Below are 57039 nucleotides of genomic sequence, written 5' to 3'. Positions count from 1 at the left end.
GGTGCCGCCTATGGCTATGTGCTCAAATCCGCCTCCGACGAGCGACTGAAGCTTGCGCTACGCTCGATCTTCATCGAGAGCCAGTGCGTCATTGACCGCGAGGTGCGGGGCCTGCAGCAGAAGAGCCTCGGCCAGACAAACGGCTTTACCGATTCCGAATACGAGATCCTGGTCGACATCGCGCTGGGCCTCACGGACCGGGCCATCGCCAGGCGTCGGGGCCTCTCGTTGCGAAGCGTCCAGAACCGCTTGCAGCAGCTCTACGACAAGCTCGACGTCTACCAGACCAACGGCGACGACCACGAAGACGGCCGCTTCAATCTCCGCGCCCGCGCCGTTGCGGTCGCTTTCCTGCGCAAACTCCTGAACTACAGCGCTCTGGAGCGGGCTGAGGCAGAGTTGCAGGAGTGGCTTGATGGATTCCATGAAAGCCCGCGCGAAGGGCATCCCCGGCGGGCTCGAACCTGAACTTGCCGCAGCTATCGATGTGTTCTTTGCCGTTACGGCCATTTGCGTTTCGAGAAGAATTCCAAGCGATCGCCGCTCCGGTCCGCCGGACGAGCGCCCATCCACAACGGCAGGCACGGCTGCTCACGCTTTTGCGATCACAGCAGCTGGGAAGCCGAAACGCCCGGTCCGGTCTCAAGCGCCTTCATCATCTCGCTGGACACGCAGATTGGAGACGACGCGCCGGTTCTGCACCTTGCACGAGCGCTCGGCGCAATCGCGGACTTCGCGGTCGTTGCCGTAGCCCTTTGCCCACATGCGCCTGGCGTCCACGCCCTTCGAGGCGAGATAGGCCATTGCCGCCTCGGCGCGCTTCTGCGACAGCGCCACCATCTTGGACGGGGAGCCGGAATCGTCGGCAAATCCCTGCAGCTTGACCAGCCAATTCGGATTCCTGTTCAGCCAAACGGCCTGGTTATCCAACGTCGCCATGGCGACGGAATCGAGCGTGGCAGAGTCCTGGCTGAAGTAGATCCGTCGGCCGGCATTGAGGATAAAATCCTCTTCGCTGCCAGCCGCGATGTTCTCGAAACCTGGCGCGGGATCGTTGGTCTGGCCGGTCATCGGCGCCACGGCAGGTTCTTCCAGGGAGGCAACTTCGCTGGTGGTGCAGGCGGCGAGCGCCACCAGCATGGCCGCGGCCACAAGGCTCCTCGTGTATCCGAGCATAGTATACATCTGGATGATATTCCTTATTGGACCGGGGCTATCTTGCCAACCTGAGCGGCGTTTTCAGCCTGGTCGGCGATATGCGGCAGAACCTGCACAGCGGTGCCGATCGGGCAACGCTGGTAAAGATCGATGGCGTCTTCATTGAACATGCGGATACAGCCGCTGGAAGCATCCTTGCCGATGCTCCCCGGCTCCAACGTGCCGTGGAAGCGATAACCGGTGTCGACGCCGTCGCGAAGCAGATACATGGCGCGGGGGCCGAGCGGATTCTTCGGTGAGCCTCCCGCCACGAATTCGGGCAATTCTGGATGGCGCTTGCGCATCTCCGGCGGCGGCGTCCAGCGCGGCCAAAGCGATTTCCGATCGATCGTGGCGCGGCCAAACCATTTGAAGCCCTCGCGGCCGACGCCGACGCCGTAGCGGATGGCTGTCTTGTTCTCCATGATGACGTAGAGAAAATGATGCCTTGTATCGACAACAACGGTGCCGATCGGCTCGCTGCTGAAATACTTGACGACCTGGCGGTGCCACCGCCTGTCGATCTTGGCGAAGTTGGTCCTTTGGAACACCACGCCATTGTCGACGGCGGTGCCGGCAAAAGAGGAAGACGCCTGCGCAAATGTCGGTTTCTGAACCGCGCCGGTGCCAAGTAAAGCCAAACCACCCAGTAACACGTCCCTGCGGGTCCACACCATCGGCAATATCCCCCTCAAAGCCAAACAGCGAAGTGCCAGTAAATCAGATTTTGAATTGGCCACAACAGAAAACTCCGCTCCTGTCCAAATGACCGAGATCGAGTTAGGGCTGCGCGTGGCCCTTTAAAATCTCCTGTAACCGATTTTCGCGGTCATCTTATTGCCCCCGATCCCTGCGCCTTGCAGGTGCTCGGACCTTCGGTAAGCAGTTTCAGTTCCAGATTTTCGGATCGGCCCGACGTCGCATTCCGATGGAGAGGGCGAGTTCGGACCGCCCTTGACGAGCGAAAGGCCAATCCCCATCTGCGGGCTAACCCGCTGGTCCGGGCCCCTCTGGCGAGAGCCTCGGCACTCTTGCGATGTCGGACCGTTTTCCGACAGCCCGTGCCGATAGGGGATTATCTTTGAATCTTTCTTTGTTGTTTTTCGAGTGGCTGGAAACGCCGCTATCGATGTGGTCGAGCTTCTTCGCCCTCGTCGTCGCCGGGGTGGTCTGGAGCTCCCTCAAGACACAGGATCAGCAGCAGCGTGCATGATCAGCACTGCTCATAGGAACACTGTCAGCTACCGAACAGGAAGGAAATAGATATGTTTTCGGATTTTATCGGCTGGATTTTTGCCGTGCTCGTCGTTGATCCGCTGCAGGCTCAGATAGTGGAACAAGTCGAGCGCGCGCGGCTTCCCATGGAGATCGCTCGTCAGTCCCAGGCCTGCCTCGCGTCCCAGAGCCCGCAGTTGATCGAACGTGCCGCGGGCGACTATGGCTGGGCTGCGGCTACTGTCGTCAACATTGCAATCGGCCGCACTGGGCCGGCGGAGCTGCTCGATAATCAAGATCCGCAATGTGCAGCCCTCCTGCGGGTTCTTGGCGGTGCCGGCGAGGATGCGTAACAGGCGGTTCGGTTTGAGATGGGTTGAATAAGTTGTTCGAACAAGACGGGCACAAACAGTCGCGCGGAGTGGCCCGCGCGCAACTGAGGGAGATGGTGGAACTCGCCCGGGCAAAAGGCGGCCTCTCCATTGGAGAGGCTTTGGAGTGCATGGGTCCGGCCGGCATTGCTTTCACGGTCCTGTTTCTGGCAATCCCGGCCCTGACGCCGATACCCGGCCCGTTCGGCATGGTGTTCGGCACGACGCTTGCTCTGGTCTCGCTCCAGATTAGCGCGGGTCGCCGGACGGTGTGGTTGCCTGCCATCGTCCGAAACCGTCACCTTTCGTTCGCGACGCTTGATCTTATCTTCCGTCACTCGGTTCCGATGATCGAAAGGGTGGAGAAAATCGTGCGCGCCGATCGGATGGCGGTGCTGACCGGGCGACATGCGCAGGCCTTGCTCGGCCTCCCCATCTTCCTGCTCGCCGTGGTGATTGCCCTGCCGATCCCCTTTGGCAACGTGCTGCCGGTGTTGTCGCTGGTGGTCCTGGCAGTTGCCATGATGGAGGGTGACGGCCTCGTCACTCTGATTGGGCTTCTGCTCTCCTCGGCGACGATCGCCATAACCGCGGTTCTGCTCAACCTGATGGGGTCAATGATCTTTGCAGCGTAGAGACGCACAGTTTGACGCCTTCAAGAGTCGTGGTCGTCCCAGCCAGCCCCTTCTTAATCTACTCTGGTGGCGGCGACGCCCGAACACGGTCTCTGCATCGTTCCGGTGCCGATAGGATGGGCGTTTTCGGAACCTGGCCTGATTGTGCTGGCGGCCATGGTGGCGACGCAGCGAACGAACCCGGCCAGTTCGCCATGAAATGTCCTCTCAAACTTGCCACCAACAAGCTTGCGCAGGTCCCTGGGCGTCCCGGCGACATCAAGAACACAGGCGCTGGCGGAGTATTGATGCCGCGTGGTCGAAATCGCCATGCAAGAATGGTTACAAAGCCGACGGTTGTGCCTAAATACTCTGACATCGTCATCGATCCCGAACTCAGATGCTGCTCTCGCTCCGCAATGTCAGAAAATCCTATTTGATCGCCGAAGGACCTCTTGAGATCCTGAAAGGCGTGGATTTCGATATCGATGCCGGCGAAAGCGTCGCGTTGACCGGCGAGTCGGGAAGCGGAAAGAGTACCCTGCTTCACCTGGTCGGCGGGCTTGACTATCCAGATGCCGGACAGATCCTGTCAGCGGGCGTGGATATTGCCGCTTTGGACGATCGGGGAAGGGCCCAGTATCGACGTTCGCAGGTCGGGTTGGTGTTTCAGCAGTTCAACCTGATTCCGTCGCTCGATGTCGCAGCCAACATTTCCTTCCATGCAAGGCTTGCTGGCCGGCACAATCCTGACTGGGAGCGGCAGCTCGTGGAAAATCTTGGCATCGAGGCGCTTCTCGCCCGATACCCAGAGCAGCTTTCCGGCGGCCAGCAGCAGAGGGTGGCGATCGGCAGAACGCTTGCTGCGCGGCCGCCCCTTGTTCTCGCCGACGAACCGACCGGCAACCTCGACGAAGCGACCGGGGACGCTGTGCTCGCCATCATGCTGTCGCTGACGAAGAGTGCAGGGGCTGCGCTTTTGATGGTAACGCATTCCTCGAGGCTGGCACAGATGCTCGACCGCAGCGTTCATCTCAGCGGCGGAAAGATCGCCTGATGCTCTGGACCGCCGCAACGGCTCTCGTTTCGCATTGGCGGCGTCGGCCCCTTCAATTTTTTACGCTTATCCTCGGCCTTTCATTAGCGACTGCGCTTTGGTCGGGTGTCCAGGCGATCAACGCAGAGGCGCGGGCGAGTTACGCGCGGGCAGCTTCTGTGCTCGAGCAGAACGAATTGACGCAACTCGTACCGAGAAACGGCAATTCCGTTCCCCTAAGCACGTATTCCAAATTGCGAAGGGCAGGCTGGAACGTCTCGCCCATTATCGAAGGCGACCATCGCTTCGGAAATGTCCGTGTGCGGCTTATCGGCAGTGATCCGTTGACGATGCCGGCGCAGGGGCGTGGCTTGAACACTGCAGAATGGAACGGCCTGGCGGCCTTGACGGGTACCCTTGTGGTTTCAAAGGCGACGGCCCTGAGGCTCCAGGGGCACACCCAGATGCAGCTCGAGGTGTCGCCAGACCTGCCGGACGGAGCCGCGTTCACCGATATCGCCGTCGCCGAGCAGCTTCTCGACAGACACGGCGAGGTAAGCCGTCTCGTCGTTTCGCCGGAACAACGGGCGAATCTGACTTCGCTCGACATTCTCGCACCCGAGGTCGCAATAAAGCCACCGGGCGACCGTCCGGATGTCGCACAGCTCACCGACAGCTTCCACCTCAACCTCACAGCGTTCGGTTTCCTGGCGTTTGCCGTCGGTCTGTTCATCGTATACGCGACGATCGGCCTGGCGTTTGAGCAGCGCAGAGCCACTTTCCGGACCTTGCGCTCTCTCGGGCTTTCCCTGTCGTCGCTGAACATCCTGCTGATGACGGAGCTTCTGACGCTGGCCTTCTTTTCAGGGCTTGTCGGCGTGGTGATCGGTTATTTCGTGGCGTCCCTGTTGCTCCCGGATGTGGCTGCAACCCTTAAGGGGCTCTATGGAGCGAGCGTCCCGGCTACACTGACGATCCGGCCGGAATGGTGGGCAACGGGGCTCGGAATAGCGGTCGGCGGAACGATCGTGTCGTCGGCCCAAAGCCTCTGGCGGGTCCGGTGCATGCCGTTGCTGGCTGCAGCCCAGCCTCGCGCCTGGGCCCGAGCGACGGCAATCGGTATCCGACTGCAGTTTTTGGGTGGGCTTGCGCTGCTGATTGCGTCGGTCACTTTGGCGAATGTCGGACACGGGCTGGTCGCAGGCTTCGCAGTGCTGGCCTGCCTCTTGCTCGGAGCGGCCCTGATGCTACCGGGCATGCTATCGGCGTGTCTTGCCGTCATGCAGAGAAACTCTTCACGCGTACTCGTCACGTGGTTCTGGGCCGATACGCGGCAACAGCTGCCTGGACTAAGCCTTGCCCTGATGGCGCTGTTGCTGGCGCTCGCCGCCAATGTCGGTGTCGGCACGATGGTCTCCAGTTTCCGCCTGACTTTCATCGGCTGGCTCGACCAGCGGCTGGCGGCAGAGCTTTACGTCACTGCGCGAGAGGAGAACGAAGCGATGCGCTTGCGGACATGGCTGTTGGACCATTCGACGTCGGTCCTTCCCATCTGGAGCATCGAGGGTGAGGTGCTCGGAGACAGGCTGCAGATTTTCGGCGCAGCTGCAGGCGACCCGACCTATCGGGACAACTGGCCACTCTTGTCAGGCACGACCAATGTCTGGGACCAGGTCGCAGCAGGGCAAGGAGCGCTCATCAACGAGCAGTTTTGGCGTCGCAAGGGGCTCGAAATTGGCGATCGCCTGGTCCTGCCCGGCAATTGGACAGTTCCCGTCGTTGGCGTCTATTCTGACTACGGCAATCCAAAAGGACAGGTCATCGTCGGCGTCGAAGCCCTGACGGCACATTACGCGGATGTCCCAAAGCTGAGGTATGGTGTGCGTGTACGGCCGGTCGAGGCTGCGGCGCTGAAGGAACGCCTGACGACTGAATTCGGTCTGCCTTCTGAAAACGTCATCGACCAGGCTTCACTGAAGCAGCAATCCCAGGCGGTCTTCGACCAGACCTTTGCCGTGACCGGAATGCTCAATCTCTTCACCCTCGGCGTTGCAGGTTTTGCGATGTTCTCCAGCCTGCTGACCTTGTCGGGCATTCGACTGCCGCAGCTTGCGCCTGTCTGGGCGATGGGGATCAGGCGACGTGATCTTGGGCTGCTCGAAGTGCTGCGCACTCTGGCGCTGTGGCTCGCGACCTTCGTTGCCGCGGTCCCCGTCGGCCTTGCGCTTTCCTGGGTGCTGCTGTCGATCGTCAATGTCGAGGCTTTCGGCTGGCGGCTGCCGTTGCAGATTTTCCCCATGGACTGGCTCGTCCTCGGGTTGGTGGCGCTGGCTGCGGCGATCCTGTCTGTCTTTATTCCGCTCCGACGGCTGGCGACGGTCGCGCCATCGGATTTGCTGAGGGTGTTTGCCAATGAACGCTAGAGGTCTACTGGCCGCCTTTGTTGCCGTAGCCACGGCAATCTCTGTTCCTGCCGCCGCCATTTCGCAAGGATTTGCCGGCCTGGGCTCGACCGCCGAGGGCTTCGCTGTTCCACGCCCCGGAATACAACTGAGCTTTCCGCAAGATCACGGCCCCCATCCCGAATTCCGCATCGAATGGTGGTACATTACCGCAAACCTGGAGAGCGAGGATCGGACGCAGTACGGCGTACAATGGACACTTTTCCGCGCCGCCCTTGCGCCGAAGACCGAGGGCGGCTGGTCGGATCCTCAAGTCTGGCTGGGCCATGCTGCGATCACCGCGAAAGATCGGCACCTCTTGGCCGAAAAACGCGCCCGCGGAGGGGTCGGCCAAGCAGGTGTCGAGGCCATACCCTTTCTAGCCTGGATCGATGATTGGGAAATGAAAGGCCTGTCCAAACCGGGCGCCGACCAGCTAGACAAGCTTAGCCTCCACGCGACCGGAAAGGATTTCGCCTATAGGCTCGAACTCTCGGCCAGCGGTCCTCTCGTGCTGCAGGGAGATCAAGGCTATTCGGTGAAGTCGGCCGAAGGGCAGGCGAGCTATTATTACTCGCAGCCGTTCTATGAGGTTTCGGGTTCTCTCGACATTGGCGGCAAGACCGTTCGGGTCAGCGGCAAGGCATGGCTTGATCGAGAATGGTCGTCGCAGCCCCTCGCCAAGGATCAAACCGGATGGGAGTGGTTTTCGCTCCACCTGGATTCCGGTGAAAAACTCATGGCGTTCCGTCTTCGCGACAGCCGCGGCGGCTACACATCGGCAAACTGGATTTCGCGTGATGGCAGGCCTGCCCCTGTGCCGCCGGGATCACTGCAGATAACGCCTTTGCGAACAGCACACGTCGGCGAGCGGGATGTCCCGGTTGCATGGCGCGTGCGGATTGCCGAGCGTGGCTTCGACGTGACGACGAGCCCCTTGAACGACAAAGCGTGGATGGCAACTACCACCCCCTATTGGGAAGGTCCAATTTCGTTCAAGGGAAGTGCTGCGGGGTATGGCTATTTGGAAATGACGGGATACTGACGATGATCGGAATTGGGCCATTTCCCCAATCCCGACGCGGCTCTCCTTGCTCCTGGCAAAACACAAGATGATTGATTTGGGGCAGCGATCCTCAGCGACGGCATGAGACTTTTAGCCTTCCGCCACTGTTCCACCGCCGGGACGCAAAGACAGGTTGCATTGCTGGACGCCCAGTAGCGACAAAAATTATCTTTTGTTAATTACAGGTCTTGCCGGCAAGCTTCTATCCTGTCGCATTGCAGGTCGAGAACCGCCGGCGATGAGTGACCACCGCGACACGACGGAACTGGACGACACTGCGGACGGGAGGATGAAAAAAGACAATCGTCCTCCACATTCGGGAGATGCAAAATGCGCTCTTTGATCGTTAAGGCGGCGCTCACCGCCATCCTCATAACTGTCCCGCTAGCAACCGCTTTCGCTGCGTCCCATCCTTCCCGCCATTCCCACGGTGCGCGCGCCGGCGAGAATGATCATCGCACTCATTGGGCTCGGAGCGAGCCTGGCGACGATGACCCACTTGTGGATCCAATGCCGATGTTCATCACAGACAGCCGGATGGACACCATACTTGCCGAGATCAGTGCCGCAGACGGCCGTATCGCCGCCGATAGCGGGCGAATGATGCTCAGTGCCGCTGAAGTTCGTGATCTCCGTTCGCAAGAAGCCGCGATCCGCAGACAAGCCATCCAGGTGGCGCTCAGCGACGGTATGATATCCAGGTTTCATTATCACGTGATAGAGCATCAGATTGCCGATCTCGACAGAGCGATATCGCGCAAGGTCCGCCACGCCTGACTTTATCATCGCGACATGAGGCCGCTCGTCCGGGCGGCTTTTGTCCTTGTTGAACTGGCAAGATCAGGTGTGGCCGGCACCGATCGTGGCTGCGCTATTTATCTCTGGTTCTGCCGAACTTCAGATCGTTGTTTCGATCTCGGTTGGGGACCGAGCGACCTGTTCGGCCCCGAGAAGCAGCGGAAAAGTCGAGGCTGAATGCCTGTGGCAGAAGCTTGAGGGATGGCGAGCAGCTCACTGCTTTACGCAGCCGGCGGCCATCTCGTAAGCCGTGGCGGCCATTGCCTGAAAGGCTGCACTGGCGACCATTCGCGTCGCGGTTTGAGACATTCCTCGTGACAGAAAGAGGTTGCAACAATATACAGTCAATATCGATGAAGAAGGACATGTGATATCCCCATGAAAGACTGGCGACCCGACCTCAGCCGCAGCAACAGCCCCCGCTACATGGCCATCGCCGACCTTATCGAGATGGATATGCGCAGCGGTCATCTGGCCATCGGTGATCGTCTGCCGCCGCAGCGCGAGTTGGCAAAGCACCTGGGAATCGATTTCACCACCGTCGCGCGTGGTTATGCCGAGGCGCAGAAGCGCGGACTGGTGGATTCGCACGTTGGCCGCGGCACGTTCGTCACCGGTGGGGCCGACAAGGAGCGGCGGGGCTTTGCGTCAGACACCGCCCCCGATCCGCGCCGGTCGTCTGCGATCGACCTTTCGATGAACATGCCGCCGGAGCCCAACGATCCGGAATTGATCGAGCGGATGCGCGAGGGCATCTCGGCGGTGGCCTCCAGCCTTATCCCGCTTCTGCGCTATCAAGGATTTGGCGGCTCGGGCATGGACAAGGAGGCCGCCGCCACCTGGCTCGGCCGTCGCGGCCTTGTCCCTTCGCAGGAGCGCATCTTCGTGACACCCGGCGCTCACCCGGCGCTGCTTTCGATTTGCGGCCTGCTGGCAAGGCCCTCCGAAACCATCCTGTCAGAAAGCATCACCTATCCCGGCATCCGCTCGATTGCAGCGCAGTTGCGTCTCAATCTCTCGGGTTTGCCGATGGACGCTCAAGGCATCTTGCCGGACGCCTTTGGCGAAGCCTGCGAGCGATTGAAGCCCAAGGGAATCTATCTCAACCCGACCCTGCAGAACCCGCTTACCCTGACGATCCCAGAGCAGCGGCGCCAAGAGATCTGCACGGTGGCGCGCAAATATCACGTCCCGATCATCGAGGATGACGCCTATGGCTTCATTCCGCTGGATGCACCGCCGCCGTTTGCCGCAATGGCCCCGGACCTCACCTGGCATATCGGCGGCTTGGCAAAGTGCATCGGCGCCGGGCTCCGGCTAGCCTATGTCGTTGCACCAGATACCAAGGCGATCTGGCCGTTTGTCAGCGCCATGCGTGCCAATAATGTCATGGCCTCTCCGCTCACCATGGCCCTTGCCACGCGGTGGATCGAAGATGGCACGGCCGATACGATCCTGCGGTTCATCCGCAAGGAGGCAGCGGCACGCCAGGAAATGGTCGCAGCCATTCTTGCGCCTGGTAGCTATCGTGGCGATCCGATCAGCTTCAATATCTGGCTGCCGCTGACGAACGGCTGGACGCGGTCGATCTTCGGCAGCCACATGCGCGCCTCCGGCATTGGCGTCGTCGCCAGCGATGCATTTACGGTCGAAGGTCAGGTGCAGGAGGCGGTGCGCGTCTGCCTTGGAGGCCCCATCGACCGCAAAAGGCTGCGGAGCGCTCTCGAATTCATGGGCCACGCACTCGAAGGCTCACCTGAACTGGCGGCGTCCTTCTTCTAGTTTGGCGCGCCCTGTCAATGATCCGGAATGAGAGTTCTGCGGCAATATGCCATATCGCATCAAACCAAGATATGAACCTATATTGAATGCATACAACTCCACGGATGAATGCATGCATTTGCGCGTGCATGGACGAGGATCGACCTTCATGCAAACCGAGTGGCCACCAATTCCGCCGACGGCAACAGGGCTCAAGGGACGATGCCCGCGCTGCGGCCAGGGGCATATGTTCAACGGCTTCCTGAAGATCAGGCCCGAATGCGAGGTCTGCGGCCTCGACTACAACTTCGCAGATCCGGCGGATGGTCCCGCATTCTTCGTCATCTGCTTTGCTTGCGTGCCAAGTGTGCTGCTCGGCGTGTGGCTCGAGGTCCAGTACAGCGCGCCCTTGTGGGTCCACCTGCTGGTCACCGGTCCCTTTATGCTGGCGACATGCATCCCGCCCCTGCGGCCGCTGAAGGGATGGTTGGTGGCCAGCCAATATTTCTACAAGGCGGAAGAGGGCAAGCTCGCGCGTATCTCTCCTGCGTCGAAAGAGGTTTAAGTCCTGCTGCCGACGCAAACCGGCTCAAGCTATCGGCACCGGGCAACGCCGACTTCGGATCCTCGACGAGGCCAGTTGAATCAACGCACGCATTTCATAAAACAGCCGAGCTCATTCGGATCGCTGCCCGCAGTTCGAACAGGCTCGTGGCGAGCGAGGAGCGTCAGCTGCTTCGCCGATCTTCAAATACCGGCGTTGGCGCCGTGTCTCAGCGTGAGCTATCCATAAGGCGCTCGTGTTGACTCCGTCTTTCACTCAGCTCAAAAGAACACTTACCTACAGAGGGAGAAAACTGATGGCTGACGAGAACAATACGGGCTCCACTACCGAAGTCGCAGGGACGGATGCAGCCGAAAAGATGCCGGCGACTAAAAAGCCGCGCGCACCGCGGGGCCAGAAGGCATCTGCCGGAGCAACCGTGGCTGCATCACCTGCCAAGACGGCACAGCTGCCGGGTGGTCGCAGGAAGAGTGGTGATCAGGCCGGGCAGGCAAAGCTGGCGCCCCAGGAAACGCAAATCACTGGCAAGAGCGCGAGCAAGGATCCAATCAAGGATATCGGTAGAAAGCGGACGCCAAAGCAAACCGTGCAGACAGCCAAGGCGCCGTTAGCGGCTTTTGATGAGTTTGCAGAGCTTACTCAGCTTGAAGAAGAGAATAAAAGGCTTCGAAAAACCCTCGCAGATAAGCTTCGCGCGGAAAATACCGATCTGCGCAAGCGGCTCGGGCTCGTCTGATCGACAAGCATGGGGCTCGGCCGGGAGATCGACAGTAGAGATCCGGCCAGCCTCAGTCGGGGGCCGGATCTAAAGCTGCGGCAACGCCCTGCTGCGGATTGCTCGAGGTTGAAGCACTATGAAAACACCATGGAAATTCCTTGCTCAGTTGGCTTCGCGAAGGCGGCCGATAGAAACACCAGAGAGCTCCGTTGGAGATGATGCCGATAGGGTGGCAGGCGAAAGCGGCATACGACAGACCTCGGCTCTTTCGTCAAACTCAACGGAAGTATCCGGTGGTGCTGACCACGATGACAATCCCGCCGTTGATCCACTGGCAAGGCCGACTTCAGCTGAACCCGACAGCGATCTTAATGGCCCTCCGTCAGTCTCGCGGCCAAGGGATGGTGAAGGGGTCCAGAGCCCTGCTCCTCATGAAACTAGCCGATCCCTTGGCGACACGTCGATGCAGGAAGGCCGGCCAAGTGGAAAGTCTCCACGAACACCGCGGACAAAGCGGCTGGGCCGCACGAAGACGCCCCGCGCCGACTTGGTTTCGAAGAGCACTGCTGTCGCAAGGAGCGACCAGGGCGCGCAATCCTCCTCCCGTCGAGATGGTTTCTTCGATGAGGTGGCAAGCCTGGACGAGGAGATCAGGCAACTGAGAAGCCAGTTGGCGCACAAGCTGCGTTTACAGAATGTTCAGCTTGAGAAAATGCTTGAACGATTCGATGGATCGTGAGCCTGCAAATCTCGGTCGGTTGCCCGGACAAAATTGATACGCTGTCGCGATGGCCTACTCACGGCGCTCTCCACTGGCGGGCGGCGCTGGAGAGTGCCATCCTTCACGCAACGGCATCGCAATCATCTCGCGGTCGGTCGTTGCTCGTTGATGATCGCTCCAATGCAGGCTGCGAGGGCGAGCGCTACGGCCGCAAAAGATGCCCATGCCTCCGGCGCTCCCATGCTCATAAGTGTCAGGCCGCTCAAGGAACACCAGAGAAGGGGGATAGGAAGGAGCAGCGGCAAGAACTTGCTGCGGGCAAGAAGCAGGAAGCCCAACGTTCCGATCGATGTCGGATCGGGCGCGACGCCAAAGATTTCGGACGAGGTCCAGGCCCGTCCCTGCAGCGGCGCAAGCAGCGGCTGCCCGGCGAGCGCGAAGGCGAGAAGCGCATATCCCGTCCACGCGGCGGGTCCGCGCCGGCAAAAGACAAGGCCGTCAATCAGCGTGCCGATGACGAAGAGCAGCAGTGCCTCACCGGCAAATGCGGGTGCAAGGTAAGCGGCGGCCCAGTTTATTGTCGCGTAGCGGTTCCATAGAAAAGACCATCCGACAAAGGCCCAAAGGATAGCAAATACGAGCGCGACGAAGCGTCTAGAGGCAGGAGACCGTCGCACGATAAGGGCAACCATGACAAGGCCGCAAACCAGTGTGAGCGCCTGTAGTGGACAGACCATCGCATTGTGCAACTCGAACATCCGCCAGTAGACGCGTGGCGAAAAGAGCAGAAAATCCTCAAGGCTGTAGGTCCACCATTCCGACATCAAAGTTCCTGCACATGGGCCGCCATGCGCTCGCGAGTGACAGCGTTGGGCAACAAGCCCGCCGCTGCCGCGACGTTCTCACGCACATGGTCAACACGTGTCGTGGCTGGGATCGCGACGGTGACGGCCGGGTGGGAGAGAATGAACTTCAGCAGGAACTGAGCCCAACTCGATGCACCAATTTCGGCTGCCCATGCGGGCATCGGTTCGCCGTCGAGCCGGCTCGTCAGCGCGCCTTGCCGGAAGGGCCGGTTGATGATCACAGCAATTCCACGTTCGGCCGCCAGCGGCAGGATCCGCTCTTCCGCCTCGCGATCGATGATATTATAGGTAAGTTGTACAAAATCGACGGCCTCATGCCGCATGATCTGTTCAAGAAGATCATGACGGCGCCCTTCGGAGGTCGTAATCCCGACATAGCGCACCAAGCCAGCTGCCTTCATTGCGAACAGCGTTTGCAGATGCGCCTCCCAGGCAAGCAGGTTGTGAACCTGAATGAGGTCGAAGCGCGGCACATTCCAGAAACGGCGGGATCGCTCGATCTGGTTTGGACCGTCGGCCCCCGAGGACGTCCAGACCTTCTCCGCCGAAAACAGCCCCGGCGGCTGACCGAGCTTTTGCAGGCCATAGCCGACGACGGGCTGCGATGATCCGTACATGGGCGAGGAGTCGATCATGCGCCCGCCGGCCTCGAAGAAGGCTGCCATGACCTGCGCGCATTCGTCCCTGAGCGTCGGATCGTCTCCGACATTGAAGGTGATCCAGGTCCCAAGTCCGACGGCCGGAATCGCCTCGCCCGTCGAAGGAATACGGCGGGTGACCGGCCGCTGGTCCTGGGCATGTGCCAAGAGCGGCGGCACATTCAGTGCGGCCATCACACCCAAGGAGGCCTGCACCAGCATTCGACGTGTCGTCAGCATCCGCTCTCCGTGATATCGGTGGCAACTGGCGAACCCATGAGGCGATGGCCGATCACGATCGTCTCGGGCTTCCACCGGGATTTTAGAACGTTGCCGAGGGTCTGCAAAGCGTCGGCCGCAGCCGCCGGCACCGAGAGCTGGGCAAGGCTTCAGCCGGGGTCGCATTGCCGGGCATGGGCCGAAGGTTCGCCGAACTGGCCCCTTCGTGGAAGGCAGGCGCGCAGGTCATCGGGTGTCGCCGTATCTGGTGATCGCTTGAAAAATCCGGCGAAATCCTTGATTGTCCGAATATGGGCCTGCCGCGCCTGTCGCCGAGCCCACGGATACGCATGTCTTCGATCATCCGCTCGGGGTCGTCCTCTCCTGCCTCAAGGCAGCCTCCTGTCTGAGGTTAAACACCCCGATCGCCAGCCAGGACCGCACATCTGCAAATTCACGTCGTTCAAATCATTGCTGCACCTTCACCACGGGCGCCAGTGCCGCGCGAGCGGCTTCGTCCATGGGTCGACTGAAGACGGTTCTCGGCCAGATTGCGGACAAAGCGGATTTTGCCTGCGCCTGGCGGCGCTTCGGACCGCAAGTGAAGGCCGTCCACCTTCAGCTGTTCAAACGGCCCGGACATGGTCCCCACCGGACTGGGGCCGGCAGTGACTCCTTTTGCCTCGTTGGAACGTCCTTGCTGCGGCCGTCTTCGAGCGGCCGGATCAGAACATTGCTAGGACTGGATCATGGATGTGAACGGAAAGCGAATCGTGGTCGTCGGCGGAAGTCGCGGCCTGGGGTTGGGGCTGGTCGAGACCTTCGTGGCACGCGCGGCGGGGGTTACCGTGGTGGCCCGCAACGCAACGGCTTTGCAGGAGGTGGGCGAGCGGCTGGCCGTCGCCACGATATCGGCCGACGCGACCGACGCCGGCGTGGCGAAGCAGATCATGGCCGACACCCGGCCCGACATTGCGATCGTGAATGTCGGGGCGAAACCGCCCATGGATCGGATCGACCGGATCGGCTGGGGGGCCTTCGCAACCAACTGGAACGTGGACGTCAAGGCCGCGCTGCACTGGGCCCAGGCCGCCCTGACGTTGCCAATGGCGCCGGGCGGACTGGTCATCTTCGTCTCCAGTGGAGCTGCCGTGCAGGGTTCACCGCTGTCGGGTGGCTATGCCGGAGCGAAGAGGGCCCAGTGGTTCATCGCCAAATATGCCGAGGCACTATCCACGCAGCTCGAACTGGATCTGCGGTTCCGGGTCATCATTCCCCGGCAGATGTTCGCCGGAACCGGCGTCGGCGACACCGGCATTGCCGCCTACGCCGCGGCGTCGGGGCGGACATTCGCTGAACAGGCCGCCACCTGGCCGGACATGACACCGCGGGCCTTTGGCGATATGGTTGCCGACCTGATCGGCAAGACGGGGCTGGCCGAGGCCATGTTCTATGCTGTGCGTGGGGATACCGGCGTGACGGTCATCGAATGACGGATGAAGTGACCATCGGGGCCGAGGCGGGAGACGACGCCCGGCGCGCGGCTCTGGCAGCCGAGGCGGATGCGCTTCGCCCCGAACTGCACCGCTATGCCGCCCGTCTGGTGGGTTCGGTGATCGACGGCGAGGATGTGGTTCAGGACGCCTTTGCCCGCGCCTTCACGCGGATCGGCGCGGTTTCGCCGGGAACGCCGCTGCGACCCTGGCTGTTCCGCATCGTCCACAATCGCGCCATCGACGCGCTGCGCCAACGCCGCACCCGCCGGTCAGAACCGCTGGAAACGGCCTTCGCCCTGGCCGACGCCGGCACGGTCGATCCGGAAGACGCCGTGATGCGTCAGGAAGCGGTGCGGTTTGCAGTGGCGCGCTTTGCCGAATTGCCCGTGCCGCAGCGCAGCACCGTGATCCTCAAGGATGTACTGGACGAGTCGCTTGCAGATATCGCGGCGCTGCTGGAGCTGAGCGTCGATGCCGTCAAGGCCCATCTGGCACGCGGCCGCGCGAGGCTGCGGTCCATGTCTGAAACACAGTCCGAGGTTCCTCGCCCGGCGAGTGCTGAGGCCTTGAACTTCGCGGCATTGTTCAACGCCCAAGACTGGGCCGCGCTGCGCCGACTGCTGGCCGAGGACGTCCGGCTTCGCCAGGCGCGACGGCCGGAGATCTCTGGCGCCGCGCAAGTCGGCCGGTTTTTCACTTACTATGCAGAATATCCGCGCGTCGGGGTCGAACCGGCTCGGCTGGAGGGTCGGGAGATACTGCTGGTGTCGGACGAACCGGCGAGCGTTCCTGCGTACTTCATGCTGCTCGAATGGCGGGATGGCCGGATCATCATGATCCGCGACCATCGCTATGCGACCTATGTCATGGACGGAGCAGTCGTGACGCACGCCGCGCGACCAGCTGAACCATAGGCCGTGGCGGCGTTGAAAGGCTGCGGGCCGACACATTTTGGGGACCTTTCGGTGCCGCGCGAGCTGATATCGAAAGTGTTCCAAGATCGTCCTGCCTCCTCCGGATGGGCCACCGGGGCCATCCAGTTTGGGCCTGCAGGCGACGATGACCGCGGCCAGGTAGCGCTTTGAAGTCAACCGACGAATGCCCGTTCGACGACATAAGTGGCCGGCGCGTGGTTGCTACCTTCGACGAGGCCGAAGGATTCAAGAACCGTCTTGCTGTCCTTCAGCATCTGCATCGAGCCGCAGATCATGGCGCGGTCCTGCGTCGGATCGAAGAGCGGCAACCCGGTTTCGCTAAAGAAGGCTCCGCTGCGGATGAGATCGGTGACGCGGCCCATACGCGGGAAGGCTTCGCGTGTCGTCGTCGTGTGGAGGCGTAGTTTTTCGCTTGCTGTTTCGCCAACCAGCGGATCGTGCTTAAGTCCGTCTACCAGTTCGGTGATGTAGGTGAGCTCGGCGACTTCTCGGCAGGTCTGCACGAGGATCACTTCCTCGAATTTCTCATAGATTTCCGGATCGCGGATAAGGCTCGCGAATGGCGCCACGCCGGTTCCGGTCGAAAAGAGGTAGAGCCGCTTGCCCGGCAGCAGGGCATCGAGCACCAGCGTGCCGGTCGGTTTCTTGCGCATCAGCACCGTGTCCCCGGGAACGATCTTCTGCAGGTGTTCGGTGAACGGCCCGCCCCGCACCTTGATCGAAAGGAATTCGATCTCCTCGTCCCACGAGGGGCTGGCCATCGAATATGCGCGAAACACCGGCTTTGGCGCATTCGGCAGGCCGATCATGACGAATTCGCCGGAGCGGAAGCGAAAGCTTGCGGGCCTGGTGATGCGGAAATGGAACAGCCGGTCGGTGTAGTGCTTTACTGCCGTCACGGTCTGCGCAAAGACGTCTGCCGGGGCTGGAGACTTCGGCCAATCGGCGTCGTGCGTCTCTCCTGCACCGGTTTTGCCGCTCGATTGCGTGGTCATCCCCGTTTTCCCGTTCCATCGGCGATAATTTGTTTGTGTACGAATGAAATGGAAATCCCAAACCGCGCTTTTGTCAATAAAGGATTTGGGCTCGACAGAAATTTCCGGCAAAGTTAGCATTCGTGTGCAAATTGGATCGCCGAACTGTGCCGCAGATAAATTTCGCCCGGATCCGGCGTGCAACAAACAGGGGAAGGGGACGAATATGGCTGATGTAGCGGGCGGAAACGAAAAGGCTGGCAGGCTGGTCATCAAGAATATCGGCCTGATTCTTTCCGGTAAAATCGAGCAGCCGATCCTCGACGGCGACTGCATCGTTTGCGACGACGGAATTATCACCGCCGTAGGTTATGAGAAGGACATCGACACGGAAGGCGCCAAGACGGTCGTCGACGCCAGGGCGACGACGGTCGCCCCGGGGCTCATCGACAGCCACGTGCATCCGGTAATCGGCGACTATACACCGCGCCAGCAGCAGCTGAACTGGATCGACTCGACGCTCAACGGCGGCGTGACGACGATGATCTCGGCTGGCGAAGTGCATGCACCCGGCCGTCCGCGCGACATCGTCGGCCTCAAAGCGCATGCGATTGCCTCGCAGCGGTTCTACGAAAATTTCCGCCCCTCGGGGGTCAAGGTCCATGCCGGTGCGCCAGTCATCGAGACGGGCATGGTCGAGCAGGATTTCAAGGATCTGGCGGAGGCCGGCGTCAAGCTGCTTGGCGAGGTCGGTCTTGGCGGCGTCAAGGACGCGGCCAATGCCAAGCAGATGGTGGCCTGGGCGCGCAAATACGGCATCCAGAGCACAATCCACACCGGTGGCCCTTCGATTCCCGGCTCGGGCCTGATCGACAAGGATGTGGTGCTGGAGGCGGACACCGATGTGGTCGGCCATCTGAACGGCGGGCATACGGCGCTGCCGGATGACCAGATCGTCTGCATCTGCGAGCGCTGCATGCGGGGTCTTGAGATCGTCCACAACGGCAACGAGCGTGCAGCGCTGCTGACGGTCAACACGGCGCGTGAACTCAAGAAGCTCGATCAGGTCATCCTCGGCACCGATGGACCGGCAGGTTCTGGCGTTCAGCCGCTCGGCATCCTGCGCATGGTGTCGCTGGTCGCTAGCCTTTCCGACACGCCGGCGGAGGTGGCCTTCTGTTTTGCCACCGGCAATACGGCCCGCCAGCGCAATCTCGACTGCGGCATCATCGAGCCCGGCAGGACGGCCGACTTCGTCATCATGGACCGGGCCCAGCATGCGCCAGGCGCGACCCTCCTAGAGTCCGTGAAGCTCGGCAACCTGCCCGGGATCGGCATGACAGTCATCGACGGCGTGATCCGGACGCAACGAAGCCGCAACACGCCGCCGGCCACGGCGGTACCGGAGATCGTCTTCGGCCGCTATGCCCAGTATGGGGGCTGACGCAGCACCCGTCCGGCTTTGAGGCGCGCTAAGCTTGCCGTAGCGCTTTGACCTGCCGACTGGATCATGAAAAGTGACCAAACATCGATATTGTCGCGTCGCCAGGCATGCGTGCATCTTGTCCATAACCGGCGCTTGAGCCCGGGCGCTCTCCCATACCAGCTTCTCCGCACGTCGCGATCAGACCAGGCTTCGCAAGCGTCGGGGCCTTGGGGAGGAAAGGTGGGGCGCACGTCCCGCACCACACCTTAACCTTTTAGAATCCTTCACATGATTGAACCAACCATCGTGATCTAGCGCAGTCCGTCCTTGCCTTCGATCTCGTCCACCTTCAGGCCGCCGATGCGGGCAAAAGGCCTTCCGCTGTCTGTTACGGCAACGGCGACCATGATCTCGTCGGCGCGCGGAGAATCATTGAGGCTTACCTCCATGCCGTCGAAGTGTGAGCGGACGAAGGCTGCATCCTTGTGGCCGAGGGGTATGTCGAGAGCCTGGCCGGGCCCGCCACGCTTCTTCGAAGACGGGACCAGGGCGGCGCCTTTCTCCACGGCGGCGCGAAGCGGCTTGCCCATGGCAGGATGCAGCAAGGCGGCGGCATGTTCCAGCTCGCCGTTCTCGCCGACCATGGCTGCCTTGCCGTAGCTCTGCGCCTCGGAGGGCTCAATGCCCAGTGCCGCAACGCATTTTTCCCCCAGCAGGCCGCCGAGTTCGGCGCCGATATCGATCAGCGGCGTCAGGTCTTCGACATAGCGTCCGGCAAAGGGGTTGCGGATAACCGCGACCGCGGCCGCCTTGCGGGTCGGCGGCGAAACCGTCCGTCCCATTTCAGAATGGGTTTCCTCGAGAAAAACGGCGAGTTTGCGGATTTCGGCTTTCATCTCAGTCCATCCTCTCCCTTGATATCTTCTGCTTTCAGTCCGCCGAGGCGGGCGTGAATGCGTCCGCCGGTGGTCATGACCAGCGCGAGCACGATCTCGTTTGCGCGCGGTGCGTCGGCAAGGCCGACCTCCATCGCGTCGAAATGACTGCGCACATAGGACGCGTTGATATGGGTTACCGGAACGTCCAGGCGCGCGCCGGCGGCGCCGACTTTCTTCGTCGACGGCACGATCGCCTTGGCGTTGCCCAATGCCTCGCGCATGGCATAGCCGCCCGGCACATGCCACAGGGCGCCATGCTCCAGTTCGCCGGCCTGACCGACAATCGCGCCCTTGCCATAGCCCTCGATCGCACCCGCCTCGCCACCGAGCGCTTCTATCAGCCGCCTCGCCATGTCGAGGCCGAGAGGCTCCAGATCCTTCATGAAGCCCTGAATATCCTCGTGATAGGCGCCCGCGAACGGATTTTCGATAACCGCAAGAACGGCGCCGCACTTCAGCGGCTTTGCAGGTGGCGTGCCGCCTTCATGGCGAATTTCCTCCACCGCTGTAAGGATTTTCCTGATCTTTGGTTCGGCCATGGTTGACGTGCTCCGTTGCGTTGATTGTGATTCCGGTGGAGTCCTGATCGCACGCCATTGCCAGGCGCCCCTGATCCTGAAGAAAAAGGGCGGCTCTTTCGATGAAACCGAGCGCTATGAAACGTTCAGCTTCCGCGACCCCGCGTGACAGGGCTTCCTCGACCTCGTTGGATGCCAGCCTGCCGCAATTGCGCACTACGAGCCTTGTTCCGAGGTCGCTGTCGTCGCGGACATCGACGGCGCGGACGCGTTCGATTGCCGGATGGCCGGGGAGATCGACGGCATTGGCGATGAGCGTCGCGGCGGCATCGGCCTCTGCCGCGGTGCGGGCGATGACAGTGACGGATTCGGCAATGCCGAGCGAAAGGCTGCGGCCCCCCCTGCCGCTGGTGGCGATACCGCGGCTCTGCGAGGCCGCCTTCAGCTCGAAATGGCCAAGCGAAACATTGTCTAGTCGCGCGATGCGGACGCGGAAGGAGGCGTCGCCGTGGAGATGCACCGCGATGTCGCCGCCATTGTTGACGTAGATCCGGGCCGGTCTTTCGACCGGTGAAAAAGCGGCAACCATTGACTCGAGAGTCTCCTCCGCGACGGCGCCGGCAACGGCTGCCATCGGGGTGATGAAGCGGTATCGCGAAAGCGGCTTCACTGCCGCGACCATCCGTCTGGCGACGCTTCCGCGCGGATCGGACATGTCCGGATCCGCTTCGGCGCGAAGCAGCGGCAGTTCCGACATCAGCTCCTCGAGCACCGTTTCGAACCTCGCCCTTGCGACGTCGAAGGCACGGGCGCGCATTTCTGCCGCGTCGCAGCGCAGGCGAGGACCGTCATCGGCGCCGATGACGAGGTCGATCGGGCCGTGCTGCAGATGCAGCCTGCCACCCGATCCGTCCTGATCCGGCAAGTAACTCGCCTGAGGACCCAACCTCGTCACTCCGTCGCTATCCGTGTCATGCCTGCCACTTGAAGTTCTGGCTTTCGGTTGGCCAGGGAGCGTCCTGGCGCTTCGCGACCTTGCGTTCTGCCACCTTCAGCGCCTCCTCAATCGGTACGACCGCTTCCATGTGGCCGCCGAGCCTACGGTAGTCGTCAAGCCGCATGGTGAATTCGATCGGCGCAACGAGTGCGGGGGTCGGCACGTAGCCGAAGGAATTGGCCGGCATCTGCGTCACGTCTGCCATTACGGTAATGCCGCCCCCGGGCCAGACATAAGCCGGCGCGCCGCCGCACGATACGTAGGTCAGCGCCTCCTTGACCGAGCGGGTGAGTTGCACCGGATTGCGCGTGACCCCTGCGCGCAGGCTGCCTCCGGCGCCGCCCATGAACAGCACCGAGCAGACGGCCGGCTCGCAATTTTCGGCGATCTGCTCGACCGACAAGCGGATATCCTCCGGCAGGCTCGTCTGGAGCGCGGGCACGAGGTTTTCATCGAGAATGTAATAGCCGTATTGCTCGCCTGTGGTCGAGACCATCAGAAGGCGCAGGCCGGGATAGGCGGTCTTGGGGTCGAACGCGCCGAGGATCGATAACGGATCGGATATGTTGGTGCCGCCCCAGCCGGTGCCCGGCTCTGCCACCTGGAAATATCGACCCGGGGTTGAACGGCGGCCCTTGATCCTGATGCCGGTTGCCGGGACGTTCAGCACGCGGCCCGCCTGGTGTTCGGAAAGAACTCCTGTGATGTGGTCGTCGACCACCACGACCTCGTCCACGTGCTGGGCCCATTGCTTGGCAAACATGCCGATGGTCGCCGAGCCGCAGCCGACACGCATTCGCTGTTCCTCGACACCGTTGATGATCGGTGCCGTACCCGCCTTGACGACGATTTCCGCGCCGCCGTCGATCGTCATTTCCACGGCCTCGCCATTGCAGAGCCGCATCAGTGCGTCGCAGGTGAGGCGGCCCTCCTTCTTGGTCCCGCCGGTCAGATGATGGACGCCGCCGAGGGAGAGCATCTGCGAGCCATATTCGCCGGTCGTGACATGGCCAACCGGCTCGCCTTCAACGCGCACGGCAGAGGTTTCAGGGCCGAGATAGCGGTCGGTGTCGATCTTCACCTTGGCGCCGCAATAGCTGAAGATGCCCTCGGTCACGACCGTCACCATGTCGATGCCGCGTTCCTGCTGCGAGACGATGAAAGGGGCGGGCTTGTAGTCCGGGTAGGTGGTGCCGGCGCCGACGGCGGTGACGAAGGAGCGCTTCGCCTGAACGAGATCGCCGTCCCACTCCTTGTTTTCGGCGCCCGGCAGGAAGGAAACGAGCTGGCCGCCATTGTCCTTCCGGCTCTCGATGATCGTCAGGGGATCGACGCGAACGAGGTCGCCGCCGACATTGGCGTAGCGGTCGCAGGCGCCGGATCTGCCCTCTGAAATGTAGCACATCACGGGGCAGGCATCGCAGCGGATCTTGCCGTCTATGGTGCTTTCGATCGTTTGTTTGACCATTGGGGCTTCCCGTCAGTTCTTCATCATCACGGCGCGGATCGCCGCCATCACCTTCGCCGGCGTCGCTGGCAGGTGGTGGAGGCGCACGCCCGCAGCATCGCGGATTGCGTTGAGGATCGCCGGCGCGGTCGGGATCAGCACATGCTCCCCGAGCCCCTTGGCGCCATAGGGCCCATGGCCGTCCTCGACCTCTACGATCAGGGTCTCGACGGGCGGAATGTCGCCGAAGGTCGGGATGAGGTAATCGTGCAGGTTCTCGGTTCGTCCGGGAACGAATTCCTCCATCAGCGCAAACCCTACACCCTGAGCGATGCCGCCCTGGATCTGCCCCTCGATCAGCAGCGGGTTGATCGCCTTGCCGACGTCATGGGCTGCGGTGAACTTCCGCAGCTTGACGGTGCCGAGCGCCATGTCGACACTGAGTTCGACGAGTTGGGCGGCATAGCCGAAGACCGCGTAGGGATGGCCCTGGCCGTTCTCGTCGAGCGGTCTTGTCGGCGGATCGTAACTTTCCTCGGCCATGAGGACATAGCCGTCCGTGTTGGCAGGCAGGGATTCTCCAAGATGAACCGTGCGGCGCACCTCGCCGTCGACGAGGCGCACGACGCCGTCGCCGATCTTAATCTCGGCATCGTCGGAGACATTGCCGAGCCGCAGGATCTGCTTTCTCAGCGCTTCGCCACAAAGCCTGGCGGCATTGCCGGAAACATAGGTCTGGCGGGAGGCGGAGGTTTTGCCGGCATCGGGCGTCAGGTCGGTATCCGGGCCGACGAGCCTGCACGCAGAGACGGGCACGCCGAGCGCGGTTGCGAAAATCTGGGCGATGACGGTGTTCGAACCCTGGCCGATATCGGTTGCGCCCTGGTGCAGGACGACGGTGCCATCGGCGCAAATGCCGGCCTTGATGATCGAGGGGTTGGGCAGCGAGGTGTTGCCGCAGCCGTACCAGCCGGACGCGATGCCGGTGCCCCAGCGCAGCGGGCTGCCGGAGCGCGCAGCTTCGGCGTTGAGAGCCTTTGCTTGCGCGCAGGCGCGATCCCAGGCCGGTCGCAGCGCCTCCAGACAGGCGCTGATGCCCACGCCCTTGTCGAAGATCTGGCCCGTTACCGTCGGCTGGCCGTTGTCGAGCGCGTTTAGCCGACGCAGTTCCAGGCGGTCCATGCCAAGCTTCAGCGCCAGTTCGTCGAGCATGGACTCCTGTGCCACTGCCGCCTGCGGCACGCCGAATCCGCGGAAGGCGCCGGATGGCGGACAGTGCGTGTGAATCGCTCTGCTCCGCGCGCGATAGTTCTCGATGAAGTAGGGGCCGGAGGCGTGTACCGGCACGCGATTGGCGACCGTCGGCCCCCAGGAGGCATAGGCGCCGGTGTTGAAATCGCCGTTGAACTCAAGGGCAGTGATCTTTCCGTCTTGCGTCGCACCGATGCGGATCGTGATCTCGCTTGGGTGGCGCTTTGTGGTGGACTGCATGGATTCGGTGCGCGAATAGGCCAGGCGCACCGGCCGGTTGGTGAGCCAGGCGGCAAGACCGATATAGGGCTGTATGGAAAGATCAAGCTTGGAGCCGAAGCCACCGCCGCAGGCTGAAGGCACCACGCGCACGTCCTCGGGCGACAGCCCCATGATCTCGGCCATGCTGTCGCGGTCCATGAAGGGTGCCTGCGTGCAGCCATAGATTTCCAGCCGATTGCCGGTGCGCATAGCATAGCCGGCTTCTGGCTCGATATAGGCGTGCTCGACGAAACCGGTTGAAAAATCACCCTCGACGACGATGTCGGCGGCGGCGAATCCGGCTTCGACATCTCCGCGCTGGACGAAACCGCCGCACATCACGTTACCCGCGCGGTTCCCGTGGAGGACGGCTGCGTCGGTTAAAAGCGCTTCTGCGACAGTCATTGCCGGCTTGCGCTCTTCCCAGGCAATCGGGAAACGATCGAGGTCGAGTGCGGCAATCGCATTCGCCTCACCGACGACGGCCGCGACCGCCTCGCCCCGGAAGCGCGCGACACCCTCGGCAAAGACCGGCTGGTCGGCATAGGGCGGGATGACGCCGAAGCAGTTCTTGCCGGGAATGTCCTTGGCCGTCAGCACCAGCTCGACGCCGGGATGGGCCGCGCGCCAGGCCTTAAGATCGCCAAAGGCGAAAGCCACATGCGCATAAGGCGAGCGGATGACGCGAAGTGCCAGCGCATCATCGGGCGCAACGTCATCGCCGAAGGCCTCGCGACCCGTGACCTTTGCAAGCCCGTCGATGCGGGCAATGGCCGCGCCGACGCCGCCCTCGGTTAGCGTCTTGGGTCTTTCGAGCCCGCCGCCGGCATCGAGGATCGCGTCGATGATCTTGCGGTAACCTGTGCATCGGCACAGCACGCCGCCGAGCGCATCTTGAACGGCGGTCTCGTCCAGCGGCGTACGGGAACGCAGCAGCGCGGTTGCCGTAACGATCACGCCCGGCGTGCAGATGCCGCACTGGGCGGCGCCGTGCCGCTGGAAGGCTTCGGCGAGACCTTTTGCAACCGCGTCGGTGTCCACAAGCCCGCGCAGCGTCTCGACCGCGCGGCCATTGGCCTGCGCTGATGCTGTGGTGCATGAGCAGACGGGCTCGCCGTCGAGAAGTATGGTGCAGGCGCCGCAGTCGCCGGCGTTGCAGCCGACCTTGACGTCCTTGCAGCCGAATTCCTCGCGCAGCGTGTCGCAAAGCCGGCGCGCTGGATGCACATGGGCAGCGACAGCTTCGCCGTCGAGGGTGAAATTAACGGCAAAGGCATCCGCTGCGATCTTGGCTTCAGCGATCTGGTTCATGCCGCACGCTCCCCGGCTGTCGCAAGCGCTGCGCGCAAGGCGCGGCGGATCAGCTCTGCTGCGGCTTCGAGCCGATAGGCGCGATCGGCGCGCACGTCGTCGATCGGCGAAAGGAGGCAAAGGTGGCGAAGTTCCACGACAGACGCCAGGATCTCGCCGTTCATCGGCTGGCCCGCAAGCTCGCTCTCCAATGCCTCTATGCGGCGGGCGACCGCAGAGCAGGCACCGACAGCGATTCTCGCCTGCGCGACGCGGCCCGAGCCGTCGGCTTCGAGCAGAACGGCAACCATGGCGATGGAGATCACCAAATATCTGCGGGCACCGAGCTTCAGGAAGGCGGAAGCGGCATCCCGGTGCGGCACGAGGATCGCAGTCACCAGTTCGCCAGGGCGCAAAACAGTCCTGCGAACGCCCGTTATGAAGGCAGACAATGGAACAGTGCGGCGCCCCTCGCATGAGGCAATTTCGACCTCGGCGTCGAGTGTCAAAAGCGGTGGCACGCCGTCGGCGGCCGGCGAAGCGTTGCAGATATTGCCGGCGATCGTACCAGCGTTTTGAACCTGCAGCGCACCCACTTCGCGCGCAGCAGCCTGCAGGCCATGGAAGAGCGGGGGAAGGTTTGTGCGTGCCACATCGCTCCAGGTGGTGGCCGCACCGAGGCGCCAGCCGTCGCCTTGCCTTCGGATCGTGCGAAGCTCGTCAATACGGGAAATATCGATCAGGTCGCGCGTCGCCGGGCGATCGCGAAGGGCAGGGTAATAATCGGTGCCGCCGGCCAGTACGTCATGCGGGCCGGATGCGAGAATCGCGACGGCCTCCTCGCAGCTCCGCGGAGTGTAATAGCGCATCTCTGTTCCCAATTTTTATTTGTATACGAATAAGTATCGGATGACATCCCCACGCTGTCAAGCGCGCTTTTGAGGTGGTGCCCGCGAGCTTGGCGGGACGAATATGGGCGTTACTACAATGATTTACGCCCTCAGTTGCAGCGGACTTTCAGATGGGGCTTTCCTTTGTCACCACGTTGTCGCATAAAGTCTAAACGGGCAATTCGGCGAAGCGCGGAAGATCAGGTGCCGACGAGACGGTCAATCGCATCGAACCTTGTCCGTAGTTCATTTGTATACAGGCAAAATTCAAGAGAAAATGCGAGAAGACCGAGCCGTGGCGGAGAAGAGCGAGAAGAAAGCAGCGTCGATTGCACAAGAGGCGCCGCGCGACTACGTGCTGCACGAACAGATCGGTTTTTTTCTCCGCCAGGCGAACCAGCGCCACGTGGCGATCTTCGCGAGCCTTATCAACGACAAGCTGACGACGACGCAATGGGCGGCGCTGACCAAGCTCAAGGAAATCCAGCCTTGCTCGCAAAACAGGCTTGGCCGGGAAACGGCGATGGACGCGGCGACCATCAAGGGAGTTGTCGACAGGCTGGTCAAGCGTGGCTTCGTCAGCACCCTGCCGGACAGCAACGACGCGCGCCGGCTCGTCCTGTCGCTGACCGGAGACGGGCTCGAAGCGATCTCGCACAATGTCGTCGCAGCACTTACGGTTTCGGAAAAGACGCTGAGCCCGCTTACGGCGGGCGAGCGGCTGATGCTGCTCGAGCTGTTGCGCAAGATCTGCTGAGGTCATGCGATCCCGACATATCTGTCGAGCAGATGCGGGTTACCGCGAAGTTCATCGACCGGAACCGTCGCCTGAACACGGCCGTTTTCCACGAAGGACACGCGATCGGCGACCGACAGCACGGCATCGACGCGCTGCTCGACCAGCAGGATCGCCTTGCCCTGGTCGCGCAGTCTGAGGACCACATCGCGGATGGCGGCGATCATCGAGGGCATCAACCCCTCGGTCGGCTCGTCAAGCATGATCACAGACGGATCGATGCAAAGGGCGCGTGCGGTGGCCAGCATCTGCTGCTCGCCACCAGAAAGCGTTCCGGAGACCTGGTTGAGCCGCTCGCGCAAGCGGGGAAAAAGGGTCAGTGCCTGTTCGAGAATATCGCGCGAGGTGTTACGCGTCATCAGCCCGATCTCCAGATTATCCCGCACGGTAAGCTCCGAAAACAGCCGCCGGCCCTGCGGCACGTAACCGATGCCGTGCCTTGGCACTTCATGCGCGGGAAGGGCGGTCAGTTCCGTTCCGGCAAGGCTGATGCTGCCGGAACGCGCCGGCAGGAGGCCCATGATCGCCTTCAGAGCGGTCGTCTTGCCAGCGCCATTGCGGCCGAGCAGGCAGAGCACCTCGCCGGCACCGACCGATATCGAGAAATCCTTCAGCGTCTGGCTGGTGCCGTGAAAGACGTTCAGCCCGGTAACAGTCAGCATGGGTCAGGATCCCAGATAGGCCGCCTGCACGGCGGGATTGGCACGGATGACTTCCGGGGTGCCGCTGGCGAGGATCTCGCCGGCGTTGAACACGGTGATCGTATCGGCAAGCTGCATGACGACGGGCATGTTGTGCTCGATCAGGAGGATCGTCGCAGTTTCGGCGATCTCGCGGACGAGGGCGCAGAAATTTTCGATCTCGCCGTCGGAGAGTCCTTGGGTAGGCTCGTCGAGTATCAGCAGTTTCGGCTCGAGGGCAAGGCCCATGGCGACCTCCAGGAGCCGTTGATGGCCGTAGGAAAGTTCGCCGGCCCTGGCGGCTGCACGATCCTGCAGTCCGACGCGCCGCAGCGCGAAATCGACCCGCTCGGCAATCTGTTCGCTGTGTAGCCGCCCGAACGGCTCTTTCGCGCGGCTGAGTGCGCTCTGGGCGGAGAGCGCGACGTTTTCGTAAGCACTGAGTTTCGAGTAGACGCTGGTGATCTGAAACGTATAGGCAATACCCTGGCGCACGCGCTTGAAGGCAGGCTCGCGCGTGATGTCGCGGCCGAGGAATTCAACACTGCCTTTGCTCGGGGCAATGCGGCCGGAGAGCAGCGAGACGAAGGTCGTCTTGCCGGCGCCGTTCGGACCGATGATCGCGCGGATCTCGCCGGCTTCCAGCTCGAAATCGACATTCTGGACCGCTTTCAGCCCACCGAAATTGCGACACAGGCCCCTGGTACTGAGTAGCGTCACGGCAGCCATGATACCCACCTTTCGCGGATGGTCCCGACAATGCCCTTCGGGAAGAACAGCACGAGTGCGATGAGCGCCAGACCGGTTATCAGCAGGTAGGCGGCGGTGTATTCGCTGGCGATATCGATCATGTAGAACATGGCGAAGGTGCCGAGCAGCGGTCCGAGAACCGTGCCTGCGCCGCCGAGCAGGGTGAAGAGCAGCGCGTCGATCGAATATTGGATCGAGGCGAAGGACGAGCCGACATAGGCAAACAGTAGTGCATAGGCCGAGCCTGCCATCGCAGAGAGCGTGCCGGAGATCACCAGCGCCTTCAGCTTGATCCGGAAGGTGTCGTAGCCGAGCATCAGCGTGCGCGGCTCGTTTTCGCGGATCGCGACCAGTGTGCGGCCGGTCGTTCCGCGAACAATGGCGAAGATGACGACGGTCGTCAGCGTCAGCAGCGCCAGCGCGATATTGTAACGGACGGTCGGATCGGTGAGATCGAAGTTTGCGCCGAAAAGCTCGAAGCGGCGGGCTGCTTGCGGCATCACCAGACCCTCGTCGCCGCGGGTATAGGTGGTAAAATAAAGGCTTGCGAGATAGGAGACCTGCGCAAACATCATGGTTACGATCATGAAGGCGACGCCGCTTGTTCTCAACGAGATCAGCCCGATCAGCAGCGATGCTAGGAAGCCCGAGCCAGTGCCGGCAACAAATGCCGCCGGTACGCTCCATCCCAGGTGATAGGCCGTGAGCCCCGCACCGTAGAGCCCGGCAGCGAAGAACAGCGCATGACCGAGGCTGAGCAGCCCCGCATAGCCGAAGAGCAGGTTATAGCCCATGGCAAAGACTGCGAGCACCATTATGCGGGTGATCGCCAGGTGGTGGTAAGCCGGCAGGACGAACTGCAGAACGAACAGCGACATGATGACGAGGAGGTGGAGCCCGGCGGCCTTGGTGAAGCTCGGTGCGGTCATCGTGCCCTCGCTCCGAAAAGGCCCTGGGGTTTGAAGACGAGAACGAGCGCGACCAGCAGCGTCGAGATCATCTTGGCGAGCGTCGGTGAGAAGAAGACGGAGATGATGCCGTCACTGAGGCCGATGATCAGCGCGGCGATGACCGTACCGCGTAGGCTCCCGAGGCCGCCGATGATGACGACGATGAAGGAAAGCAGCAGAGGATCGAGTCCCATCAGGTAATGTGCCTGCCTGATCGGCACGATCAGCACCGCCGCGATCGCCGCGAGCATGGCGCCGGCGGCGAAGACATAGCCGTAGACCTTGCCGATCGGGATCCCGAAGGCTTGCGCCGTTTCGCGATCGAACTGGGTCGCCCGCATGATGAGGCCAAGCCGCGTTTTCGTAAGGATGTACCAGCAGAGGCCGAGCAGCGCGATCGCGGCGGCTATGACAAAGAGATTGTAGCCGGAATAGCCGAACCACGGAAACTGGACGCGGAAGAAGAAGGGCGCCTCGACCGGGTGGGCATCCGGGCCGTAGGCGATCAGCACCGTCTGCTGAATGACATAGAGCATGCCGATGGTGGCCACGATGGTCGCTTCCGGATCATATTCCAGGCGCTTCAGGATCAGCCGCTCGCAGGCATAGGCGATTGCGCCCACCAAAAGCGGACTGATAACCAGCGCCAGAAAGAAACCCGCAGCCGGATTGGACGACAACAGCGATGCAGTCCACCAGGCAATGACTGCACCCAGCATGTAGAATTCGCCATGCGCGACGTTGACGATGCGCATGACGCCGAAAACCAGGCTCAAGCCGAGAGCCGTCAGCGTCAGCACCGCCGCCTGTAGCAGGCCTTCGAGTGTTGCCAGCAGCAAAAAAGGGCCGAGATCCACGACAATATCCTCTGCAAAGGGTTATGCCAGAGCCTCGCTCAGGAGTGCACAAATCCCGCACCCCGCGCAACGCCGCACGTATGGCCCTCCCGGTCGCGTTGCGGCCGGACCGGACCGAGCACAATCGGCCGCGACGGGATTGCTTTCAAGCTGCCGCGGCGCTTCAGCCTTTGGAGGCTAGAGGGACATTGTCGTGTAGTCGGCACTAACCTCGTAAAGACCGTCCTCGATCGCCGTCCTGTGGACGACTTCAAGGCGCCCGCCGGTCACCTTGGAAATGTTCTGGTGACCGTAGCACTGGTGGTTCTTGCCGTTGAAGATCTTGTCACCCTGCGGATGTTCGCGGCCCTCATCGAACTTCTGGATCGCCTCCATAGCCTCGATGAAGCCCTGCTTGTCCTTAGGCGTCTGGCCCTCATAGCCGCTGGCTTCCATCGCCTGCTTGATGGCAAAGAGCGACTCCCAGCAGCCGAACATGTGGGAATAGGTCGAGATGTCCTTTTGATCCGAGGTGCTGGCGCCATTGGCATCCACGCCAACCATCTCGCGGTAGAATTTGTCGTACTCTGTCTGGTCCTTCTGGGCGTAGCGCGGGTTGCCTTCCCAGAAATAAGTGTCTTCCAGGAATTCGAGCTGCGGCGTCGCAAGGTCAACCGCCTCAAGGCTGTCGATGAAGCCGAAGATCTGCGGCCGGCTGGAGCCGAAGAATTGACCGAGCTCCTTGACGAAGGTGAGCACAGCCGGGCCGACCATGACGTGGTAGAGCACTTCGGTATCGGAGGAGATCTGCGGCAGATAGCGGGTGAAGGAGGATTCAGTCGGAGGGATGGCGATGAGCCCCGCGACCTGGCCGCCCTGCGCCTTGATCGCCTCGGAGAAATAATCGCGGTGATCGTGGCCGAAGGCAAAGTCAGGGAAGATCATTGTGACCTTCTTGCCGAGATTCTTGGAAATCCACGGCGCCATTGCGATGACCTGCGAACGTACATCGGTAATGCCCGGCTGGAAGACATAGCGATTGAGCTTGCCGGAGGCCACGTGATGGCCCTCCGAGACGACGACGTAGGGCAGCTTCAGTTCGCCGGCGCGCGGCGCAGATCCGATGACCACATGCGAAAAGAGCGTGCCGTAGGCCACGTCGACCTTGTGCTGCGTCGCGAATTTCTCAACGACTTCGGCGCCGCGCTTGGGATCGGTGCCGTCATCCTCGACGATGACCTCGACCGGCCGACCGTTGATGCCGCCGCCGTCATTGATGACCTTCACGGCGGCAGCCGTCACGCGCTCGTACCAGCGCCCGTAGGAGGCGCCGATGCCGGTACGGTGGAGCTGGAGGCCGATCTTCACCGGCTCCGACGTGGCCGCCTGACTGTAGCGGACGAAGCCGGGCATCGCCTGCAGGGCCAGGCCCGTACCGGCGGCAGCACCCATTCCCTGCAAGACCGAACGTCTGGAAATGCCCTTTTGGGGCTTTATAATGCTGTTGGACATTGTTGGTTCCCCTGTGCTGAAAGCGGACGTCTGCCGTCTGTTTATACCGTGTCAGATCGTTCGTTTGCCAACAAATCACGAGAAAATGTAATTGACAAGGGTCAGGCATCTGCGATCCCTCGTGGAGGTTGAACAGCTCGTTCGCATCGCTGACTTCGAGCTCTCGACGATCGTTATGCCCGCCTCGCGCATGGCTGCAACTTGGCGCTCGCCCGAGCCGCAAATGCCAATACCCCGCAAGCCGACAACATGACGCTGGGCTTGCCAGCCCTACAGGCGGTATCGAGCAAGCGGGAATCAGTCGCAAGCTTGGACAACACGGCCTTGCGGGATGCCGCGTTCGGCAAAGAAAACCGCCATGCCCGCGCCGTGTCTCGCAGTCGTCCTGGAAGAAGGCGAAATGGTTGCCGATCACCTGCGCGCAAGCTCTTGCGGATCACGATTTGCTCCTCCTGTCATGCGTGCCCGCGTGGATTGTCGCGCAGTCAAGGGAGGCAATGATCCGGCCAGGGGCCCTGCTCGCCATAAAGCGCTGCTCATGGCAGGCGCCACCGTCGTGGTTGCTGGCAAAGGACGAATGACGCGCAGGCTGCAGTTGCTCGGCGAGAACCACGCTTTGGCGTGGCGCCGCTAGCTCTTCGAGCTTGGAAACGACCTCATCGCCACCGCTACGGCAAGATTGCCGCCGAGGCAGATACCATCTTAAAGTCGATGACGAGGTTCGGCATGGACATTCGCCTTTAATTTGTGTTCGTATGCAAATGATAATCTGCGAGGGCAGGGATGACGATCAGCGTTCGTTGGTACACTGGATCTGCCGCGCGCGGGGGCAATGCGTCCATCCTTGCGGTCTTGCAAAAAAGCGCGGCTCTTGCCGCCGGCAGTGTGGCCATGGCTGTCTCAATTGCTTGCCCCGCTTTTGCCCATGGCAGCGAACGCGGTTTCGTCATGCTGCTGCCGACCGGCTATTACCGAACGGGCGGGGCGCTGGCGGTCACTGCCTCCTTCGTGACGCTCGCCATCCTGCCCGCGGCCTGGGCCAAAGCGCTCATGCGCGCTGAACTGACCTGCGCGCGGCTGCCTCGCATACCTCGCAATGCCGCCAGTCTCTTCAGTTTCTTGCTGTTCGCGATCCTTATTGCCGCTGGCCTTTTCGCCACGCCGGATCCGCTGGAAAACCTCCTGCCGCTGACGGTCTGGACAGTCCTGTGGGTCGGGTTCACGCTTCTGCAGGCGTTTTTCGGCAATCTGTGGCCATGGCTCAATCCCTGGACGGGGCTGCTTGCGGTGCTGAGGAGCATGACGGGCAGCCATCTGGCACGAACGGCGCTCGTCACCTTGCCCAAGACCGCAGGCTACCTGCCGGCATCTCTGATGTTCCTATTGATTGCCTGGTACGAACTCGTTTCCCTGGCGCCTGACAATCCGCCGGAACTGGCGGTCGCGGCTGCAATCTATTTCCTTTTCAATCTCGTTGCGATCATCGTTTTCGGGCAAGGCGAATGGATGCGGCGAGGAGAGGCGCTGTCGGTCTTCTTCCACTTTGTCGGTAGGGTCGCTCCGTTCTCGGGGCGACGAAGACAAGGCCGCCGTTGGCTCGTGCTCACATGGCCTGGCCGGCGCTCTGTCACCGGGCGTCCGCTCTCCGTCAGCGCCACGCTATTCGTGCTTCTGACGCTTGCCACTGTCTCTTTCGACGGATTTTCGAAGACCTTCACATGGCTCGGATTGATTGGCGTCAACCCGCTCGAATTTCCCGGCCGCAGCGCGGTGATGACGGTCAATACCTTCGGGCTTCTGGCCGCATTTGCCGCGCTTGCCTTCGTCTTCTATCTCACCGTCTATCTGGGAAACCGCGCTGCAGCTGAGGCCCGTCCGGCGGCGCTTGCGGCTTCGGCCGGGCTGTTCGTCGTCTCCATCATTCCAATCTCGATCGCCTTTCACGCTGCCCATTACCTGACGGTGCTGCTTGTTAATGGCCAGTATTTTGCCGCCGCGATATCCGATCCCTTTTCGCTCGGATGGAATTTGTTCGGGACGGCGCATCTGCATCCGACGACATCCTTTCTCACCAATCTGGAAAGGGTTTCGATCCTCTGGACCGTCCAAACCGTCATCGTGGTGGCGGGACATATCGCCGGCATCATGCTCGCCCACATGGTCGCAATCGAGCATTTCGGCACGACCAAGCGCGCCGTCTGCAGCCAACTTCTTCTCGCAGCAGGGATGGTCATTTATACCGTCTTCGGCTTATGGCTGCTGTCAACGCCAGTGGCAGGATAGAAATGACAGTGTACCGTCTCCATCGGCCTTGTTGAACGCCGGCCGGGCGTCGTCGTCGGCGAAGTCCAAGGTGAACATCTCCAACAACACCAGACAATCCTCGGGCGTCAAACCGTTGCGGAATTGGCCGTATGACGACCGCGAGCTTCACGACCTCGGTATCGACCGCAGCTAAATTTGCTCCGTCGCCCGGGCTGCTGTGGTCCCGCTAACGGCCGCTTGTCGCTCCAATCATTGATGTCTGAAGCGCCTGTCTCTTCAAGAGCGGGCGCTTTGTCTTGCGGTTCGGGCAAGGCACGGGCGATTAAGAGCCTCCCGCTTTTCGCATGGCGCATGGCTGGTCTGCAAGGAAATGCCTAGGAACTAATCAGCGCCTGAGGTATTTCTCCCCTTGTCGAAGCGATGTACCTCCTCCCATGTCGCTTCGAGGAAAAGGCGCCCTTATCCTCCTCCCGAGGGCGTGTCATGAGAACAGCGGCACTCCTCCCGTTCAAGCTGCTGTTCGGTTATTCTTAGAAAGCCTGCCGCACCTCCTCCCGCGGCAGGCTTTTTTGTTTTGGAGGGGCTCATTGAGGAAGGACAAGCCGCGGCGGCTGGTGATATGCCTCGAGATAAAGCGATGTCCATCAGGCTTTGCCCGACGAACGGACTACCACCGGCACCGGCAACTATGCGCTGGAAGCGCGCTTTCAACAGAAGTCGCCAGGAACCGCTCCATCGGCCGTTAGGCAGCTCATTGGGGTGCGGCGATACGGATAGGACGTGGTCCGAGCGGAGCGCCGGTCGCGCGGTCGACGGTGGCGGGATCGATCTTCGTCCCGGTCTTCGCGTCGAAGAACGGGTCACCTCGCCTCCGCCGCGATCATTGCGCCCCACACGGCGATCGCAAACAGAACCGGCAGAAAGTCGCGTCCGGATTTCGTCAGCACATACTCGTCCCGTGGCGGATGATCAAAATGGCGGCGTTTTTCCAGCAACCCCTCCTCGGTCAGTGATGTGAGCCGCCCGTCAGCATCGTCGGCGCGATACCGAGGCTCTTGCAGGTTGGTCGCCATTCCGCTGGATTCGAACGCACCGGTCACCAAGCGCGGCACCTCCGCACTCCAACGGGGCTGACGACGCACAATGCTGCCTCAGGTCTCTTGCTGCACCTCCCGATGTGCCAAGGGTCGCGGAACAAACAGACAGGCGGGAACGATCATGACTGCAGCCACCAGCATGACCAAGAAGGTGGAATGCAGGGCATGCTGAAGGACGAGCCGGAGTTCTTCTGCACCAGTGACGGCCGCCCCCGTGCCATTCAAGAGAGCCCGCAGCTGCTCCGGCGTGATAGCCTGGCCGCTGGCGCTGTGCGCCAGTCCATATGTCAATACTGCACCGAGTACGGCTGCACCAAGCGTGCTGCCAAGATTGCGCGAAAAGACGTTCGAGGCGGTCGCACTGCCGCGTTCAGACCAGTTCACGCTTTCCTGCGTAAGGATCAAGGCACAGATGTTGAGCAATCCCATACCGAAACCCATCACTAACGATCCGGCGCCAGCCAGGACAGCCGAACTCGAGGGCGTCAGCATAACCAGCAGGCACGTGCCCGCCGGAATGCAGAGGCTGCCGGCGATCATGATCGGTCGCAATCCGAAACGGGCAAATTGGCGGGATGCGATCGTTGCACCGCAGGGCCAACCCAGGAGCAACATGGTCAATGCGAAACCCGCCACAAGGGGCGAGCGGTCGAGAACCGTCTGCACATACATCGGAAGAAAGGTCGTCAGGCCCATGATTGACATACTTGCAAAAAACACAGCCAGGTTTGCGAACGCTATCGGCCGTTTCAGCCAGAGATCAGGAGCGACCATGGGCGCTTCGGCACGGCGTTCCTGCCAGATGAAAACAGCCAAAGTGACGATAAAGACGATGAGGGCAGCGACGGCCTGACCGGAAACGGCATCTTCCATTTCGGTCAAGGCAATCATCAGCGAGGAAATCGAAATGGCGAACAGTACAGCGCCGAGCACATCGACAGAGACTATTCGGCTTGGCTTCTCCTCGTGCAAAAACAGCATGAAACCCAATGCGGCGAGCAGTCCGACCGGCACATTGATCCAGAATACCCAGGCCCATGGAAGATTGTGGATGATCAGGCTGCCGAGGAGTGGACCGACGACGGCCGACAGAGCCCAAACGCTTGCGAGGTAGCCTTGGACCTTGCCGCGTTGGTTTCCGGGGAAAAGATCGGCAACGATGGTCATGGCGACAGGCTGAATCGATCCTGCACCGATACCCTGGAGCAGCCGAAAGGCAATCATCGACGGCATTGACCATGCAAAGCCGGCAAGCACGGATGCGAACAGGAACAATCCGATACCCAGGAGGATCATCGGCTTGCGGCCATAAATATCCGCGAGCTTTCCGAAGACGACGGTTGTCGCCGTCTGCGTCAGCAGGAATGACGAGAAAACCCAGGAATAGAGGTTGATCTGTCCCAGTTGGGCGGCAATTTGCGGCATCGCCGTCGAAACGATGGTCGCTTCAATGGCAATCATCGCCATGCTTGCCATGATCGCGACCACAACGAGCCCGCGATGGGAAGTTTTTTCAGACATAGATGGCTCTTCAGAAAAGGGGCGGTGAGGGGGGCGGCGATGACGGGCTATTGCATGAGGAGCTAACTATTCCTCAGGTCTCTTGCGTCAAGCGACGATTTGACTGCCATCGACCCAGCCTGGCTGATCCGACATCTCATTGTCAGCCGCAGGACGAGGATCCGGGCCGATCCCCTGGTGGCGTTCAACACTGAGCACCGGGCGCGAGATGTTGAAGATAAATCGTGATGGAATCAGATTTTCTGACCAGATCTATCCATCTGTTCCGTCCTTCGCGTTACCGCTCAATTACTCGCGGTGGATTGGATCAATCCAGCGGATCTCTTCAGGCTTTTCGACCGGTTCGATATCAAGGTTGACGACCACCGGTTCCTGACCAGAACGGACGACGACGCATTCCAAGGTCTCGTCGCGACTGGCGTTGATTTCTTGATGGGGAACGAATGGCGGCACGTAGATGAAATCGCCAGGACCAGCTTCGGCCGTGTATTGAAGCTTTTCGCCCCAACGCATGCGGGCCTTGCCCTTGACCACGTAGATGATGCTTTCGAGATCGCCATGATGGTGGGCGCCGGTCTTGGCATTGGCGTGGATCGTTACCGTGCCGGCCCAGATCTTTTCCGCTCCGGCACGCGCCTTGCTGATGGCGGTGGCGCGGTTCATTCCAGGTGTTTGAGCCGTGTTCGGGTCGAGCGAATTGCCGGCAATGACCTTGACGCCATTCTCGCGCCAATGATCCTGCACAGGACGGTGATGTTCGTCGTGGTCGTCTCGATTGTGGTCGTGGGTCACTCTGTTCTCGATTCTTGTCTGCTTGGGGCTCTGGTTTGCTCGGATCAGGCGGCCGACGCGCATGCGCTGAGGCTGTGAACCGCGTCAACGATATCGACGGGCGTGCGGACCGGCCGGCCGGGATTGACATCGGCAGTGTCAACATGCCCCCTGGTCCCATGTGCAGGTGCCGGTCACTTCGCCAATCGGCAATCGCTGGCGATCGAGGGCTCTTTCGGTGGTTCGTCTAGTGTAGAGGATACCGAAGCAATGACCAAGTTGTTGTCAGGATCGATCGCCCTGCCGATCGATCCGCCGATCGTCACCCTCGCCTTGCGACGACCTCGATCCAGACATCACTCGCCGGCAAATTTCCTCGCCCGCATCCGCTCGTGCTGCTTCATCGGGAGCTTGAAGCAGGGGACTGCCGCTCCTATCTCAATTGCGGGAGCACAAGAGGAGCGAAAGAATGGCCCCGTCATCGGTTAAACCGTCCTGTTTTGACATCGAGATATTGCCGCCGCTACACCGTGGTCCGTCTCAAAGCTCCTTTGTCTGTGTGTGTTGCCAGCGCAGCCGCCGAAGCCAGCTTATGGACCCTGATGGCTGCGGAATCTGCGACGATTGCTTAAGCCCTGGCTTTGTTCCTGAAGTCCCTTCAGCAGTTCACGGCACGCCGTTCGTTGAGATGGGCGCGCAATTGCGTGTAAGAGGAACGAGAACAACCAAAAGATGACGGACATATCAACGGAAAACTAATAGTTGACGACCCGGCGTAGGTCAGCTATATGACTGATTGTCGAATTTTGCTTGCTAGCTTGGTTATCGCGCGATTGGCACCGCGCCTGAACGAACTTCCTTTCAAAAATCGCTATCTCGTCCGCATCGCGTTGGCGCTGCGGTTTTTCAATATTGCTATGAAAGGGTTCATCATGACCACTGGCACAGTTAAATGGTTCAATTCCACCAAGGGCTTCGGCTTCATTCAGCCGGACAACGGCGGCGCTGACGCCTTCGTTCACATCTCTGCCGTCGAGCGTGCCGGAATGCGCGATCTCGTCGAGGGCCAGAAGATTGGCTTTGATCTCGAGCGCGACAACAAGTCGGGCAAGATGTCGGCCTGCAACCTGCAGAACGCTTAAATCGATATCTGCTTTCCTTTGACCACGGATGTACTGGCACTGTCGGAAGCAGATCATCAATTCGGGGCCAGGCGATCTGCCTGGCCCTTTTTGCTTTCGCTCGTTCCTCGAGCCTGCCTATCGGAGCCAAGATGACAGAGACCTACAGCAAATCTCGCCAACAGGCGGAGATCGCCTTCGGTAATATCCAGACGCAGTTCTTCGCAAAGAACAAGGCGGCCGAAGAGCTCGAATCGGTTGCCCAGTCCCGGGAAGCGAAGACCTTACGGCTTCGGGAGGCGCGCCTTGCAAGGGAGCTCGATGACCGCGCGTCGTCAACGTCCGCCCTGCTGGTAAAACGCGCCAAGGCCAGCTGACCGCGATCTCACCCGCTCTGGATGAAGATATTCACAACGCCAGAAATAATGAGCGTTCAAAGTGGCGCGCCGCGACTGCGGGCGCAACAGACGGGGGCGTGCTGACAGTTCACTCACACCAAAGGAAGCCTCAATGGCACCGGATACGAAGGAACTTCAGTCGATCAATACGGCCTGGCAAATTGCCATCCAGGAAATTCTGCGCATGGTGATCAGGGACATGTATCACGGTAGCGGCGAGGCTTCATTCAAGACACATCTCAAGCGTATCGAAGCGGCAGCCGTGGACAGCATTTATACGGATCTGAGGCTGCGTGGGACAGATGAGTGGACGGAAGTCCTGGTCAAGGAAAGGGCGAGTAATTTCGTCACGACCCTGCTGACCTCGTTTACATATGACCGGGCATGACAACAGCTTGCTGGCATTTTTCAGCCAGCGCTGACGTGAGCAGTCGGGGCACAAACGAGCCAACGACCTCATCGTCGGCCGCGCGCGGTCGTTGAGCTTCTTCTGGAGCTGACAGCAGCGATCGTCGATCAGGCGGGTGTTAAAGTGGAAGTCACGACATTGCGATCGCATCCATACCCACGGCCACAGCCCTTCCGCTCTGGCGTTTAAGACATTGGGCAATGTCGGCACCTGCCTTCATCGCCAGCATGGGTTACCGGGATTTGTACTTTGCGTCGAGATCATCCATGGCTTTGACATTACCGGCAGACCGACCGTTTTCATCAAAGGTATGGGAAAGAAATGCATCAGCGATCGACTTTGCAAGCTCGGTTCCGATGACGCGCGCTCCCATGGTGATGATCTGCGCATTATTAGAAAGGGCTGCGCGCTCGGCAGAATAGGTGTCGTGGGTCAGGGCAGCGCGGATGCCCGGAACCTTGTTGGCCGATATGCAGACGCCGATGCCGGTGCCGCAAACGAGGATCGCTTTGTTGTAGGTCCCATCAATGACAGCCGAGGCGACGCGGTCCGAGATATTGGCGTAGAAAGGGTCGGCGCCGGCGTTCGTGCGCGAGACTTCGTGCACTTCGAAGCGGTCTTTTAGATGCTCAGCCAGAATTTTGGCGAGGCCTTCGCCGACGCTGTCTCCTGCAATGGCAAGCTTCATATTTTTTCTCCTTAGGGTTTGGCGGCGCATTTTGCCAGGATGTCGAGGTAACCTTCGACATCCCAGGCGGAGCGGCCGATGAAGAGCCCGTCTATATGGGGGCGCGCGATCAGTTCTTCGCAGTTTTGTGGGTTGACTGACCCGCCATAAAGGCAGGGGATCTTGCGGCCGAGCACCGCTTCGGCAACGGCGATTATTTCAGACTGGCGGGCATCTGCGTAATCCGCAGTCGCCGGAATACCCTTCTCGCCGATCGCCCAGACGGGCTCGTAGGCCAGCAGGATCTCGGCGCCTTTCTGGCCGTTCGAAAGCTTCGAAAGTGCGCCACACACCTGGGCTGCCAGGATGTCGACAGCCTTGCCGCTTTCACGGTCGAAGAGCGTCTCGCCAATGCAGATCAACGGAATGAGGCCGTGGCGAATGGCCGCTTCGGCCTTCAGGCCAACTGTCTCGTCGGTCTCTCCAAAGTGCTCGCGCCGCTCGGAATGACCGAGTTCGACGAGATCGAGATCGCAGTCTTTCAGCATCACCGGCGAGACTTCGCCCGTCCACGCTCCGTGGTCGGCCCAATGCATGTTCTGCGCGCCGACCTTCACGGACGTCTTGGCAAGCATTGCCTTGACCTCGCGTACCGCCGTGAAGGACGGAATCACGAAGCGCTGGATGCGCGGGTCGCGCGCGCCATCGGCGGCTTCGAGTGCGCGCGCGAAATGCTGCGCTTGCGCAAGCGTCTTGTTCATCTTCCAGCTGGTGCCAATCCAGAAGCGCGGTTTTTCGGTCATGCCGGATCCTGCGTTGATGCGATGGTGAGCGTAATGCCCGCCTGCTCGAATTCCTCCAGGAAGGCAGCATCCGGTGCGATGTCGGTTATAACAGCGTCGAAATCGGTGAGATCCGCCATGACATGCAGCGCGGTATGGCCAATGCGCTGGTGATTGACCAGGAGGCATGCCCTGGCCGAGGAAGCGATCATCGCCCGCTTGGCGCGCACGACGTTGTCGTCCATGTGATAGGCAAGCCTGCCGCTGACGGCCGGCGTCGAGATGAAGGCGATGTCAGCCCTCAGTCGCGCCAGAGCCTCTTCGGTGACGACGCCGAGATAGGCGTTGAACTTCGCCGAATAGCTGCCGCCGAGCGCGATCAGCGTGATGCCGCTTTCGCCTTTCAGCCGCTCCATGATCGCTGCGTTGTTGGTAATCAAGGTCAGCGGACGCTTCTGCAGCAACATTTCCCCAAGCACGGCCGCCATCGAGCCATCGTTTACCATCACGGTCATTCCCGGCTCGACCAGATCGAGCGCAGTCCGTGCCATTGCAAGCTTGGCCTTGCTACCCTGGCGCGCGCGAATGCGGAAGTCGCTTTCGAACTGCATTCCTGCATCAATGGTCGCGCCCCCCCGAACCTTGCGCAGGACACCCGCCTGCTCGAGATCGTCGAGATCGCGATGGATCGTCATCTTCGACACCGCGAAGCGATCGGCAAGCTCATCAAGATCGACGGTCTTGTTTTCGACGAGCAGGTTCACGATCAACTGCTGCCGCTCTTCCCGCCTCATCCCGGTCTCCACCGTTGTCTGAAAACAAAATAACGATCTCGCCGTGATAATCAACCTTTATTGTTGTTATTTTGAGATAAAATCCGTGAGAGGCTAACTTAGCAATGCCTGCGCGGTTCGCTCGTCCGTTATAAGCCCGAAGAGACGACGGCTGTTCAAAATTGCGCGGATGGCTGGCAATTTCGACTGTCCACCCGCCAGCGCGACGAGCCGTTCGTTCGAACTCTTGGGGAAAGATGCAGAGAGCGTGCGCGCTGTTAGCGTCGTCTCAAGGATGTGGCCATCGGCGTCAAAAAAGTGCCCGAGGATTTCGCCGACACCGCCTGCGGCGGCAATCTCCTCCATTTCACCGGGCTCAACCACACCGGACAAAACAAGCTGCGCCTCTGCATCGACAGTACCCAGACCAACGAGTTTCAGATCGGCATTGTTGGCCAGATCGAAGACCTCCTTGACGGCACGCTGCGCCTTCAGCACTTCGCGGTCCTCGCCGGTATTGGCAAAGAAGGGAACAGGCATGACATAGGCATGGGTGCCAGTCTTTTCGGCGATGCGGTGCATCACGTCATAGGGATTAGCCCCGTAGTTTCGTGTCAGGCCGCCAAGCAACGAAACGAAGCGCAGGCCCTTTGCGCTCACCCTCGGCATATACTGGACGGCAGCCGAAAGCGTGCGGCCGTGACCAAGGCCGATGACCCTATTGTCGCCGCGCTCGATCTCGCGCTTGAGATAGCCGGCGCCCGCATGGCCGAGCGCGCGAAGCGGCAGGCCTTCCTCGCCGAGATCGGGTGCGACCTCGCAATACTGAAGGCGGAAGCGTTCCGAAAGCCGCATCTCCAGCTCGACGCATTCGACGATATCCCCATCGATGGTGACTTTGACTACGCCATCTGCAACCGCTCTCGCAATCAGGCGATGCGCCTTTACCGATGGCACGCCGAGGCGCCGGGCGACGTCGGACTGCGTCAGTCCACCCGCATAGTGAAGCCAGGCTGCACGCACAGCCAGCGTTTCATCGGCGTCCGTCATCACGGTTTCCTTTCGAATGTCACGGGCGGCATTCCGCCATTCCGGTGCTGCCTTTTAAGGACGCCCGCCTTAGATGTTCAAGTCGGCTACTCCAGTGTCGATATGTGGTGCCCAGAAGGCGACGCTTTCGGCTATCTGGGGGATGACCTGGCGATCGTTGGGCTCGCGTTCCTTGAAGGAGAGCTCCAGGCAGATTTCATTGTCTTTCGCCCCACCTTCGGCCAGTGCCTGGAGCAGAGGCGCGGGCTGCACGCGGCCCTTGGCGTTGAATTCTGCAGTAAAGGGCCGGTGTCCGCCCTTGTCCATCAGGCTCTGCTTGATGTGGATGATCGGCGATACCGGCGGGATGGCGCGTGCCCAGGCATAGGGATCGTAGTCGTCGGGGTTGGCGGAGGTGATGTCGCCATGATCGATATCGGCCATCATCCACATTGGGATGGCCAATCCGGCGACTGTCAGCCGCTTGTGCAGTGACAGGGATGCGGCGATCGTCTCGCCGAATTCGCGACCGATGCTCATCGGCTCCCAGAAGATGTAGGAAAGGCCTGCGGCGCGTGCGTGGTCGGCGATCTCGGCCCAGCAGTCGATCGCGATCTTGACCAGTTCCTCGCGTCTGGCCGGATCGTCGAAGTCCTTGTAGGTAAAGATTGCAAACTGTGTTCCCACGGAGTGACCGCCGAGATCAGCGGTGATGTCGGCAAAAGTCTTGAACCAGTCGATGTAATAGCGGCGCACATCCGCATCTGGGTGTCCGAAGTGGTTCAGGCGGCCATATGGCCCCGTCATTGCTGACGTGATCCGCACACCCGTGCGCCTCAGCGCGGCGTTCATCGTGCGCGCCAGGCGGCGGATCACGGGCGCCTGCCAGCTCGGATTGATGAATTCGTGGGTCAGCTGGAGATCGCGGATCCTCAGGTCTCGCGCAACCGTGTCGATGAGGTCGTCGGGGTCGGCGAAGCGATTTACAAGTGGATTGGTATTGAGCGAAAGGGTCAGCGGCATGGCAATATCCTCAAGCTGCGGCAAGGCGAATTGAAGCAAACCACTCGCCAAAGGCTGCAATTTCCGCTTCGCTCAGATGCAGATAATGCTTGGTGCGGCGGTAGAGGATGTCCTCGGCCGTGGCGGCCCATTCCGTCGCAACGAGATAACGGGCCTCGGCCTCATAAAGCTGCCCGCCGAAATGCCGCCCGAGCCCTTGGATGCAAGTGGCACCCGCAATCACGTTCCTCGTGCGAGCGCCATAGAGACGGCCGTAGTGATGCACGAGCTTGCGCGGCATCCATGGATAGGCATCGCGCAGGCTGTTGGCGAAGGTCTCGTAGTCGGTATTCGGAATCTCGCCACCGGGCAGCGGCGCCTTCTCAGTCCAGTCTGCGCCCATGTGCGGAAAAACATGCTTGAGACGTTGCATGCCCCGCTCGGCAAGCTCACGGAATGTGGTGATCTTACCACCGAAGACGTTGAGAAGGGGAGCACCCCCCGTCTCGTCAAGGTCGAAGACATAGTCGCGGGTAACGGCGGACGGATTGCCCTTGCCGTCGTCGAAAAGTGGACGAACGCCTGAGAAGCTGTGCAGCACATCCTCCCGGCGCAGCTTTTCCTTGAAGTAGCGATTGACGGCCTTCAGCAGATAATCGATTTCCGCCTCGTCGGCGGACACATCCTCGGCGCGGCCCTCATAGGCGATATCGGTCGTCCCGATCAGCGCCTTGTCGCCCTCATAGGGGTTGATGAAAATGACGCGCTTGTCGTGATTCTGGATCAAATAGGCATTGGAGCCGGCCCAGAACTTCGGCACGATGATGTGGCTACCCTTCACGAGGCGCACGTTGCGGCTGGAATTCGAGCCGGTGACGCGATTGATGATATCCATCACCCAGGGGCCGGCGCAGTTGACAAGACATTTTGCGCGGAAGGTTCGTGTCTCTCCCGTGAGGCTGTTTTTCGTCGTAACGATCCAGCTGCCGCTCTCACGACGCGCCGAGACTGCTGCCGATCGAGTGAGAATCGTCGCGCCTTTTTCGGCCGCGCTGACCGCGTTCAGGACTACCAGGCGGGCGTCGTCGACCCAGCAATCGGAATACTCGAAGCCGCGTGTGTACTGGTCGAGGATCGCGGTTCCTTCCGGATCGCGCAGCAGATCGAGCGTACGTGTCCCCGGCAGCTTCTTGCGGCCGCCAAGGTGATCGTAAAGGAACAGGCCGAGCCGCACGAGCCATGCCGGACGATCCTGCGGGCTGTGTGGCAGGACGAAGCGCATCGGCCATATGATATGCGGGGCGGCATTGAGCAAGACTTCACGCTCGATCAGCGCCTCGCGCACCAGGCGGAATTCGTAATATTCGAGATACCGCAGACCGCCATGCACCAGTTTGCCCGAGCGAGACGAGGTTCCCTGTGCCAAATCATCCTTATCGCACAGCGCGACTTTCAAGCCGCGGCCCGCAGCATCGCGTGCGATACCCGCGCCATTGATGCCTCCGCCGATGACGAAGAGATCCAGGAGTTCGGGTTCAGTCATGTCATGCTCCTTCGATGCCTGCTGCATCAGAACTTGATTTACCTGCCAATCGGCGACGTCGTTTCGGCTCGGGCGAGCTTGCCCCAGGCCGGTGCCATTGCCTGGCGCACATCGGTGTAGGCGCAAAATAGCCGGTCGAGCCTGGCAGCCTCCTTCGCATCCGGAGCCTCCTCCTCGCCGAGAAGCGGCGTCACCCAGTCGGCAATGCATTCGTCCATGCCGGAATAGACGCCGACGGCCACGGCGGCCATCATCGCCGCGCCGGCGGCCCCGGTCTCATCGCGGCGCGACTGGCGGATCGGCGCGTTAATGGCGGCCGAGAGTGAACGGCGAAGGGCGAGCGAGCGCGTTGCGCCGCCCGTGACGCGCAGCTCTTCTGGCATAGCGCCCATTGCCGCGTAGCAATCGCGGGTGGCAAGCGCCAACCCTTCGACCACGCCGCGCAAGAGGTCGGGAAAGCCGTGGCGCGTGGAAAGGCCGGTGAAGCCTGCGCGCGCATCGGCATTGACGAAGGGTCCACGTTCCCCAGCTTCGGAGATATAGGGATGGTAAAGCACCGAACCCGGCCGGCTTTCGGCAAACCAGCCGTCGATGCGTGCAATCAGGTCTGCATGCGAAGCAGGTTGGCCCGCCTCTGCCATCAGATAGGCGGCGAGCTTGAGGATCCAGTCGATGTTGATCGTAGCGCCCATATTGGTCTGGACCTGTGTGACGATGCCGGGGACGGGCAGGGCAATCACATAGCCCGTTCCCTCAGGATTGAGCTGAACGTCAGCAACAGCCTTGGCACGCATGTGCACGCCCGTCGAACCGATCGTCGAGCAGGCGGCGTTGCGGGCGTCGCTGCGCACGCCTGCACCGAGCGCCGTCATCGCCATGTCGACATATCCAAGGCACACCGGCGTACCGGCAAGAAGTCCGCAGGACCTCGCCGCCTCGCACGTCAGCGGGTGACTGATCTCGGTGCCGTCGATGATTTCCGGCAGAAGCGCCCGTCTGTGGTTCAGGCCGAGCGCATCGATCACCACCGCATCATATTGCCGCGTCCTGAAGTTGCCAAAGGTAAAGCTCGCTTCCGACGGATCGGTCGCCCTCACGGTTGTCAGGTTGAGATACAGCCAGTCCTTGCAGTGCAGCGCCGTCTCCGCTTTATCGAGAAGGTCCGGTGTGATGCGATCCATATGCGCGAGTTGCGCGCCCTGCTGGCAAGTGTTGAGGCCGGTGCCTGTTGCCTCGAAGCGGGCACGATCCTCAGTTTTACCGGCAAGCGACGTGACGGTCGGTGCGGCGCGCGCATCGAGCCATAGCCAGGCATCAGCGACCGGCGTATTGCCGCGGCCGACAAGCCAGGTGCCGTCGCCCTGGCCGGTGACTGCGACGGCTGCGGTGCGTAACGCGAGATCGGGGACTTTTTCTCCGAGGCCCCGTAGCGCGCTGACGCAATCGAGCCAGGTCTGAGTGAGCGACTGCGTTGCGGAGCCGTCGTCGCCGGTCGTGTACTTGTTGCGCACGGAGGCCGTGGCGATTTGCCGTCCCGACAGAGCAAAGGCAACCGCCTTGATGACGGAGGTACCTGCATCTATCCCGATGATGATCTTCTCAGTCGATGTCATCGCAGGGCCATCTCGCCACCATTGTGAACCGCTCGCCGGGTACTTCGCGCATCCAAATTCATCTGAGGTTCTCCCAATCGCCGGGTCCGTTGGGATCCGGCTGCCGACTAGTTCGCTCCTTCTGTGGCCTGCGGCAAGTGCTCTGCCTTTTGCAAATCCTGGTGAAAGGAGCCGAACGTCCGACAGGCTTCGCTGCGAATATAACATAAAGATACCATATGATAGTAAGATTTTGCTGGCAATGAAATTTTTTTCAGATAGAATAAATTGCATGACAATGTAGGAGACTGCTTGCGAAATGATCGGTCGCAACGCCTGTCGTCGCCAGTTCCCGCTGCGGTGAATGTCACCTAGTCACAATCCATACAGTAACTTATGAATCTCTGCAGGGGAGCAAGCGGAGGGCAGAGTTTGTGCGGTTGCGTCCAGTCAGTTTGCACTGCAGCGTGAGAAATTCACCGTAAAATCACCCGCTTTTGCTAAAGTTGAGATCAAGTTGTCGTTGACATGAGTTAAAAAATATAACACTCTTTGCGACGTAAATAACATATTTCTATCACGGAAGCGCGCTTCCGGATCGATAGTTGCAGGTCAGGCGGTTGGAGGAGACAGTCGCCGGTCTTGTTGAGGAGGCTTCCAAATGAGGATTTCTGCCGTTTGCGGTCCTGCCGGTGATCGGCCGATTTGCCCTGGTGCGGCACAAGCGGACCGGTCTGCGCTTGCTGCCGCGCTCGCCCTTCTTGCTTCGCCGTTCAAGTCAAAGGCCTTCCGGACATGAGCACACAGCCTGATCATTCAGCACCAAGGTCGAGCAGTGGTAATTTCAAGCTGATTGCAAGCAGCGTGCTTGCCGTCGTCGTTGTCGGGGCGATTGGGCTCGATACCACGGTCGTCAAGATCGGCTCCGCCGACGATGTCCGCCAACAGGCATTTTCTGCGGAGACTTTTGGCGCAGAGCAGTTCCCGAAGATTAAGGCGAATGTCGAGGATCGGGCTGTTGCGGCCGCCGAGCTTGCCGCCGCAATCGCCGCCGACAAGAAGGCAGCCGCCGAAAAATACGGGACTGCGACGAGCACTGGACCGGTGATCCCTGTTGCACTGACAGGTGTGTTCGGCGCCCGCAAGGCGAACACGAGCGAAATGAAAGTCGACGGGTTGCCTCCCGAGACGGTGGTCCGTGTCCAGACCGGTCCTGCGGTCAACGGCACGGACCTCCGTGACGCCACCGGCACCATCGAATTCGGGCAGTTTACCAACCAGATACAATATCAGGATGCCGGTTCGGCCATCAACAACGAGATGAAGAAGGCGGTCTTTGCAGGCCTTGCTCCTGAATTGCTGAACGGAAAGGCGGCGACCGTGGTGGGCGTCTTCAAGCTGATCAACCCGAAGAACTGGCTCGTCACGCCGGTGAAGGTCGAGGTCAAATGAGCCAGCCGCCATGCAACTCCGCAAGCCGGGGCCAGGTTGTCCTTGCCGCTCGCAATATCGCCAAGTCCTATGGAAATGTTCACGCCCTGAAAGGCGTGAACTTCGACATCCATCGCGGCCAGGTCACGACCTTGTTCGGAGAGAACGGCGCGGGCAAGTCGACGTTGATGAAAATCCTTTCGGGGGTCGTGCAGCCTAGCTCCGGCGAGATCATCCTCGACGGCTCGCCTATCAGCTTTGCATCGTCGACCCATGCGCGCGGGTGCGGGATTTCTATCATTCATCAGGAGCTTAGCCTGGCACCCAATCTCAGCGTCCGTGACAACATCTTCATGGGTCGAGAGATCATCAATGGTGGCGTTGTCGACTTCGCCGAGGAAGAGCGCCAGACACGTGCGCTGATGGAAGAACTCGAGGAAGACATCGATCCGCTGACGCCCATCGAGGATCTGCGCCTCGGCCAGCAGCAGATCGTCGAGATCGCGCGCGCCCTTTCGGTCAATTCGCGTATCCTCATCATGGATGAACCGACCTCGGCGCTAAGCGCCACCGAAGTCGAAGTGCTTTTCAAAGTCATCCACGACCTAACCAGCCGGGGCGTTTCGATCGTCTACATCTCGCATCACCTGGAAGAGGCGCTGCAGATTACCCACCACGCCGTTGTCCTTCGCGACGGGACCATGACGGCCTATGCTGAGCGCAAGGATATCGACCTCGAATGGATCGTCCGCAACATGGTCGGCGAGAACTTCGACCTCGGCAATCCACCGCAAGGCCATCAGTTCGGCGCAGTCGCACTTTCCATTGAAACCCTGAGCGTTCCCGGTCCTTCCGGCGCTGCCTACAATGCGGTTGACCGTCTATCGATGCAGGTGCGCACTGGCGAGGTCGTCTGCATATACGGGCTGATGGGGGCCGGGCGGACGGAACTGCTTGAATGCATCGCCGGTCGGCTGCGTTCGAGCGGCGGCAAGATCCTGCTCGAGGGCCAGGACGTCGGCGGGCTCAGCATCGCCGGGCGCATCGCCAGCGGTCTCGTCCTTGTACCCGAAGATCGCCAGCGCGATGGCCTGGTCCAGACGATGACGGTCGGATCCAATCTGTCGCTTGCAAGCATCGGCGCCTTTACGAAGGGGGTGTTCACCTCCCGCCAACGGGAACGCGATCTCGTCGACGATGCTATCCGCCGGGTGCATGTAAAGACCGATGGCGGCGCGGCGGCGATCGGCTCGCTGTCCGGCGGCAATCAGCAGAAGGTTGTGATCGGCAAGATGCTGGCAACCCAACCGAAGGTGATCCTGCTCGACGAGCCAAGCCGCGGGATCGATATCGGCGCCAAGGCCGAAGTGTTCAAGCTGCTCGCGGAGCGCGCCAGGCAGGGACTGGCGGTCATCTATTCGACGTCCGAAGTCAATGAGTGCCTGAGCATCGCCCACCGCATCATCGTCATGCACCGCGGCAGGATATCGGCCGAGTTTGGCTCGGAGGTCACCAAGGAAAAGATCATGGCCGCCTCCGGCGAAGCTGTGGTCGCGCACTAGCCTGGAACTATGGAGCACTGAGTATGTCAGTCACAAACATCGCCGAGAAAAAGTCAGTATCCTCCGGGCCGTCGCGCAATACCAACGTGGTGCGTCTCATCCTGGAAGGCCGGGCATTCTTTGCGCTGATCGTCATCATCACAGTCTTCTCGTTCCTGTCGCCCTATTATTTCACGCTGAACAACTTCCTGATCATGGCCTCGCACGTGGCGATCTTTGGCATTTTGGCAATCGGCATGCTGCTGGTGATCCTGAACGGCGGCATCGACCTGTCGGTGGGCTCGACGCTGGGGCTTGCAGGCTGCATCGCCGGCTTCATGATGCAAGGCGTCACCCTCAGCTATTTTGGTGTCATCCTCTATCCGCCGGTCTGGGCCGTCGTCGTCATCACATGTGCGCTTGGTGCGTTGGTGGGTGCCGTCAACGGCGTGCTGATCGCTTACCTCAAGGTGCCGGCCTTCGTCGCTTCGCTGGGTGTGCTCTATGTCGCGCGCGGTATTGCGCTTCTGATGACCAATGGACTGACCTACAACAATCTCGGCGGCCGGCCGGAGCTCGGCAATACCGGGTTCGATTGGCTCGGCTTCAACCGGCTCGGAGGTATTCCGATCGGCGTGATCGTGCTTGCGGTTCTGGCAATCATCTGCGGCATCGTGCTGAGCCGCACGGCCTTCGGCCGTTGGCTCTATGCCTCGGGTGGTAACGAACGTGCGGCCGACCTTTCGGGTGTTCCGGTCAAGCGCGTCAAGATCGTCGTCTATGTGCTGTCAGGTGCCTGTGCCGCGATCGCCGGCCTGGTGCTGTCGTCGCAACTGACCTCCGCCGGTCCAACTGCCGGCACCACGTACGAACTGACGGCTATCGCAGCCGTCGTCATCGGTGGTGCGGCGCTGACGGGCGGCCGCGGTACGGTTCGCGGCACCATGCTCGGGGCCTTCGTCATAGGCTTCCTTTCGGACGGCCTCGTCATCATCGGCGTCTCGGCCTACTGGCAGACCGTCTTCACCGGGGCGGTGATCGTTCTTGCCGTCCTCATGAACAGCATCCAATACGGCCGCCGGGTCAAATCGTCTTGATGGCCGCGACTGAACTTATCCGCGACGGCAGGCTGAATTCCATGAAGGCCGATTGGGGAAAGCACCGCCGGTCTCCGGCAATAACTGAGCTCACTAATGGGAGAGAGACTATGTTTAAAAAAGGCATGCGCATTCTTCTCGCCGCCGCCACTGTGGCACCGCTTCTTGCAAGCTCGGCTTGGGCGGCTGGGATGATGACGATCATCGTCAACGACCCGTCGAACCCTTACTGGTTGACCGAAGGCAACGTTGCCAAAGCCGCCGCCGAAAAGCTTGGCTATACCGCCTCCGTCAGCGCACACAAGGGAGATACCAACACAGAAAGCAACCTGATCGATACGGCCATTACCAACAAGTCCGTTGCGATTATCCTCGATCCGGCGAATGCTGACGGCTCCGTCGGTGCGGTGAAGAAGGCCGTTGCCGCAGGCATTCCGGTCATTCTCGTCAATGCGGAAATCAACCAGGAAGGCCTTGCGAAGGCCCAGCTCGTTTCCAACAACGCCCAAGGTGCTGCACTTGGTGCCCAGCAATGGGTCGAAGCTATCGGCGACAAGGGCAACTATGCCGAACTGTTCGGCGCACCGTCCGACAACAATGCCGCGACCCGCTCAAACGGCTACGAGACTGTGCTTTCGCAATATCCGGACCTGAAGAAGGCTGCCAAGGAAGTCGCCAACTGGGATCGTACTCAGGGCCATAACAAGATGCAGTCCATGCTGCAGGCAAACCCTGACATCGTCGGCGTCATCTCTGGCAACGACGAAATGGCGCTGGGCGCAATCGCCGCTCTCAAGGAAGCCGGCAAGCTCGCCAACATCAAGGTCGGCGGCTTTGACGGCTCTCCGGATGCTGTTGCAGCCATCAAGGCGGGCGAACTCCAATACACCGTCCTGCAGCCGGTTGCTGTATTTTCCGAAGAAGCGGTGAAGCAGGCAGACAGCATCATCAAGACCGGCAACACCGGTGCCAAGAGCGAAAAACAGCTCTTCGATTGCCTGCTGATCACCAAGGACAATGTGGACAAGTACACGGGTCCGTTCGTCCTGTCGCAGTAATCGTCGAAGGGGCGCTCGAAAAGGCGCCCCAATTCAGTGCCGGCGGCACAGGCCGCTCAGCGTTCTCATGCCGGAACTCGGGGCCGGAACCGCCGGGCCGCAACCGCCATGTCGCCTCTTTTGCCTTGGGGCGGCAATCACTGTACGAAGCTGGAATCCAAAGTTCAGCGACAAGGGTGACTTGTGACACAAAAGACGAGCCAGGGCGACGATCTGTTGGACCAGCTTACGAGCGACAGCCGCCAGACGCGCCAGATCGCTCGCCGGCGCATGATTGCCGAGGCCGTAATGAATGAAGGCTCCATGCGGATAGAAGACCTCACCGACCGTTTCGGGATCAGCCTGATGACTGCTCATCGTGACGTGGACGAACTTGTCAGCCGCGGTCTCTTCAGGAAGACACGGGGCATCGTCACTGCGGCTGCCACCAATCTCATCGAATCAAGCGAGGTCTATCGCGCGAACCGCCAATCGGCGGAGAAGAAGCTGATCGCCGAAGCGGCGATGCAGTTCGTTGAGCCGGGCCAGGCCATTTTTTTCGATGATTCGACCACGGTCCTACAGATGGCGGCGCATCTGCCGTCGAAAGTGCCGGTCACGGCAATCACCAATTCGCTGACGCTCATGAATGCGCTGAAGGGCATGCGCGACGTGACGCTGCTTGCGCTCGGCGGACAGTATTACAACTGGTGTAACGCCTTCATGGGTCGCATGACCATCAACGAGATCAGGGGTCTCAGGGCCGATGTCGCGTTCATCTCCATGTCGGCGATCAGCGACGGCACCGTGCTGCACCAATCGCCGGAGACGGTCGACACCAAGCGTGCGATGTTCGACTGTTCCGTCAAGCGCATCCTGCTTGCCGATCACACGAAGTTCGAGCAGCGGGCGCTTCACAGTTTCGCGGCACTGGACGAGTTCGACGTCGTCATCGTCGACGAAAAGACGCAGCCGGTGCACATCGACCGCATGCGGTCGCGAGATATCAACGTCGTCATCGCCAAGGGCGCCGGAGGGCGCTCGTGAGCGGACAAGGCCGTTGCTGGTAGCGAGGTAGAAGCGAATGCCGAGTCTGCTCGGGATCGATAGTGGCCTGACGGTCACCAAGGCTGTCATCTTCGATATCGACGGAACGCCGCTCGCAGTCGCCCGGCGCCGCGTCACGCAGTTTATCCCAAAGGCCCGCCATATCGAGCGGGACATGGACGAATTGTGGAGCGCGACGGCAGACGCGGTTCGGGAGGCGATCACCCTCAGCAATCGGCCGGCAAGCGACATCCAGGGCATCGCCGCAACGGCCCACGGGGATGGCATCTACCTGCTCGACCATGATCGGATACCTTTGGGCCGGGCCATCCTGTCTCTGGATAGCCGGGCCGTCACCATCGTCGATCAATGGATGGAAGCCAATGTCGCCGACCAAGCCATCGAGCTCACCGGGCAGATCCCGCATGTCTCCGCACCATCGACACTCCTTGCCTGGATCCGGGATATGGAACCCGACCGGTTCAAACGCATTGGTCATTTCCTGAGCTGCAAGGACTGGCTGCGATATTGCCTGACCGGCATCCTCGGTACGGACCGCACCGAGGCAAGTACCTCCTTTACCGACGTAAAGACGCAGGAATACAGCCACGAGGCGCTGAGGCTTTTTGGGCTGCAGGGGCTTGTCCATGCTCTGCCGCCGGCCGCTCGTTCTGATCAGATCGTCGGGCGGGTGACACGTGAGGCGGCGCATTTGACCGGCCTTGCAAAGGGAACGCCGGTCGTTGCCGGGCTGCATGACGTCACGGCCTCGGCGCTCGGAGCGGGCGGCTATGCCAAGGGCGTCGTCGCCGTCATTGCCGGAACCTATTCGATCAATGAGACGCTATCGTCGGTGCCGCGGGTCGACCGGCGTTGGTTCTGCCGCAATGGCATTGCGCCCGGCATCTGGAACAACATGTCGATCTCGCCGGCATCGACGGCGAACTACGACTGGTTTCTCGACAAGCTGTGCGCCGGCGAGCGGACGAAGGGCGAGGCGCAAGGCAGGTCCATTCACGCTTTGCTCGCGTCGGAAATCGACGCGGCTTTTGATCGGCCATCGACGGCGCTCTTCCATCCTTACCTGTTCGGTTCGCCTTATGGTGCTTCGGCAAGTGCCGGCTTCTTCGGTCTCGGCGGCTGGCACGATCGAGGCGACATGCTGCGGGCCGTGCTTGAAGGTATCGCTTTCAATCATCGCATTCATGTCGACGCACTCGGCGACGGCTTTGCATTGAAAGAGGCAAGGCTTGCCGGTGGTGTCTCGCGCAACCCGCTGGTCGTCCAGATGTTTGCCGATGTGCTCGGTTTACCGGTGACCGTGACCGAAACGGATGAGGCTGCCGCCTGGGGTGCTGCTCTTTGCGCCGGATCGGGCGCCGGCGTTTATGCTGATCCGCAAAGCGATCCCAGCGATTTTACCCGCTTGGCGAAGACCTGCCGGCCCGATGCGGCACGCAGCGCGGACTACGACAAACGCTACCGGGTCTTCCGCCAGATCGCCGAGGCCATGATGCCCCTTTGGCCGAAAATTGCCGGCCTTGCGGCGGAGCAATCGGTACGAGACAGACCTCCGGCACAGATGTAGTGCCATTTAGGACGACAAGATCATGACACCCGACATGCAGCAGCGCTTCTCGAACCTTGGAGAGGGCGATATTGACGTTTTGATCATCGGAGCGGGCATCAACGGTGCCGGACTGTTTCGCGACCTTTCGGCCCAGGGCGTCAATTGCATGATCGTCGACAAGGCCGATTTCGGCTCCGGGACGAGTGCTGCGCCATCGCGGCTTATTCACGGCGGGCTCAAATATCTCGAGACGGGCGAGTTCGGCTTGGTCGCCCAGTCGACGTTGGAGCGCAATTTGCTGCTGAAGAACGCTCCCCATTGTGTCGAGCCGGTGCCTACTTTCATACCGGTCTTTTCCTGGACACGGGGTATTTGGGCGGCGCTGCGCACGCTGTTTGGCTCCAGGACCGCGCCGCGCAGCCGGGGGGCTATTCTCGTCAAGATCGGGCTTAGGCTCTATGATTTCTTTGGATCACGCGACCAGGTCATGCCGCGCCATCGGCTGATCCTGAAAAAGAAGGCGCGCAAGGAAATGCCGCATCTCACTCCGGCAATCGTGGCCGGCGGAATTTATTACGACGCCAAGATCAGCAGGCCCGAGCGGCTCGTGTGCGAATTGGTCATGGATGGGCTGGAGGCAAATGCGAGGTGCCTTGCCGCCAATTTCACGACGCTTACGGCAGTCTCCGGCGGGCGCTTGACATTCAGGCGGCCGGATGGCGGCGAGTTTGCAATCTCTCCCAAACTGGTTGTGAACGCCGCCGGTCCCTGGATCGATCAGGTCAATGGAGCACTCGGCGCTCCCTCTCGCTTGATCGGCGGTACCAAGGGTTCCCACGTTCTCATGGATCATCCCGAGCTGGTTCGCAGCCTGAACGGCCACATGATCTATTTCGAGGCTGACGATGGGCGCATCTGCCTCGTCTACAGCTATCTCGGGATGGCGCTCGTCGGTTCCACCGATATCCCTGCCGACGACCCGGACAATGTCCGTTGTGAGGAACCGGAGACCGAATACTTCCTCGATAGCCTCCGCTCGCTGCTGCCGACGCTTCGCTTCGATCGTGATCAGATCGTCTACAGTTATAGCGGCATCCGCCCGCTGCCGGCCTCGAACGCGACCGCCCCGGGGCTGATCAGTCGCGATCATTCCGCCCCGGCGAAGGAGCCGGAAGAAGGTAGACCTTTTCCGATCATCTCGCTGGTCGGCGGAAAGTGGACCACGTTCCGCGGCTTTGCCGAGGAAGTCGCCGATGCGCTTCTCGCGCGCCTGCAGCATGGTCGCAAGCAATCGACCCGCTACATGCCGATCGGAGGTGGAAAGGCCTTCCCAACGGATGTGCAGCAACGAAGCGTCTGGATCAGGGATATCGCGGCGCGGACAGGCGCATCTTTTGAGCGCGTGGAGGAGCTGCTTGGCCGCTACGGAACGACGGCTGCGGCCGTTCTTTTTTTCTCGTCGGCATATTCGGATGAACAGCGGCTGACGGGCGCGGAGCACTACAGCGTCAAGGAAATCGACTGGATTGCTCGAAACGAACTCGTTGTACACCTTTCAGATATCGTCCTTCGGCGCACGACGCTTGCTATCGAAGGCCGCTTGCAGCTCGAAGGATTGCGGGAAATCGCCGGCATCGCCGGGGCTGCGCTCGGCTGGAACGGCGAACGCATTGCAAGTGAAATCGACGACGTCGTCGACCAGCTTGAAAGATTTCACGGCCAGACGTTGGCAAGCAGGATGCCTGCCGCCGGGCCCAAGCAGGCACAGCGCCCCGCGTCAGTATAGGCTGCGGCTCAAGAAAAGACCGGATCGAGCGAACCGGATTTGTAGCGCTTGGCCATTTCCGACACAGGAAGTGGCGAAATCCGGCTTGCCATTCCGGCCGCGCCGAACTGTTCGAAGCGCTCCTTGCAGAGCTTGCTGAGCGCAGCCATCGCCGGCTTAAGATACTTGCGCGGGTCGAATTCGCTCGGATCCTCATGCAGCACTCGTCGGATCTGGCCGGTCATCGCCATCCTGCCATCGGTATCGATGTTCACCTTGCGCACGCCATTCTTGATGCCGCGCTGGATTTCCTCGACCGGCACGCCCCATGTCGGCTTCATCTGGCCGCCGTACTTGTTGATGATCTCCTGCAGCTCGATCGGAACTGACGACGAGCCGTGCATGACG

54 protein-coding genes and 1 pseudogene (2 of these 55 running past the window's edge) are annotated in these 57039 nt (G+C 61.0%); 27 read left to right on the top strand and 28 right to left on the bottom strand.

Annotated features, from left to right (window positions below; all coding sequences use genetic code 11):
• Positions 1–468: the 3' portion of a response regulator transcription factor gene (locus tag EV130_RS07065; protein WP_074065168.1), read on the top strand. Its footprint begins 297 nt before the window's first position; only the last 468 of its 765 coding nucleotides appear in the window; its start codon lies off the left edge, out of view; it ends in the stop codon at positions 466–468.
• Between the two features lie 174 nt (positions 469–642).
• Here the strand turns inward: EV130_RS07065 and EV130_RS07060 are convergent, their stop codons facing one another.
• Together EV130_RS07060 and EV130_RS07055 are read right to left on the bottom strand one after the other, a co-directional pair.
• The gene (locus EV130_RS07060) at positions 643–1185 is read right to left on the bottom strand and encodes an OmpA family protein (RefSeq protein ID WP_132659752.1); all 543 of its coding nucleotides are present in this window, start codon (positions 1183–1185) and stop codon (positions 643–645) included.
• Positions 1186–1199: 14 nt separating this feature from the next.
• Positions 1200–1874, bottom strand: a complete 675-nt coding sequence (locus EV130_RS07055; protein ID WP_132659750.1) for a L,D-transpeptidase — start codon at positions 1872–1874, stop codon at positions 1200–1202.
• 404 nt (positions 1875–2278) lie between these two features.
• Here EV130_RS07055 and EV130_RS33835 point away from each other — a divergent pair, with 404 nt between their 5' ends.
• The 10 genes from EV130_RS33835 to EV130_RS07010 all read left to right on the top strand — a co-directional run bounded on the left by EV130_RS33835 (position 2279) and on the right by EV130_RS07010 (position 11800).
• Positions 2279–2410, top strand: coding sequence for a hypothetical protein (locus tag EV130_RS33835; protein WP_257788705.1), 132 nt, complete (start codon positions 2279–2281; stop codon positions 2408–2410).
• 52 nt (positions 2411–2462) lie between these two features.
• Entirely contained in the window at positions 2463–2765 is a 303-nt protein-coding gene (locus tag EV130_RS07050) for a hypothetical protein (protein ID WP_074065165.1), read from the top strand.
• 32 nt (positions 2766–2797) lie between these two features.
• Positions 2798–3418: an exopolysaccharide biosynthesis protein gene (locus tag EV130_RS07045; protein ID WP_074065724.1), complete on the top strand. Its 621-nt coding sequence runs from the start codon at positions 2798–2800 to the stop codon at positions 3416–3418.
• Positions 3419–3797: 379 nt separating this feature from the next.
• On the top strand, positions 3798–4454 hold the full coding sequence (locus EV130_RS07040; RefSeq protein ID WP_074065164.1) for an ABC transporter ATP-binding protein: 657 nt from the start codon (positions 3798–3800) through the stop codon (positions 4452–4454).
• Complete coding sequence (locus tag EV130_RS07035; protein ID WP_132551827.1) at positions 4454–6856, top strand: ABC transporter permease; 2403 nt, start codon at positions 4454–4456, stop codon at positions 6854–6856. The genes EV130_RS07040 and EV130_RS07035 overlap by 1 nt, the downstream gene beginning before the upstream one ends.
• Positions 6846–7919, top strand: a complete 1074-nt coding sequence (locus EV130_RS07030; RefSeq protein ID WP_132551826.1) for a lipocalin-like domain-containing protein — start codon at positions 6846–6848, stop codon at positions 7917–7919. The genes EV130_RS07035 and EV130_RS07030 overlap by 11 nt, the downstream gene beginning before the upstream one ends.
• A 351-nt stretch (positions 7920–8270) precedes the next feature.
• Complete coding sequence (locus EV130_RS07025; RefSeq protein WP_132551825.1) at positions 8271–8717, top strand: hypothetical protein; 447 nt, start codon at positions 8271–8273, stop codon at positions 8715–8717.
• Between the two features lie 399 nt (positions 8718–9116).
• A complete protein-coding gene (locus tag EV130_RS07020; RefSeq protein ID WP_074065159.1) occupies positions 9117–10520 on the top strand; it encodes an aminotransferase-like domain-containing protein in 1404 nt (467 codons plus the stop codon).
• A gap of 148 nt (positions 10521–10668) precedes the next feature.
• Entirely contained in the window at positions 10669–11064 is a 396-nt protein-coding gene (locus EV130_RS07015; RefSeq protein ID WP_074065158.1) for a DUF983 domain-containing protein, read from the top strand.
• A gap of 295 nt (positions 11065–11359) precedes the next feature.
• Complete coding sequence (locus tag EV130_RS07010) at positions 11360–11800, top strand: SyrB-like regulator (protein ID WP_132659748.1); 441 nt, start codon at positions 11360–11362, stop codon at positions 11798–11800.
• An 843-nt stretch (positions 11801–12643) separates the two neighbouring features.
• Here EV130_RS07010 and EV130_RS07005 read toward each other — a convergent pair.
• The 3 genes from EV130_RS07005 to EV130_RS06990 form a co-directional block, all read right to left on the bottom strand.
• Complete coding sequence (locus EV130_RS07005; protein ID WP_132659746.1) at positions 12644–13327, bottom strand: DUF6064 family protein; 684 nt, start codon at positions 13325–13327, stop codon at positions 12644–12646.
• The gene (locus tag EV130_RS07000; RefSeq protein WP_132659744.1) at positions 13327–14247 is read right to left on the bottom strand and encodes an aldo/keto reductase; all 921 of its coding nucleotides are present in this window, start codon (positions 14245–14247) and stop codon (positions 13327–13329) included. The genes EV130_RS07005 and EV130_RS07000 overlap by 1 nt, the downstream gene beginning before the upstream one ends.
• A 442-nt stretch (positions 14248–14689) precedes the next feature.
• The gene (locus EV130_RS06990; RefSeq protein ID WP_074065153.1) at positions 14690–14869 is read right to left on the bottom strand and encodes a hypothetical protein; all 180 of its coding nucleotides are present in this window, start codon (positions 14867–14869) and stop codon (positions 14690–14692) included.
• Between the two features lie 106 nt (positions 14870–14975).
• Here EV130_RS06990 and EV130_RS06985 point away from each other — a divergent pair, with 106 nt between their 5' ends.
• Together EV130_RS06985 and EV130_RS06980 are read left to right on the top strand one after the other, a co-directional pair.
• Positions 14976–15719, top strand: coding sequence for an SDR family NAD(P)-dependent oxidoreductase (locus EV130_RS06985; RefSeq protein ID WP_132659742.1), 744 nt, complete (start codon positions 14976–14978; stop codon positions 15717–15719).
• Positions 15716–16636, top strand: coding sequence for an RNA polymerase sigma factor (locus EV130_RS06980; protein ID WP_132659740.1), 921 nt, complete (start codon positions 15716–15718; stop codon positions 16634–16636). Before EV130_RS06985 ends, EV130_RS06980 begins: the two co-directional genes overlap by 4 nt.
• A 173-nt stretch (positions 16637–16809) precedes the next feature.
• On the opposite strand, the gene EV130_RS06975 is transcribed toward EV130_RS06980, so the two are convergent.
• Positions 16810–17652 (bottom strand): ferredoxin--NADP reductase, encoded by an 843-nt coding sequence (locus EV130_RS06975; protein WP_074065150.1) that lies wholly within the window; start codon positions 17650–17652, stop codon positions 16810–16812.
• 205 nt (positions 17653–17857) lie between these two features.
• Between EV130_RS06975 and EV130_RS06970 the strand changes: the two genes are divergently transcribed.
• Positions 17858–19075, top strand: a complete 1218-nt coding sequence (locus EV130_RS06970) for an amidohydrolase family protein (protein ID WP_074065149.1) — start codon at positions 17858–17860, stop codon at positions 19073–19075.
• A gap of 293 nt (positions 19076–19368) precedes the next feature.
• Here the strand turns inward: EV130_RS06970 and EV130_RS06965 are convergent, their stop codons facing one another.
• From EV130_RS06965 to EV130_RS06940, 6 genes are read right to left on the bottom strand one after another with little or no spacing between them, the layout of a single operon-like run.
• Positions 19369–19953, bottom strand: a complete 585-nt coding sequence (locus EV130_RS06965) for an amino acid synthesis family protein (RefSeq protein WP_074065148.1) — start codon at positions 19951–19953, stop codon at positions 19369–19371.
• The gene (locus tag EV130_RS06960) at positions 19950–20534 is read right to left on the bottom strand and encodes an amino acid synthesis family protein (protein WP_132659738.1); all 585 of its coding nucleotides are present in this window, start codon (positions 20532–20534) and stop codon (positions 19950–19952) included. The genes EV130_RS06965 and EV130_RS06960 overlap by 4 nt, the downstream gene beginning before the upstream one ends.
• A complete protein-coding gene (locus tag EV130_RS06955; protein ID WP_132659736.1) occupies positions 20479–21438 on the bottom strand; it encodes a UPF0280 family protein in 960 nt (319 codons plus the stop codon). The genes EV130_RS06960 and EV130_RS06955 overlap by 56 nt, the downstream gene beginning before the upstream one ends.
• A gap of 46 nt (positions 21439–21484) precedes the next feature.
• Positions 21485–22978 carry a 6-hydroxynicotinate reductase gene (locus EV130_RS06950; RefSeq protein WP_132659734.1) on the bottom strand — a complete coding sequence of 498 codons (1494 nt, stop codon included), beginning with the start codon at positions 22976–22978 and terminating at the stop codon, positions 21485–21487.
• Positions 22979–22990: 12 nt separating this feature from the next.
• Entirely contained in the window at positions 22991–25780 is a 2790-nt protein-coding gene (locus EV130_RS06945) for a molybdopterin-dependent oxidoreductase (protein ID WP_132659732.1), read from the bottom strand.
• Positions 25777–26628, bottom strand: coding sequence for an FAD binding domain-containing protein (locus EV130_RS06940; protein WP_074065143.1), 852 nt, complete (start codon positions 26626–26628; stop codon positions 25777–25779). The genes EV130_RS06945 and EV130_RS06940 overlap by 4 nt, the downstream gene beginning before the upstream one ends.
• A gap of 298 nt (positions 26629–26926) precedes the next feature.
• Here EV130_RS06940 and EV130_RS06935 point away from each other — a divergent pair, with 298 nt between their 5' ends.
• Positions 26927–27406: a MarR family winged helix-turn-helix transcriptional regulator gene (locus tag EV130_RS06935; RefSeq protein WP_081377262.1), complete on the top strand. Its 480-nt coding sequence runs from the start codon at positions 26927–26929 to the stop codon at positions 27404–27406.
• 2 nt (positions 27407–27408) lie between these two features.
• Here EV130_RS06935 and EV130_RS06930 read toward each other — a convergent pair whose 3' ends face one another.
• The 5 genes from EV130_RS06930 to EV130_RS06910 all read right to left on the bottom strand — a co-directional run bounded on the left by EV130_RS06930 (position 27409) and on the right by EV130_RS06910 (position 32173).
• Positions 27409–28107 (bottom strand): ABC transporter ATP-binding protein, encoded by a 699-nt coding sequence (locus tag EV130_RS06930; RefSeq protein ID WP_132659730.1) that lies wholly within the window; start codon positions 28105–28107, stop codon positions 27409–27411.
• A gap of 3 nt (positions 28108–28110) precedes the next feature.
• Complete coding sequence (locus tag EV130_RS06925) at positions 28111–28854, bottom strand: ABC transporter ATP-binding protein (protein WP_074065141.1); 744 nt, start codon at positions 28852–28854, stop codon at positions 28111–28113.
• Positions 28842–29804: a branched-chain amino acid ABC transporter permease gene (locus tag EV130_RS06920; protein WP_074065140.1), complete on the bottom strand. Its 963-nt coding sequence runs from the start codon at positions 29802–29804 to the stop codon at positions 28842–28844. Before EV130_RS06920 ends, EV130_RS06925 begins: the two co-directional genes overlap by 13 nt.
• Positions 29801–30682 (bottom strand): branched-chain amino acid ABC transporter permease, encoded by an 882-nt coding sequence (locus tag EV130_RS06915; RefSeq protein ID WP_074065139.1) that lies wholly within the window; start codon positions 30680–30682, stop codon positions 29801–29803. The genes EV130_RS06920 and EV130_RS06915 overlap by 4 nt, the downstream gene beginning before the upstream one ends.
• A 177-nt stretch (positions 30683–30859) precedes the next feature.
• Positions 30860–32173, bottom strand: a complete 1314-nt coding sequence (locus tag EV130_RS06910; RefSeq protein ID WP_074065138.1) for an ABC transporter substrate-binding protein — start codon at positions 32171–32173, stop codon at positions 30860–30862.
• Between the two features lie 358 nt (positions 32174–32531).
• Between EV130_RS06910 and EV130_RS32885 the strand changes: the two genes are divergently transcribed.
• Positions 32532–32807, top strand: coding sequence for a hypothetical protein (locus tag EV130_RS32885; RefSeq protein WP_132551812.1), 276 nt, complete (start codon positions 32532–32534; stop codon positions 32805–32807).
• 257 nt (positions 32808–33064) lie between these two features.
• Positions 33065–34456: a hypothetical protein gene (locus EV130_RS06900; RefSeq protein WP_132551901.1), complete on the top strand. Its 1392-nt coding sequence runs from the start codon at positions 33065–33067 to the stop codon at positions 34454–34456.
• A 689-nt stretch (positions 34457–35145) separates the two neighbouring features.
• Here the strand turns inward: EV130_RS06900 and EV130_RS06895 are convergent.
• The 3 genes and pseudogenes from EV130_RS06895 to EV130_RS06885 all read right to left on the bottom strand — a co-directional run.
• A pseudogene (locus EV130_RS06895) lies at positions 35146–35495 on the bottom strand (winged helix-turn-helix transcriptional regulator); the annotation flags it as partial.
• Positions 35496–35589: 94 nt separating this feature from the next.
• On the bottom strand, positions 35590–37056 hold the full coding sequence (locus EV130_RS06890; RefSeq protein ID WP_074065136.1) for an MDR family MFS transporter: 1467 nt from the start codon (positions 37054–37056) through the stop codon (positions 35590–35592).
• A gap of 288 nt (positions 37057–37344) precedes the next feature.
• The gene (locus EV130_RS06885) at positions 37345–37848 is read right to left on the bottom strand and encodes a cupin domain-containing protein (protein ID WP_165918500.1); all 504 of its coding nucleotides are present in this window, start codon (positions 37846–37848) and stop codon (positions 37345–37347) included.
• 911 nt (positions 37849–38759) lie between these two features.
• Between EV130_RS06885 and EV130_RS06875 the strand changes: the two genes are divergently transcribed.
• The 3 genes from EV130_RS06875 to EV130_RS06865 all read left to right on the top strand — a co-directional run bounded on the left by EV130_RS06875 (position 38760) and on the right by EV130_RS06865 (position 39734).
• The gene (locus tag EV130_RS06875) at positions 38760–38969 is read left to right on the top strand and encodes a cold-shock protein (protein WP_011650239.1); all 210 of its coding nucleotides are present in this window, start codon (positions 38760–38762) and stop codon (positions 38967–38969) included.
• Positions 38970–39100: 131 nt separating this feature from the next.
• The gene (locus tag EV130_RS06870) at positions 39101–39325 is read left to right on the top strand and encodes a hypothetical protein (protein ID WP_074065135.1); all 225 of its coding nucleotides are present in this window, start codon (positions 39101–39103) and stop codon (positions 39323–39325) included.
• A 133-nt stretch (positions 39326–39458) separates the two neighbouring features.
• Positions 39459–39734 (top strand): hypothetical protein, encoded by a 276-nt coding sequence (locus EV130_RS06865; protein WP_074065134.1) that lies wholly within the window; start codon positions 39459–39461, stop codon positions 39732–39734.
• Between the two features lie 253 nt (positions 39735–39987).
• On the opposite strand, the gene derI is transcribed toward EV130_RS06865, so the two are convergent.
• From derI to EV130_RS06830, 7 genes are all read right to left on the bottom strand, one after another.
• Positions 39988–40443, bottom strand: a complete 456-nt coding sequence (derI, locus tag EV130_RS06860) for a D-erythrulose-4-phosphate isomerase (RefSeq protein WP_132659728.1) — start codon at positions 40441–40443, stop codon at positions 39988–39990.
• 11 nt (positions 40444–40454) lie between these two features.
• Positions 40455–41225: a triose-phosphate isomerase gene (locus EV130_RS06855; RefSeq protein ID WP_132659726.1), complete on the bottom strand. Its 771-nt coding sequence runs from the start codon at positions 41223–41225 to the stop codon at positions 40455–40457.
• On the bottom strand, positions 41222–41998 hold the full coding sequence (locus EV130_RS06850) for a DeoR/GlpR family DNA-binding transcription regulator (RefSeq protein ID WP_074065131.1): 777 nt from the start codon (positions 41996–41998) through the stop codon (positions 41222–41224). The genes EV130_RS06855 and EV130_RS06850 overlap by 4 nt, the downstream gene beginning before the upstream one ends.
• A 93-nt stretch (positions 41999–42091) precedes the next feature.
• The gene (locus EV130_RS06845) at positions 42092–43027 is read right to left on the bottom strand and encodes a sugar-binding transcriptional regulator (RefSeq protein WP_074065130.1); all 936 of its coding nucleotides are present in this window, start codon (positions 43025–43027) and stop codon (positions 42092–42094) included.
• 69 nt (positions 43028–43096) lie between these two features.
• On the bottom strand, positions 43097–44029 hold the full coding sequence (locus EV130_RS06840) for a sugar phosphate isomerase/epimerase family protein (protein ID WP_132659724.1): 933 nt from the start codon (positions 44027–44029) through the stop codon (positions 43097–43099).
• Between the two features lie 10 nt (positions 44030–44039).
• Positions 44040–45551 (bottom strand): glycerol-3-phosphate dehydrogenase, encoded by a 1512-nt coding sequence (locus tag EV130_RS06835; RefSeq protein WP_132659722.1) that lies wholly within the window; start codon positions 45549–45551, stop codon positions 44040–44042.
• A 38-nt stretch (positions 45552–45589) separates the two neighbouring features.
• Positions 45590–47164: an FGGY-family carbohydrate kinase gene (locus EV130_RS06830; RefSeq protein ID WP_132551807.1), complete on the bottom strand. Its 1575-nt coding sequence runs from the start codon at positions 47162–47164 to the stop codon at positions 45590–45592.
• Between the two features lie 774 nt (positions 47165–47938).
• On the opposite strand from EV130_RS06830, the gene EV130_RS06825 reads away from it, so the two are divergent.
• From EV130_RS06825 to EV130_RS06795, 7 genes are all read left to right on the top strand, one after another.
• Complete coding sequence (locus tag EV130_RS06825) at positions 47939–48595, top strand: DUF2291 family protein (protein ID WP_132551806.1); 657 nt, start codon at positions 47939–47941, stop codon at positions 48593–48595.
• Entirely contained in the window at positions 48592–50136 is a 1545-nt protein-coding gene (locus EV130_RS06820; protein ID WP_132659720.1) for a sugar ABC transporter ATP-binding protein, read from the top strand. Before EV130_RS06825 ends, EV130_RS06820 begins: the two co-directional genes overlap by 4 nt.
• Before the next feature lie 23 nt (positions 50137–50159).
• Positions 50160–51212, top strand: a complete 1053-nt coding sequence (locus EV130_RS06815; protein ID WP_074065126.1) for an ABC transporter permease — start codon at positions 50160–50162, stop codon at positions 51210–51212.
• 110 nt (positions 51213–51322) lie between these two features.
• Positions 51323–52270 (top strand): D-ribose ABC transporter substrate-binding protein, encoded by a 948-nt coding sequence (locus EV130_RS06810; protein WP_074065125.1) that lies wholly within the window; start codon positions 51323–51325, stop codon positions 52268–52270.
• Positions 52271–52453: 183 nt separating this feature from the next.
• Positions 52454–53296: a DeoR/GlpR family DNA-binding transcription regulator gene (locus EV130_RS06805; RefSeq protein WP_074065124.1), complete on the top strand. Its 843-nt coding sequence runs from the start codon at positions 52454–52456 to the stop codon at positions 53294–53296.
• 37 nt (positions 53297–53333) lie between these two features.
• Positions 53334–54884 (top strand): FGGY-family carbohydrate kinase, encoded by a 1551-nt coding sequence (locus EV130_RS06800; protein WP_132659718.1) that lies wholly within the window; start codon positions 53334–53336, stop codon positions 54882–54884.
• Between the two features lie 22 nt (positions 54885–54906).
• Positions 54907–56652, top strand: coding sequence for a glycerol-3-phosphate dehydrogenase/oxidase (locus EV130_RS06795; protein WP_132659716.1), 1746 nt, complete (start codon positions 54907–54909; stop codon positions 56650–56652).
• Positions 56653–56660: 8 nt separating this feature from the next.
• Here EV130_RS06795 and fba read toward each other — a convergent pair whose 3' ends face one another.
• Positions 56661–57039, bottom strand: the 3' portion of a protein-coding gene (gene fba / locus EV130_RS06790; protein ID WP_132551802.1) for a class II fructose-bisphosphate aldolase. Its footprint extends 686 nt past the window's final position; only the last 379 of its 1065 coding nucleotides appear in the window; its start codon lies beyond the right edge, outside the window — the gene reads right to left on this strand; its stop codon occupies positions 56661–56663.

The organism is Rhizobium azibense, assembly GCF_004342325.1.
In the GTDB taxonomy this organism is placed as follows: domain Bacteria; phylum Pseudomonadota; class Alphaproteobacteria; order Rhizobiales; family Rhizobiaceae; genus Rhizobium; species Rhizobium etli_B.
The sequence above is the reverse complement of the archived record's forward strand: the minus strand, read 5'-3'. Positions and strand labels throughout refer to the sequence as shown.

Coding starts and splice junctions, on each gene's coding strand:
- EV130_RS06920 (WP_074065140.1), bottom strand. CDS start 29,804: ATGACCGCACCGAGCTTCACCAAGGCCGCCGGGCTCCACCTCCTCGTC.
- EV130_RS06940 (WP_074065143.1), bottom strand. CDS start 26,628: ATGCGCTATTACACTCCGCGGAGCTGCGAGGAGGCCGTCGCGATTCTC.
- EV130_RS06935 (WP_081377262.1), top strand. CDS start 26,927: ATGCGAGAAGACCGAGCCGTGGCGGAGAAGAGCGAGAAGAAAGCAGCG.
- EV130_RS06840 (WP_132659724.1), bottom strand. CDS start 44,029: ATGCCGCTGACCCTTTCGCTCAATACCAATCCACTTGTAAATCGCTTC.
- EV130_RS07005 (WP_132659746.1), bottom strand. CDS start 13,327: ATGTCGGAATGGTGGACCTACAGCCTTGAGGATTTTCTGCTCTTTTCG.
- EV130_RS06875 (WP_011650239.1), top strand. CDS start 38,760: ATGACCACTGGCACAGTTAAATGGTTCAATTCCACCAAGGGCTTCGGC.
- EV130_RS06950 (WP_132659734.1), bottom strand. CDS start 22,978: ATGGTCAAACAAACGATCGAAAGCACCATAGACGGCAAGATCCGCTGC.
- EV130_RS06815 (WP_074065126.1), top strand. CDS start 50,160: ATGTCAGTCACAAACATCGCCGAGAAAAAGTCAGTATCCTCCGGGCCG.
- EV130_RS06865 (WP_074065134.1), top strand. CDS start 39,459: ATGGCACCGGATACGAAGGAACTTCAGTCGATCAATACGGCCTGGCAA.
- EV130_RS07030 (WP_132551826.1), top strand. CDS start 6,846: ATGAACGCTAGAGGTCTACTGGCCGCCTTTGTTGCCGTAGCCACGGCA.
- EV130_RS06795 (WP_132659716.1), top strand. CDS start 54,907: ATGACACCCGACATGCAGCAGCGCTTCTCGAACCTTGGAGAGGGCGAT.
- EV130_RS07025 (WP_132551825.1), top strand. CDS start 8,271: ATGCGCTCTTTGATCGTTAAGGCGGCGCTCACCGCCATCCTCATAACT.
- EV130_RS07050 (WP_074065165.1), top strand. CDS start 2,463: ATGTTTTCGGATTTTATCGGCTGGATTTTTGCCGTGCTCGTCGTTGAT.
- EV130_RS07020 (WP_074065159.1), top strand. CDS start 9,117: ATGAAAGACTGGCGACCCGACCTCAGCCGCAGCAACAGCCCCCGCTAC.
- EV130_RS06980 (WP_132659740.1), top strand. CDS start 15,716: ATGACGGATGAAGTGACCATCGGGGCCGAGGCGGGAGACGACGCCCGG.
- EV130_RS06800 (WP_132659718.1), top strand. CDS start 53,334: ATGCCGAGTCTGCTCGGGATCGATAGTGGCCTGACGGTCACCAAGGCT.
- EV130_RS06830 (WP_132551807.1), bottom strand. CDS start 47,164: ATGACATCGACTGAGAAGATCATCATCGGGATAGATGCAGGTACCTCC.
- EV130_RS06825 (WP_132551806.1), top strand. CDS start 47,939: ATGAGCACACAGCCTGATCATTCAGCACCAAGGTCGAGCAGTGGTAAT.
- EV130_RS06985 (WP_132659742.1), top strand. CDS start 14,976: ATGGATGTGAACGGAAAGCGAATCGTGGTCGTCGGCGGAAGTCGCGGC.
- EV130_RS06945 (WP_132659732.1), bottom strand. CDS start 25,780: ATGAACCAGATCGCTGAAGCCAAGATCGCAGCGGATGCCTTTGCCGTT.
- EV130_RS06845 (WP_074065130.1), bottom strand. CDS start 43,027: ATGACGGACGCCGATGAAACGCTGGCTGTGCGTGCAGCCTGGCTTCAC.
- EV130_RS06970 (WP_074065149.1), top strand. CDS start 17,858: ATGGCTGATGTAGCGGGCGGAAACGAAAAGGCTGGCAGGCTGGTCATC.
- EV130_RS32885 (WP_132551812.1), top strand. CDS start 32,532: ATGCCCGCGCCGTGTCTCGCAGTCGTCCTGGAAGAAGGCGAAATGGTT.
- EV130_RS06890 (WP_074065136.1), bottom strand. CDS start 37,056: ATGTCTGAAAAAACTTCCCATCGCGGGCTCGTTGTGGTCGCGATCATG.
- EV130_RS06910 (WP_074065138.1), bottom strand. CDS start 32,173: ATGTCCAACAGCATTATAAAGCCCCAAAAGGGCATTTCCAGACGTTCG.
- EV130_RS07000 (WP_132659744.1), bottom strand. CDS start 14,247: ATGCTGACGACACGTCGAATGCTGGTGCAGGCCTCCTTGGGTGTGATG.
- EV130_RS06990 (WP_074065153.1), bottom strand. CDS start 14,869: ATGTCCGGGCCGTTTGAACAGCTGAAGGTGGACGGCCTTCACTTGCGG.
- EV130_RS06850 (WP_074065131.1), bottom strand. CDS start 41,998: ATGAGGCGGGAAGAGCGGCAGCAGTTGATCGTGAACCTGCTCGTCGAA.
- EV130_RS06965 (WP_074065148.1), bottom strand. CDS start 19,953: ATGAAAGCCGAAATCCGCAAACTCGCCGTTTTTCTCGAGGAAACCCAT.
- EV130_RS06925 (WP_074065141.1), bottom strand. CDS start 28,854: ATGGCTGCCGTGACGCTACTCAGTACCAGGGGCCTGTGTCGCAATTTC.
- EV130_RS07010 (WP_132659748.1), top strand. CDS start 11,360: ATGGCTGACGAGAACAATACGGGCTCCACTACCGAAGTCGCAGGGACG.
- EV130_RS06960 (WP_132659738.1), bottom strand. CDS start 20,534: ATGGCCGAACCAAAGATCAGGAAAATCCTTACAGCGGTGGAGGAAATT.
- EV130_RS07060 (WP_132659752.1), bottom strand. CDS start 1,185: ATGTATACTATGCTCGGATACACGAGGAGCCTTGTGGCCGCGGCCATG.
- EV130_RS07040 (WP_074065164.1), top strand. CDS start 3,798: ATGCTGCTCTCGCTCCGCAATGTCAGAAAATCCTATTTGATCGCCGAA.
- EV130_RS07055 (WP_132659750.1), bottom strand. CDS start 1,874: ATGGTGTGGACCCGCAGGGACGTGTTACTGGGTGGTTTGGCTTTACTT.
- derI (WP_132659728.1), bottom strand. CDS start 40,443: ATGAAGCTTGCCATTGCAGGAGACAGCGTCGGCGAAGGCCTCGCCAAA.
- EV130_RS06820 (WP_132659720.1), top strand. CDS start 48,592: ATGAGCCAGCCGCCATGCAACTCCGCAAGCCGGGGCCAGGTTGTCCTT.
- EV130_RS06855 (WP_132659726.1), bottom strand. CDS start 41,225: ATGACCGAAAAACCGCGCTTCTGGATTGGCACCAGCTGGAAGATGAAC.
- EV130_RS07015 (WP_074065158.1), top strand. CDS start 10,669: ATGCAAACCGAGTGGCCACCAATTCCGCCGACGGCAACAGGGCTCAAG.
- EV130_RS07035 (WP_132551827.1), top strand. CDS start 4,454: ATGCTCTGGACCGCCGCAACGGCTCTCGTTTCGCATTGGCGGCGTCGG.
- EV130_RS06835 (WP_132659722.1), bottom strand. CDS start 45,551: ATGACTGAACCCGAACTCCTGGATCTCTTCGTCATCGGCGGAGGCATC.
- EV130_RS06870 (WP_074065135.1), top strand. CDS start 39,101: ATGACAGAGACCTACAGCAAATCTCGCCAACAGGCGGAGATCGCCTTC.
- EV130_RS06810 (WP_074065125.1), top strand. CDS start 51,323: ATGTTTAAAAAAGGCATGCGCATTCTTCTCGCCGCCGCCACTGTGGCA.
- EV130_RS06900 (WP_132551901.1), top strand. CDS start 33,065: ATGGCTGTCTCAATTGCTTGCCCCGCTTTTGCCCATGGCAGCGAACGC.
- EV130_RS06975 (WP_074065150.1), bottom strand. CDS start 17,652: ATGACCACGCAATCGAGCGGCAAAACCGGTGCAGGAGAGACGCACGAC.
- EV130_RS06930 (WP_132659730.1), bottom strand. CDS start 28,107: ATGCTGACTGTTACCGGGCTGAACGTCTTTCACGGCACCAGCCAGACG.